Genomic DNA, 57,671 nt, shown 5'->3' with positions numbered 1-57,671 from the left:
GACGCATAATTCCCCCATTCAGGTCAAATTGCTACTGGAGATTAAATGAGGTCAACCCTCAAATTTTCAAGTTTAATGACCCAAATATATTGGTGAAAAATACATCAATCTGGACCGTCTTATGGCGCTAGGTTATATCAGCCAGATCAAACTTGCCATACGGCCCGTGACGCCATTGCGTCGGAAAGAGAAGAACTTAGCGGGATCAGAAAGGGTACAAAGGCCGCCACCCGTGATGTGGCGTACTCCGCTGCGGTTCAGACGCGCCCTGGCAAGTTGCCAGATATCAGCATAATATTTTTCACCGGCCACACGAAAAGCTGCCGCATCGTGCAAATTTTGTGCTAAAAACGCCTCTCTTACTTCGGCGCCCACCTCAAAAGCGTCCGGGCCGATGGCGGGACCAAGCCAGACCGTTACCTCTTCGGGCGGAGCCTGAAATGCCGCCAGCGTGGCTTCCAGTACGCCGGCACAAAGACCACGCCAACCAGCATGAGCCGCCGCAACTTCTTTACCATCCACCGAGCAAAAAAGCACCGGCAGGCAGTCCGCCGTCATCACTGCGCAGGGTAAACCCTGTTCACGTGTGTAAACGGCATCAGCACGGAGAGTTTGAGGAGTGTTTCTGGTGAGGTGTAGAACATCGGTGCCGTGAACCTGCTCCAGCCAGAGTGGCTGAGTGGGCATTGCGCCCAGCTCAACCAGACGCTGACGATTTGCTGCCACATGTTGGGGATTATCCCCAACATGGGCACCAAGATTCAGTGAATCCCAGGGAGCGCCGCTTACGCCGCCCACCCGGCTTGAGCTTATGGCTCGCACCCTTGGGGGCAGCGCCCATTCAGGTTTGATCAGGCTCATTACCAATCCAGCTGATGCTTAAACTCTTCAGTATCCGCTTTCAGGGCAGCGATAAGATCGACCATATCCTGCGGTAACGGCGCGTGCCATTCCATCTCGATACCGCTGATTGGATGGTAAAGACGCAGCATAGTGGCATGCAGCGCCTGGCGATCGAACGCACGCAGCGTACCGATAAAGGCTTCGGATGCACCTTTAGGCGGGCGGGGACGGCCACCGTATAGCGGATCGCCCACCAGCGGATGGCTGATATGGGACATGTGAACACGGATCTGGTGAGTACGGCCAGTCTCCAGACGCAAGCGCAAACGGGTATGCGCACGGAAGTGCTCCATAATGCGGTAATGCGTAGTAGCCGGTTTACCCATTGGGTGTACCGCCATGTGCGTGCGTTTAGTGGAGTGACGGCTGATAGGCTCATCCACTGTGCCCCCTGCCGTCATTCGGCCAATCGCGACCGCTTCATATTCACGGGTGATCTCTCTTAATTGCAGAGAGTCCACCAGGTGCGTCTGAGCAGGCACCGTTTTCGCCACAACCATCAGACCCGTTGTGTCTTTGTCCAGGCGGTGAACGATACCCGCACGTGGAACATCAGAGATTGCCGGGAAATGGTGTAACAGCGCATTCAGCACCGTGCCATCAGGATTTCCCGCTCCCGGATGCACCACCAGGCCGCGAGGCTTGTTGATCACCAGAATGTCTTCATCTTCGTAGACGATGTCTAAAGGGATATCCTGCGCTTCCCAGCGCGCTTCCTCTTCAATTTCTGCATCAATAGCGATTTGTTCGCTGCCAAGCACTTTTTCTTTTGGTTTGTCGATGATTACGCCATTGACGGTGACGCGACGGTCGAGAATCCACTCTTTTATGCGAGATCGGGAATAATCAGGGAACAATTCGGCCAAAGCCTGATCTAAGCGTTGTCCGAGTTGCGATTCGGATACCGTTGCGTTGAGTTTTACTTGTTGTGCCATAAACAGCTTCTTCGTTAACGTTGGGTTTTCACGGCGATGCCGTTTAATATAATGTGCTATTGTACCTGGTCACTATCGGGAGCTACATGGACAGCTTCCTGAATAACACTCTGAGGATAATCAAATCGTCATGACGCGTATGAAATATCTGGTGGCTGCAGCCACGTTGAGCCTGGCATTGGCGGGTTGTTCCGGCTCGAAGGAAACGGTGCCCGACAATCCGCCTTCTGAGATCTATGCCACAGCCCAGCAAAAACTGCAGGACGGTAACTTTAAAGGAGCAATAACGCAACTGGAAGCGCTAGATAACCGCTATCCGTTCGGGCCTTACTCCCAGCAAGTTCAGCTAGACTTGATCTACGCTTACTACAAAAATGCCGATTTGCCGCTGGCGCAGGCCGCAATTGACCGCTTTATGCGTCTTAATCCAACCCACCCGAATATTGATTACGTGATTTATATGCGTGGTCTGACGGATATGGCACTGGATGACAGCGCACTGCAGGGCTTTTTCGGCATCGACCGCTCCGACCGCGATCCTACGCATGCGCGTGACGCCTTCCATGACTTCTCTCAGCTGCTGCGCGGTTACCCGAACAGTCAGTACGCGACCGACGCCAGAAAGCGTCTGGTCTATCTGAAAGATCGTCTGGCGAAATATGAATTATCCGTTGCTCAATTCTACACTAAGCGCGAGGCATATGTTGCAGTAGTTAACCGCGTTGAGCAAATGATGAAAGATTATCCGGACACCCAGGCTACCCGCACGGCGCTGCCGCTGATGGAAAATGCTTACCGTCATCTGCAATTGACGGCTGAGGCAGATAAAGTCGCGAAGCTGATTGCGGCGAATCAGGCTTAAGCGTTGTAAACGAAAAATGGCAGCCTGAGGCTGCCATTTTTTATGCTCAAAAACAGAATGCGTTACGCCTTGTGTTCTGAGTCATCCCATCAATCATGCCCGCTTAAGACTCATCAGACAACCCCCTTTTAACCAATTATCACCCCATCTCACAGATTTGCCAGACTTGACAAAAAGTGACAAAAAAACGTGATTAAAATCACGCATTAACCCCTTTTTCAAGGTATGCTTACCCCACATTCGACGGAAATGACAGAGAGGTAAGCACTATGGTTCTGAACATTACCAGCAAGCACATGGAAATCACTCCGGCTATCCGCCAACATGTCGAAGACCGTCTCGCCAAGCTCGAAAAATGGCAAACTGACCTGATAAACCCCCATATCGTTCTTTCAAAGGAGCCGAAGGAATTTGTCGCTGATGCCACTATCAATACGCCTAATGGCCCGCTGGTAGCCAGCGCCAAACATGCTGATATGTACACGGCCATCAATGAGCTTATCGCCAAGCTTGAGCGTCAGCTGAACAAGGTTCAGCACAAAGGTGAAGCGCGCCGTGCTAACGCCAGCGTCAAAGACCTGAGCGTTGACTTAAGCGCTGTCGATCAGGAATAAAAAATCGACATCAAGATAACGCGCCTCAGGGCGCGTTTTTTTATTGACAGAAATAATTTGCAGCGGTTACTTTAAACGCTTGCTGATCCCGGACACACCAATGAAAAAACTGTCGTTCTTCTTCGCCTTCTTTTTTACCTTCCGCTGACCGGGAGGCCATTCGTCGTGTAAGAAACAATGCGAAGACGAACAACAAAGCCTCCCAAGCGGGAGGCTTTTTTTTTATGAACTTCTGACAGGTAGCACTTATGACACCCGAAAATCCCCTGCTGGGCCTGCGTGATAAAATCAGCGCACTGGATGAACAACTGCTGAACTTGCTGGCACAACGCCGGGCGCTGGCGGTTGAGGTTGCGACGGCAAAGATGGCCACCCATCGCCCCATCCGCGACACCGACCGCGAGCGGGACCTGCTTGAGCATCTTATTACGCTGGGCAAAGAGCATAAGCTGGATGCACATTACATCACGCGTCTCTTCCAGCTGATTATTGAAGACTCGGTGCTCACTCAGCAGGCGCTGCTGCAAAAGCATCTGAATAATACCGCTTCGCACTCGGCGAGAATTGCCTTTTTAGGCCCGAAAGGCTCCTATTCTCATCTTGCCGCACGCAACTATGCTGCCCGCCATTTTGATAACTTCATTGAAAGCGGCTGCCTGAAGTTTCAGGATATTTTCAGTCAGGTCGAAACCGGCCAGGCTGACTATGCCGTCCTTCCGGTTGAAAATACCAGTTCTGGTTCGATCAACGATGTTTACGATCTGTTGCAGCAGACCAGCCTCTCTATTGTTGGCGAGATGACTCTGCCGATCGATCACTGTGTGCTGGTCAATAGCAGCACCGATCTGCAAAAAATTAAAACGGTATACAGTCATCCGCAACCTTTCCAGCAGTGTAGCCAGTTTATTAACCGCTACCCGCACTGGAAAATTGAGTACACCGAAAGCACCGCCGCGGCGATGGAAAAAGTCGCGGCGATGAACTCCCCTGACGTTGCCGCCATTGGCAGCGAGGCTGGCGGTGAACTTTATGGTCTACAGGTGCTGGAGCGCAATCTTGCTAACCAAAAGCAAAATATTACCCGCTTTATTATCCTTGCCAGAAAACCGGTTGAAGTGACCCTTCAGGTTCCGGCGAAAACCACGCTGATTATGGCAACAGGCCAACAGGCAGGCGCGCTGGTAGAAGCCTTACTGGTGCTGCGTCAGCACAACCTGGTAATGAGCAAACTTGAGTCGCGTCCCATCAACGGCAATCCCTGGGAAGAGATGTTCTATATCGATTTCCAGGGTAATTTGCGCTCCGATGCGGTACAGCAGGCGCTGAAAGAGTTAACACCTATTACCCGCTCCCTGAAAGTGTTGGGCTGCTATCCAAGCGAAAACGTTATTCCGGTAGAGCCGGAATAACCTTACTGCTTCTTGTCAGCCGCCAGCTGTAGGGCTGACGCGCGTTTCTTTTTATTGTGCAGAATCAATTTGCCCTGCCTGATTAACGTTATATCATGATGTATATAACGCTAATCAGGAATGTCATATGCTTCGCTCTTTCAGGGCACCCGCCCTCACCGCTCTACTCTGCTTTGTTCCGTTCTGCTCTCAGGCCGCGCGTCAGGTGGTGGATCAGCTCGGGCGCCAGGTGACGATCCCGGATCGGGTCGATCGCGTGGTGGTACTGCAACATCAGACGCTCAATTTGCTCGTGCAGCTGGATGCCACCAGCACAATGGTTGGCATTCTGGGTAACTGGAAACAACAGTTGGGTGAGGGCTATCAGCGCCTTGTGCCTCAGCTTAATTCCATTCCGACCCTGGGCGATCTTACTCACGTGGATGTCGAAAAGCTGGTTGCCCTTCACCCTCAGGTTGTTTTCGTGACCAACTATGCCCCTAAAGAGATGATCGACCAGATCCAGAATCTGGGGATCGCGGTGATTGCCATCTCGCTACGCAGCGACGATGCGAAACAACAGAGCAAGCTCAATCCCGAGTTGCAGGATGAAGACCGCGCTTACAATCAGGGGCTGAAAGAGGGGATCAAACTGATCGGCGAAGTCGTTAATCATCAAAAGCAGGCTGAAACTTTAATTAAAGCTACCTTTGATGAGCGTCAGCAAACAGCCGATCGCCTGAAGGCTATCCCGCCCGCTCAACGCATTCGCGCCTATATGGCAAATCCAGATCTGACCACCTACGGTTCCGGGAAATATACCGGCCTGATGATGGCGCATGCTGGTGCTCTTAACGTCGCAGCGGCAACGGTCAAAGGCTATAAGCAGGTCTCTATGGAGCAGATTGTTGCCTGGAACCCACAGGTTATCTTTATACAGGATCGTTATCCTCAGGTGATGGACGAGATTAATCAGCAACCCGCCTGGCAGGCTGTAGATGCGGTAAAAAACCACCGCGTTTACCTGATGCCGGAATATGCCAAAGCCTGGGGATACCCGATGCCGGAAGCGCTGGCGCTGGGTGAACTCTGGATGGCGAAAAAACTGTATCCGGAAAAATTCAGCGATATCACTATGCAGAACAGAGCTGACAGCTGGTATCAACGCTTCTACCGCACTCACTATGTCGGCAACAATTGATGAGTGACATTCGCGTGTTCGCTGCCGGTAGCCTGCGTATTGTCTGGCCAGAATTAATGCGCCTGTTTAAGCGGCAGAGCCGTCATACCGTTACGACTGATTTTGGCCCTGCCGGTCTGCTTTTGCAGCGCATTGAGCAGGGAGAGTCCTGCCATCTTTTTGCTTCAGCAAATAGCGCCCATCCGCAAAGACTGCTCGCTGCGGGACGCGCACTGGCAACCCGCATTTTTGCCCATAACAGCCTTTGCCTGAGTATTAACCCCACCCTTGCCGCAGAGAAAAGAGAGTGGCTGGATATGCTGCTTGATCCCACCCTGCGCGTGGCAACCTCTACCCCGCGGAGCGATCCTGCCGGTGATTACGCGTGGCAGCTTTTCGAGCTTATTGAAGCCTCTCACCCCACAAAAGGAGAAGAGCTAAAAAGACGGGCGATGCAGCTGGTTGGCGGACCGGAAAGTCCGGCCGTTCCTGCGGGAAAAGTGGCGGCAAGCTGGCTTCTGGAAAGCGGCCAGGCAGATTTGTTTATTGGCTATCAGAGCTACAGCCCTCAGCTGAAGGCGGAAGGTAAAGTGGTCACGCTGCCCATTCCTGCGCCCTGGCAGATTCAGGCCGACTATACATTTGCTCTCTGCTCAGGGGAGGCTGAAGCGTTGGGGGAATTTTTATTAACAAAGGAGGCGAAGGCTCTCTTTCACCGGGCCGGTTTCGGCCACTAAAGAAAAAGGCCGTTTCCGGCCTTTCAAAAGTTACTGACGATTATCGTTCGCCTGCCGCAGCAGCGTACGGCTTTCCAGCATAAATCGCTGGGCATGGTCGCCAAACCAGTGTTCAACTTTACGGAAGCTGTCGATAAATGCCTGCTTATCGCCCTGCTCCAGCAGCTTGATCGCCTCACCAAATCGCTGATAGTAACGTTTGATCAGCGCAAGGTTGCTTTCCGAAGACATAATGATATCTGCGTAGAGCTGAGGATCCTGAGCAAAGAGCCTGCCTACCATCGCCAGCTCCAGACGGTAGATCGGGGATGAGAGCGCCAGCAGCTGCTCAAGCTGTACATTCTCTTCAGCCAGATGTAACCCGTAAGCAAAGGTCGCAAAGTGGCGCAGCGCCTGAATAAAGGCCATGTTCTGGTCGTGCTCTACCGCACTGATGCGATGTAAACGCGCGCCCCAAACCTGGATCTGCTCTAACAGCCACTGATACGCCTCCGGCTGACGGCCATCACACCAGACCACCACCTGTTTAGCCAGACTGCCGCTGTCCGGGCCAAACATTGGATGCAGACCCAACACCGGGCCGCTGTGAGCAGCCAGCATCGCCTGGAGCGGACCATTCTTCACCGAAGCCAGATCGACCAGAATACAGTCCTCGGGCATTGGTGGCAGGCTGCCGATGACTTGTTCTGTGAGATGAATCGGTACGCTGATGATCACCATTCCGGCATCCGCCAGCATGTTCTCTGCCTGCGCCCACTCTTCCTTGTCGAGGATCCTGACCTTGTAGCCAGAGAGGGTGAGCATCTTTTCAAACAGCCGCCCCATCTGCCCTTTACCGCCAACGATCACCACTGAACGAAGTTCGGGATTCAGCGTTTTAAAGCCTTTGTCATTCTCGCTTGAGTAGGACTCACGCATCACCCTGCGTAAAACATCTTCGATTAAATCAGGTGGTACGCCCAGCAGCTCCGCCTCTTTACGCCGTGAAGCGAGCATTGAGGCTTCACGTTCAGGCACATAAATCGGTAATCCATAACGGCTCTTCACTTCGCCCACTTCAGCGACGAGGTTCAGCCGTTTGGCCAGCAGATCGAGCAGCGCTTTATCAACTTCATCTATTTGATCGCGTAGCGCGGTCAGTTCAGCCACCATACATAGTCCTCTTACGACAGACGCGCCGCCAGCACACCGTTGAGATCCTGATGAATTTCCCGCAGCAGGGTTTCCGTGGTTTCCCAGTTAATACAGGCATCCGTTACGGAAACACCGTAGCGCATCTCTGCTTTAGGCTGCTCGGAAGACTGGTTGCCTTCATGGAGATGGCTCTCCAGCATCAGTCCAATAATGGAACGGTTGCCATCTTTAATCTGCGCTACGGCAGATTCAGCCACACCGGACTGACGACGGAAATCTTTATTAGAATTGCCATGGCTGCAATCTATCATCAAGGAGGGACGGAGTCCCGCCTGGCGCATCTCTTTTTCACACTGCGCCACATCTTCCGGCCCGTAATTAGGGGCTTTGCCGCCGCGCAGAATCACGTGCCCATCCGGATTCCCCTGCGTCTGCAACAGGCACACCTGACCGCTCTGGTTTATACCTACAAAACGGTGCGGCATTGCAGCAGCACGCATCGCATTGATTGCGGTACCAAGGCTGCCATCAGTGCCGTTTTTAAAGCCAACCGGCATCGATAAGCCAGAGGCCATTTCGCGGTGGGTTTGCGACTCCGTAGTGCGCGCGCCAATGGCTGACCAGCTGAAGAGATCGCCCAGGTACTGAGGGCTGTTGGGATCCAGCGCTTCTGTCGCTAATGGCAGCCCCATCTCCACCAGATCCAGCAGCAGACGACGGGCAATATGCAGCCCCGCCTCCATATCAAAGGAGTTATCCATGTAGGGATCGTTGATTAATCCTTTCCAGCCAACCGTAGTACGAGGTTTTTCAAAGTAGACACGCATAACGATATAGAGCTGATCCTTCAGCTGTTCAGAGAGAGTTTTCAGATGACGGGCATAGTCGAGCGCGGCTTCAGTATCGTGAATGGAACAGGGACCACAAACCACCAGCAAACGGTGATCCTTGCCGCTGATAATATCGGCGATGGTCTGACGTGAGGCCGTAATCTGTGCTTCCAACGTCGGATTCAACGGAAACTGTTTTTTTAACTCTTCTGGCGTAATTAAAATCTGCTCGCCAGCGATATGGACATTGTTCAGCGCGTCTTTTTGCATGATTGTCATCCTGTTTCTCTCAATATGCGTAGGTCAGCCCTCTGTAGGGTGAAAGATACTGTACCAGAAAAGGTACATAATTCAATGGCAGTATGTACAGTTTTCTTACCAGTGATTTAAATCACTGTAGGATTATTAAATAAATATATTATAAACAATAAGTTATATTTAAGCCAGCCCGCAAAAACAACTTCAGAATGTGTATAGTATTGTTTACAGCTGATTCTGAAGCCTTCTCTCCCCTGGTTGAAACCATGCGGCGGTTTTCGTGATTCTAAAATTTTCTTATGCGGAGCTAAGCGGGAATTTGCTTCCCCATTGCTGCGAGATCATCCTATGATGAAGTTAAATAAGGGCTTATTACGAGGGAGTGTAAGAGATGCAGATTATTTTACGGCCTTATCAGGATGAGGATGCTGAAGCGTTCGCTGCCGCCGTTAATGCCTCGCTGGATACGCTTCTTCCCTGGCTTCTGTGGGCACATGCCGGGTTCACACCCGAACAAGCGCGTCAGTGGTTCACCATTACGCACCTGCTGAGAAACAAAGGTGAAGCTAATGAGCTGGGACTGTTTGCCCCGGATGGTCGTCTGCTGGGCGGAGCCGGTTTGCGCTACTCCAGAGTGCAGCGCGATCACTGTTCTATTGGCTACTGGGTGCGTAGCAGCGAACAGCGTCAGGGAATAGCCAGCAATGCCGTCCGCCATCTGGTGGAACTGGCGTGGCAAAGCCCGGAGATAAAGGTGGTGGAAATTTTGGCCGCAGAGGAGAATATGGCCAGCCGTCGTGTTGCAACAGGCTGTGGTGCTGAGTTCAAAGGTATCAAATATGGCCTGATTGTGCTGGACAGCGGACCGGTCAATACCGCGATCTACCATTTTCATCGCCAGGACAAGAGCCACACCAGGTCAAACTCCTTTGCTTAACCTGAACAGGAAATAAGAATGAACCTCCCCCTTCGTATTGCTCTTGTGGGTGATTACCGCGCTACGGCGGTTGCGCATCAGGCTATCCCTGCCGCAATCCAGCTTGCTGCTCAGGCTACAGGCCTGACAGTTTCTGCCGACTGGCTGCCAACAAAATCTATAAATGACATTGCCGCACTGAAGCATTTTGCTGCGATTTGGGTGGTGCCCGGCAGCCCGTATGAAAATGATGTCGGCGCTTTGCTGGCAATTACTTATGCGCGGGAAAACAACATTCCTTTTCTGGGGTCGTGCGGAGGATTTCAGTACGCCCTGGTAGAATATGCCCGCAACGTAATGGGCTGGGCAGATGCAGCACATGCAGAGAGCCAAAGTGAAGGGCGTATCGTTATCTCCCCTCTTAGCTGCTCACTGATCGAGAAATCCGGGGATATACGTATCAGGCCCGACTCGCTGATCGCCCGTGCCTACAACAAGCTCACCACGCATGAAGGCTATCATTGTAATTTTGGCGTCAATCCGGCGTTTGTCAGCCAGCTGGCAGAGTACCCGTTACGGATCACTGCCTGGGATGCGGAGGGTGACGTGCGCGGAATTGAACTGCCGGACCATAAATATTTCGTCGCTACGCTGTTCCAGTCTGAACGTGCAGCGTTAAGGAATGAACTTTCCCCGCTGGTCGTGGCTCTGTTGAAAGCGGCCGCCGACTGATTTTTTGAGCTTTGGCTGGAAATACGCATAAAAAAAGGGGCCAACCTTCCGGTCGACCCCTTGTTTGCTATTAACTTAAGAAGCTGCTTTAGCGCCCAGACGTTCTTTGATACGTGCAGACTTACCAGTACGCTCACGCAGGTAGTACAGTTTGGCCTTACGTACGGCACCACGGCGTTTCACAGCAATGCTGTCGATAACCGGTGAGTGAGTCTGGAATACACGCTCAACACCTTCGCCGTTAGAAATCTTACGAACAGTGAATGCAGAGTGCAGACCGCGGTTACGAATAGCGATAACCACGCCCTCGAATGCCTGCAGACGTTTCTTAGAACCTTCAACGACCCATACTTTCACTTCCACGGAATCACCCGGACGGAATGAAGGTACGTCCTGTTTCATCTGCTCTTGTTCAATTTGCTTAATAATGTTGCTCATAATTAAATCTCTTATCCTGGGTAAACTGATATTCAGGCGCCCGACTGTTGTCGCGCATGCCCATCATCGTTATGTTGCCTGCTGAATTCCCGCTGGAATTCTTTCAGCAACCTTGCTTGCTCTTCAGTCAGAGCCAGGTTTTCCAGAAGTTCAGGTCTTCTTAGCCAGGTACGGCCCAGCGACTGTTTCAGGCGCCACCGGCGAATTTCAGCATGATTTCCCGACAGCAGAACTGGCGGTACTTCCATCCCTTCTAACACTTCAGGTCGGGTGTAGTGTGGGCAATCCAGCAAGCCATCAGAAAATGAATCTTCCTCAGCTGACGCCTGCTTGCCCAATACGCCGGGTATAAACCGGGCGACTGAGTCAATCAGCGTCATCGCTGGCAGCTCTCCACCACTGAGTACGTAATCCCCAATCGACCACTCTTCATCGATCTCGGTTTTGATTACGCGCTCATCAATCCCTTCATAGCGACCACACACCAGAATAATTTTCTGGTTAGTCGCCAGTTCGCAAACGCCATTCTGATCGAGTTTGCGTCCCTGAGGTGAAAGATAAATCACCTTTACGCCTTCTCCTGCCGCCGCTTTTGCTGCGTGGATGGCATCCCGTAAGGGTTGAACCATCATAAGCATTCCCGGTCCGCCGCCGTATGGACGTTCATCCACGGTACGGTGCCGGTCATGAGCGAAATCACGAGGACTCCAGCTCTGAATGCTGAGCAGGCCATTTTTTACTGCCCGGCCGGTTACTCCGTAATCGGTAATCGCACTGAACATCTCAGGAAACAGGCTGATAATGCCAATCCACATTGATGGCGCCATACCGTTTTTACCGGAGCTCAAAAACCAGGATCCCAATCTACTTCAATGGTGCCGGTAGTGAGATCGACATTCTTGATAACCTGTCCATCAAGGAACGGAATAAGCCGCTCCTTCGCACCGAATGCATCCTTCAGATTAGCCTGCACGACGAGAACGTCGTTTGAACCGGTTTCCATCAACTCTGTGACTTTACCCAGTTCATAGCCTTGAGTGGTGACAACCTGGCAACCGATAAGGTCTTTCCAGTAATAGTCTCCGCTTTCCAGCGCTGGCAACTGCTCAGAATCCACGACAATTTCGCAATTAGTCAGCAGACCGGCAGTATCACGATCGTCAATGCCTTTGACTTTGATGATCATGTCCTGATTGTGGCGCTTCCAGCCTTCCAGCTCGACAAGCTGCCATTGACCCGCACGTTGGATAAACCACGGCTGATAGTCAAAAATGCTTTCGGCATCTTCGGTGGAGGAAAACACTTTGAGCCAACCACGGATACCGTAGGCAGCTCCCATCTTCCCTAAAATTAAAGGGCTGGCAGGAGACTGCGCGGTGAGTTGCTTGCTCATGTTGACCACCGTGACAGATTAAGCTGCTTTCTTAGCTTCTTTGATCAGCGCACCAACGCGATCAGAGAGAGTAGCGCCCTGGCCAACCCAGTGCTCAATGCGATCCAGATCCAGACGCAGTGCTTCAGCCTGACCAGATGCGATCGGGTTGAAGAAACCAACGCGCTCGATAAAGCGACCGTTGCGAGCATTACGGCTGTCAGTGACGACTACCTGGTAGAATGGACGCTTTTTAGCGCCGTGACGTGCCAAACGAATTGTTACCATAACATCCTCTTGAGTTAATAAAACACCCGGGCCCCATTGAGGGAACGGGGCCCGGATGCAATATAAAAAGCCCGAAAATTTTACTCATTTTGGCGCAAAAAGCAATCTAATTCGCCAAAGTGCTTTTCCGGCTCACTTAACGGCCAGGGAAGCCCGGCGGCATCATACCTTTCATGCCGCGCATCATCTTCGCCATACCGCCCTTCTTCATCTTCTTCATCATGCGCTGCATATCGTCAAACTGCTTGAGTAAGCGGTTAACGTCCTGCACCTGCATACCTGAACCTGTTGCAATGCGGCGCTTGCGGGAGCCTTTGATAATCTCCGGCTTTTCACGCTCTTTGCGCGTCATGGAGTTAATCATCGCTTCCATCCGCACCAGCACTTTATCATCCATCTGCGACTTCACGTTGTCCGGCAGCTGCCCCATGCCCGGCAGTTTGCCCATCAGGCTGGCCATGCCGCCCATGTTGCGCATCTGCTTGAGCTGGTCAAGAAAGTCGTTGAGATCGAAGCCGTCGCCCTTTTTAAGCTTGCTGGCGAGTTTTTCCGCCTGCGCACGGTCAACCTTGCTCTCGATATCTTCGATCAGCGACAGGACATCGCCCATCCCGAGGATACGCGAGGCAATACGCTCCGGATAGAACGGCTCCAGGGCATCGGTTTTTTCACCCACACCCATAAATTTAATTGGCTTGCCGGTTATCTGACGAATCGACAGCGCAGCACCGCCACGGGCATCACCATCCACTTTCGTCAGGATCACCCCGGTCAACGGCAGCGCTTCATTAAACGCTTTAGCGGTGTTTGCCGCATCCTGACCGGTCATGGCATCGACCACAAACAGCGTTTCTACCGGATTGATCGCGGCGTGAACCTGTTTGATTTCATCCATCATCGCTTCGTCTACGTGCAGACGACCGGCGGTATCCACCAGCAGCACGTCGTAGAACTTAAGCTTCGCCTGCTGTAGGGCGCTCTTGACGATATCAACCGGCTTCTGGCTGAGATCGGATGGACAGAAATCGACACCAACCTGTTCGGCCAGCGTTTCCAGCTGTTTAATCGCCGCCGGGCGATAAACGTCGGCAGAAACCACCAGCACTTTCTTTTTGTGCTTTTCGCGCAGGAACTTACCCAGTTTACCGACGCTGGTGGTTTTACCCGCACCCTGCAAACCGGCCATCAGCACGACGGCAGGCGGCTGAGCAGCCAGGTTAAGCGTGTTGTTTTCTGCGCCCATCGCCACGACAAGTTCGTTTTGAACAATCTTGACGAACTCCTGACCCGGCGTCAGGCTTTTGTTAACGTCCTGACCTACCGCCCGCTCTTTTACGCGGTTGATAAAGTCACGCACTACCGGCAGCGCAACGTCCGCCTCAAGTAACGCCATGCGCACTTCACGCAGCGTATCCTTAATGTTGTCTTCGGTCAGCCGTCCACGGCCACTGATATTGCGCAGGGATTGCGACAATCTGTCGGTTAAATTATCAAACATCGTCTCTCGCTCAACGTAATGAGAGGTCGCCAGGCGACACAATGGGACGGATTATAACATGAAGCCGCTGCGATCTCAGCCATCTGCGATGAGATCGTTTGGAGCCTGTGGCCGCTGGCGCTATACTGATTTTTTTCTTCTCTGGCTGGTACCTGACAACATTTATGTCCGTTTTCGCGATTCTGGCGCTACTCGCCTACTCCTTCAGCCTCGCTTTGATTATCCCCAGCCTGCTGCGTAAGCAGAGTGCATGGCGTCGTCTGGCGGTGATCTCCGCGATTATTGCGCTGATTTGCCACGCTGTGGCGCTGCAACAGCGTATTTTTGCCTTCGACAGTGGTCAGAACCTGAGCCTGCTGAACATTGGCTCGCTGGTCAGCCTGCTGATTTGCGCCATTATGACGATTGTTGCCTCGCGCAACCGGGGATGGATGCTGCTGCCGATTGTTTACAGTTTTGCGCTGATCAATCTGGCGTTTGCCACTTTTGTGCCTAATGCTTTTATCACCCATCTGGAAACGACCCCAGGCATGATGGTGCATATTGGTCTGGCGCTGTTTGCTTATGCGACGCTGATTATCGCGGCGCTTTATGCCCTGCAACTGGCATGGATTGACTATCTGCTGAAGAATAAACGGCTGGCGTTCAATAACGACATTCCTCCGCTGATGACCATTGAACGCAAGATGTTCCACATTACCCAGGTAGGCGTGGTGCTGCTGACGCTGGTGTTATGCACCGGCCTGTTCTATATGCACGATCTTTTCAGCCGCGAGAATGTGGATAAAGCGGTGCTGTCGATCCTTGCCTGGTTTGTTTATATCGTTTTGCTTTGGGGTCACTATCATGAAGGCTGGCGCGGCCGTCGCGTTGCCTGGTTCAACTGCGGCGGGGCTTTTCTGCTGACGATGGCCTATTTTGGTAGCCGGATGCTACAGCACTTCCTGACCTCCTGACCCTTCACTACAAGGAATTCCCTCGTTGGAACATGTTTCAACCACCACACTGATCATCACGCTGGTCATTATGATTCTGGTTTCGGCCTACTTCTCAGGTTCCGAAACCGGCATGATGACCCTTAACCGCTATAAGCTTCGTCACCAGGCTAAAAACGGGGATCGCGCCGCTCGCCGGGTTGAGAAACTGCTGCGCCGGCCAGACCGTTTAATCAGCCTGGTGCTGATCGGCAACAACCTGGTCAACATTCTGGCTTCCGCGCTGGCAACCATTGTAGGGATGCGCCTGTATGGCGATGCGGGCGTGGCCATAGCGACCGGTATCCTGACCTTTGCCGTATTGGTATTCGCCGAGGTGCTTCCAAAAACCATTGCCGCACTCTATCCGGAGAAAGTGGCTTTCCCAAGCAGCGTGCTGCTGGGGCCGTTACAGATTGTGATGATGCCGCTGGTCTGGCTGTTGAACACCATTACCCGGCTGCTGATGAAGATGGTAGGAATAAGGAGTGAGGGTGCCAACAGCGGCGCGTTGAACAAAGATGAGCTGCGCACGCTGGTTTATGAGTCACGTTCGCTAATGTCCCGTCGCAATCAGGATATGCTTCTTTCGGTGCTGGACCTCGAAAAGGTCAACGTTGATGACATCATGGTGCCACGTAATGAGATTGTGGGTATTAACATCAATGATGACTGGAAATCGATTGTTCGTCAGCTTACCCACTCCCCTCACGGGCGTATCGTGCTCTATCGCGATTCGCTGGATGATGCCATCAGTATGCTGCGCGTGCGGGAAGCCTACCGGTTGATGACCGAGAAAAAAGAGTTTACCAAAGAGGTCATGCTGCGGGCAGCGGATGAGATTTACTACGTGCCGCAAGGCACTCCGCTTAACGTGCAGCTGGTTAAATTCCAGCGGAACAAGAAAAAAGTGGGGCTGGTAGTTGATGAGTATGGCGACATTAAGGGGCTGGTAACTATCGAAGATATCCTTGAGGAGATCGTTGGTGACTTCACCACCTCCATGTCCCCAACGCTTGCGGAAGAGGTTGTGCCGCAGAACGATGGCTCTGTACTGATCGAAGGTAGCGCGAATATTCGCGAACTGAATAAGGCCTTTAACTGGCTACTGCCAGAAGATGAAGCGCGCACCGTGAACGGGATGATTCTGGAAGCGATTCAGGATATTCCCTTACCGGATACCACCGTCACCATTGGCCAATATGCGATTGATATCCTGGACGTGCAGGAGAATATGATTAAGCAGGTGCGGATTACGCCAAAGCAGCCGCTGAAGGAGTCGGTAGGTTCTTAAACAGTGAGGGCGGGAAAACCCGCCCTCAACAGAGCATTAGCGAGTTTTCCCGCCGCTGTCAGGGGCGAAGCGTTCCGCCCCATCAGAACTAGATGTGCAGTTCCTGCAACTTATCTTTCGGCAGCGCCAGTTCATCGTTGTGGTTAACGCGAATGTCGTTGTCGATGATATGACGCGCAATATCCTGCGCCTCATCTAAAGAGTGCATTTCAAACGTGCCGCACTGATATTCATTCAGTTCAGGGATTTTGCGCTGATCGGTTACTTTCAGCACGTCCTGCATCGCCTCTTTCCAGGCTTTGGCAACACGCTGCTCATCTGGCGTACCGATCAGGCTCATATAGAAGCCGGTACGGCAACCCATTGGAGAGATGTCGATGATCTCCACGCCATCACCATTCAGGTGGTTACGCATAAAGCCAGCAAACAGGTGTTCCAGCGTATGGATACCACGCTCTGGCATCACTTCTTTGTTTGGCTTGCAGAAACGCAGGTCAAACACGGTTATGGTATCGCCATGAGGCGTGTTCATGGTCTTAGCTACACGAACCGCAGGCGCCGCCATGATAGTGTGATCGACGGTAAAGCTATCCAGCAATGGCATGTGGTTACCTCAACTAATAAATTTATTTTAAAAAAAGTGAAACTTTCTCTGTAGTGCCCGGTCTGAATCTATGAAAGACGCGCATTTTGTTATCATCATCCCTGACAACAGAGATGTTATTTTGGCCACATCATTGTGGCCATTTTCTTTTCTTAACTGCGACTCTTTAAAAAGTCTTCAAAGCTAAGCGTATCACTTTCTTCAATTTCCTGCTGATTAACCTTTGAACGCACGGCTTCCTGTTCGAAATCTGCCTCAGTCAAAATTTCAAGCTGCTCTTCCGCTAACTGATGGCGGTACTGCTCTGACAGCGCCAGTCCTGTGCCACCAATGCCATTCTCTTTTAACGCTGTCAGGAAACGTGCCGAATAGGTCAACTCCGGATCGTCAAAAGAGGCAACCAGGCGGTCACAAACTTCCTGATAGTGGTGAGTGCCCTGCTGACTATCCAGCGTCTCCGCTACCCGTCGCAGATCTGCAAACAGCTTCTTACCGACTTCAGCAAGCGGATGTTGCGCTTCGTCGCAGCCAATGCCCAGCAGCAGCCCTGGTTTACGCCCTTCCAGTATCACCCTGTTCCAGTTTGCCCGCGTACAGAGCAGTTCATCACTGCTCATCTCTGGCGCATCGGCCAGCGCACACCACACCAGGAAGAGATCCAGGAAGCGCACCTGATTCTCATCCACGCCAATCGGCGAGAAGGGGTTGATGTCCAGCGAGCGAACTTCAATATACTCAATGCCACCACGCAGTAAGGCATCCGAAGGATTTTCACCGGAACGCGTTACGCGTTTAGGACGAATAGGTGCATAAAGCTCATTCTCAATTTGCAGAACGTTGGTATTAAGCTGCAACCAGTTACCCTGCTCATCCTTCACGCCCATTTCAGCATAGGCTTGCGAAGGCGTTTTGATCGCCGCCTTCAGCGCCTTCACATAATCAGGCAGATTATTGAAGGTAATGCCCAGCCCGCTCTGAGATTTGTTGGTGTAGCCCAAATCACTCAGGCGCAGAGAAGTGGCGTAAGGCAGATAGAGCATGCCTTTATCCGTTTTCTCAAACGGCAGTTTCGTCTCTTTGCCTTGCAGGAAAGAGGAGCAGATCGCAGGAGAAGCACCAAACAGGTAGGGAATGACCCAGCCGAAACGATAGTAGTTACGGATCAGACGCAGATAGCCTTCAGAAATCGCTTCCTGACCGCTCTTCTCATCTTTTACATCCGCCCAGGCTTGCCAGAAGGAGATAGGCAGGGAGAAGTTGTAGTGCACGCCAGAGATGACCTGCATCAGCGCACCGTAACGGTTTTTTAAGCCTTCACGGTAAAGCGTTTTCATTTTGCCGATATTTGAGCTGCCGTACTGCGCCAGCTCAATAGCTTCACTCTCTTCAATCAGGCACGGCATGCTCATTGGCCACATGCGTTCCTCGCCTAAATCGCGGGAAACGTGACGATGGATATCACGCAGAAATGCCAGCAGATGGTCGATATCTTTATCAACCGGCGTGATAAATTCGAGCAGCGTTTCCGCAAAGTCCGTGGTTATCCACTTGTGCGTTAAAGCTGAACCAAGAGATTTCGGGTGCCCGGTGGTCGCCAGATGACCATCTGGTCTGACGCGCAACGTTTCGCGTTCAATACCGCGACCAATACCTTTTAATGCGTCAGGATGAGCTTCCAGCCAGGAAAGCGCCTGTGATACGTCCGGGATCAAATTGACCTCCCGCTCGGAGAAAAATTTATTATTGTTTAGCATAATGTTAACCGTAGCGCCGATTGTTCATGAATCAATGCCACCATTCCATGCCCTGAAGTGTTGCGTACGCCAGCGCTACGTAGCGCAGGGTCTTACCTACAGCGAGAAAAATCACCGTGGGTAGCCAGGCAAAACGAAGCCAGCCAGCGAGAACGCATAGCAGATCGCCAATCACTGGCAACCAGCTAAGTAGCAGCGCAGCAGGCCCCCAGAGGTGCAGCCACGCCGTTGCTGTGTCATGCCATCGCCCCTGCTGCTTGAGCGGCAGAAAGCGACCAATGATAATATTTGTCAAACCGCCCAACGTGTTCCCGAGTGCGGCAATGGTAATAATGCCACTCATTGAGACTTTTCCTGCCATCAGCAGGCTGACCAGCAGGAGTTCAGAACTGCCAGGCAACAAAGTCGCACTGAGAAAACTGCTGGCGAACATGGACCCATACGCAAGCCAGTCACTCACAGCAGGCGAACATCCACATAATCCATTCCTGCCGCTTTTGCCGCCTGAATGCCAAAATCAGCATCTTCAAACACCACGCAGCGCGCTGGCGTGACGTTCATTAATTCTGCACAGCGTATAAAGGTTTCAGGTTCAGGTTTATGCTGCGTAACGTCATCTGCGCCAACAATCACATCAAAGTATGAACGCAGCCCCAGATGCTGCAACAGCGCTTCTGCCATCGCATGTTCGCTACCGGTGCCAACTGCCATAGGCAAACGCCCCGCGTAGGCTTTAACCACCTCTATCAGCGGGAGCGGCCGTACGGTATCGAAAAGCATCTCTTTCAATGCCGCCGTTTTTTCCGCTGCCAGCGTATGAGGATCCAGGCTACTCTGATGACTGGCAATGATGACCTCTGCAATCCGCCAGGTTGGCGAACCGTTCAGTCCAATCACCGCTCGTTCATCAAACTGCAAACCATGACGCGCCAGGACTTCATGCCAGGCTTTACGATGGGTAGGCTCCGTGTCCAGAATGGTGCCATCCATATCGAAGATTAAGCCTTCATATCCGTCATACATCCCGATCTTCCTCCCTGCTCCAGCGAACAATTACTTTAGCGTAAAGCCGCTCACTTGTCGCTGTTGGCATGGATCCGCAAATGCCTTGAATTATATAGGGATTTTCATTATCAGAATTTGGCGTGAGATAAAGCTCAGAGTGAATAAGCGGGGGTCGACCCAACAAAAGTCCTGTATATCATAAGGTTATTATAAGTGACAAAAGCAGGAGATCTTTTCAGGGGATTTACTCAGCGGGAGAAGAAGAAAGATTTATCAAAATATATTTATTAAAGAGAGTGCATTCGGCAGGATGATTCGGCGTGGCATCAGCTCCATAATCATCCTTAGTGCTGGCTTTAACGGCTTACTGCTCTGCCAGAACTCTGTTGCGACCAGATTTTTTTAAATATGGTGCATCCAGGAGGATTCGAACCTCCGACCGCTCGGTTCGTAGCCGAGTACTCTATCCAGCTGAGCTATGGATGCAGGGGTATAACGTGGGGATAACGCAATAATTCTGAGGTGATACAGAAGAAGCTCAATGTCGTTCTACAGAACGCTTTCACTTCTCAAAAAATGGTGCATCCAGGAGGATGATTCGGCGTTGCCTCACCCTTACGGGCCGTTGCATCAGCTCCGTAATCATCCTTAGTGCTGGCTTTAACGGCTTACTGTTCTGCCAGAACTCTGTTGCGACCAGATTTTCAAAATATGGTGCATCCAGGAGGATTCGAACCTCCGACCGCTCGGTTCGTAGCCGAGTACTCTATCCAGCTGAGCTATGGATGCAGGGGTAAAACGTGGAGAGATAACGCGACAAACCTGAGGAGATACAGAAGAAACTAATTGTCGTTCTACAGAACGCTTTCACTTCTCAAAAAATGGTGCATCCAGGAGGATGATTCGGCGTTGCCTCACCCTCACGGGCCATTGCATACGCAATGTTATCATCCTTAGTGCTGGCTTTAACGGCTTACTGCTCTGCCAGAACTCTGTTGCGACCAGATTTTCAAAAAATGGTGCATCCAGGAGGATTCGAACCTCCGACCGCTCGGTTCGTAGCCGAGTACTCTATCCAGCTGAGCTATGGATGCATTTCAAATTTTGGTATAACGCAGGGTGCTAACGACTCACCTTGATACAGGCTACTAACACTGCATCGGTACTACTGACAAAACAAGAAAAAACGCTACCGGTCGATGTTGCCTGCCAGTAATGTTTGCTTCTCGTCATGCAGAAGAGAGTGCATCCCGGAAGATGACTTTGCTTTGCCCTACCCTTTTGGGAAAGTAGCAAGGCGCTGTCACTATCCTTTGTACTGACTAAAAGCCGAGAGTGCTTCTGTCAGGACGGTGGAGCTATCCGCTTCTGAACCTGGTGCAGGCTGGCTTTAACTGCTTACTACTTTGCCAGAACGCTGTTGCCACCAAATTCTTTAAATATGGTGCATCCAGGAGGATTCGAACCTCCGACCGCTCGGTTCGTAGCCGAGTACTCTATCCAGCTGAGCTATGGATGCAAATGGCGGTGAGGCGGGGATTCGAACCCCGGATGCAGCTTTTGACCGCATACTCCCTTAGCAGGGGAGCGCCTTCAGCCTCTCGGCCACCTCACCATACGCACTCTTGCGAGTTGTGCTGCTGAACTTGATAACTGCTCATCGGCACTGCGTGGCGCACATATTACTTTCCCGCACTTATAAGTCAAACAATTTTTCCCCTTACGTGTTTGATTGCACAATTCCCACGCAATCCGGGTATTTTGGCGACAAAAAGAGTGATTTATCAACAATGAGGTGTCTGTCAGCATGCAATAAATACCACGAAGAAAATCGCGGCAGAGAAGATGGCAGCAGGAGAAAAAGAGAAGAGAAGCAGAAAGAAGGGGAAAACCGGTAGCGCCTCGCTATGATTAGCGAGACGCTGGATCCGTTAGTAACTTGTTTGCTGAGTTTTTTCGGCCTGGATACGCTGATAGATCTCTTCGCGATGAACCGAAACTTCTTTAGGGGCGTTCACACCAATGCGAACCTGGTTCCCTTTCACTCCCAGCACCGTTACAGTCACCTCATCTCCGATCATGAGGGTTTCACCAACTCGACGAGTTAGAATAAGCATTCTTTGCTCCTTGAAAGATTAAAAGAGTCGGGTTAACGGGCGCCCGGCATTATCCATCATATAACGCTAAATGTAGACTATGACAAATACACTACAAGTGCATCAACACACCAATACATTCTGCTGATACTTAGTTTAGCCGAAATACACACCGCTAACCTGACTTTGTGTTTTTTAAGAACGCACCTGACTTGAAGGCGCCATGAGTCACTCTCACAGCGCCTTCAACGTGCATTTTTTTATTGTATTACAGTTTCGCTGCCACCCAGGACTCAACGCCAGCCAGAGCCGCAGGCAGAGCCTGAGCATCAGTACCGCCCGCCTGGGCCATATCAGGACGTCCACCGCCTTTTCCGCCGACCTGCTGAGCCAGTTGGCCCACCAGTTCGCCAGCCTTAACCCGATCGGTTAAATCTTTGGTGACGCCGGCAATCAGTGAAACTTTTCCATCCGCCACCGTAGCGAGCACGATAATGGCAGATTTTAACTGATTCTTCAGTTCGTCGACCATGGTGCGTAACATCTTCGGTTCGACGTTGCTCAGTTCGCTGACCAGCAACTTCGTTCCTTTGACTTCAATAGCTTTGCTGCTCAGAGAGGCGCTCTCTTGTGCAGCCTGCTGATCTTTAAGCTGTTGCAGTTCCCTCTCAAGTCCGCGTACGTGGTCAATCATTCCACGTACCTTTTCGCTGAGGTTACTGTTATTGGCTTTGATCAGATGAGCAATTTCCTGCAATTGCTCATTTTGCGCATACATCTGTCCCAGCGCGCGCTCGCCAGTCACCGCTTCAATACGACGCACACCAGCCGCCGTACCTGACTCAGAAAGGATGCGGAACAAACCAATGTCACCCGTGCGGCTGGCATGGGTACCGCCACAAAGTTCGGTAGAGAAGTCCCCCATGCTTAATACCCGCACGTGGTCATCATACTTCTCGCCGAACAGCGCCATAGCACCCTGTGCTTTTGCGGCTTCCAGCTCCATAATTTTGGTTTCAACAGGCAGATTACGACGGATCTGAGCGTTAACGATCTCCTCAACCTGACGGATCTCCTGTGGCTTCATCGCTTCAAAATGCGAGAAGTCAAAGCGCAGGTATTTGTCGTTAACCAGAGAGCCTTTCTGTCCTACATGATGCCCCAGAACCTGACGCAGTGCAGCATGTAACAGGTGCGTTGCAGAGTGATTCAGACGAATGCGCGCCCGGCGAGCTTCATCAACCTGCGCGGCAACCTTGTCGCCTACACGAAGCTGGCCTGCTGTCAGCTTACCGGTGTGACCAATGGCCTGACCATATTTCTGGGTATCTGTGACGCTGAACAAGGCGTTGTTGCCCTTGAGTTCGCCAGTGTCGCCCACCTGACCGCCAGACTCACCGTAGAATGGCGTTTCATCCAGTACGATAACCCCTTCCTGACCCGCAGAAATTTCTGTAGCGGGTTTACCTTCGACAAATATAGCGGTCACGGCGGCATTCAGCGCCAGCTGGTCGTAGCCTTTGAAAGCGGAAGCCGCATCAATGCTGATCACTGTGCTGTAGTCAGCACCAAAACCGCTGGCCTCACGCGCACGCTGGCGCTGCTGCTCCATCGCTTTTTCGAAGCCAGCTTCATCAATTTTCAGGTTCCGCTCGCGGCAGACGTCCGCCGTCAGATCGGCCGGGAAACCAAAGGTGTCATACAGGCGGAAAACGGTTTCGCCATCCAGCGTATCGCCCTGCAATTTCTCCAGCTCTTCATCCAGCAGCGCCAGACCGCGCTCCAGCGTTTTTGCAAACTGCTCTTCTTCCGTTTTCAGGATCTGCTCGACATGGGATTGCTGATTTTTCAGCTCCTCGCCAGCAGCGTCCATCACCGCAATCAGCGGCCCAACCAGTTTCCAGAAGAAGGTGCCCTGCGCGCCCAGCATGTTGCCATGACGAATAGCACGACGAATGATACGACGCAGCACGTAGCCACGGTTTTCATTGGAAGGGATCACGCCATCAGCAATCAGGAATGCGCAGGAACGAATATGATCCGCAATAACGCGCAGTGATTTGCTGGTCAAATCTGTTGCACCGGTCACTTCCGCTACCGATTTGATCAGCTTCTCAAAGAGGTCGATTTCATAGTTGGAATTAACGTGTTGCAGTACTGCGGAGATGCGCTCCAGCCCCATTCCGGTATCGACGGAAGGTTTAGGCAGCGGCAGCATGGTACCGTCTGGCTGACGGTTAAACTGCATAAAGACGATGTTCCAGATCTCGATATAGCGATCGCCATCCTCTTCTGCGCTGCCCGGCGGGCCGCCCCAGATATGGTCACCATGGTCGAAGAAAATCTCGGAACAGGGACCACAAGGGCCGGTATCGCCCATCTGCCAGAAGTTATCGGAGGCGTAGGCGCTGCCCTTGTTGTCACCGATACGGATAATGCGTTCACGCGGGACGCCAACCTCTTTTTCCCAGATGTCGTAGGCTTCATCATCCGTCTCGTACACGGTCACCCACAGCTTCTCTTTTGGCAGGTTAAACCACTGCTCACCGGTCAGCAGTTCCCACGCAAAACCAATCGCTTCACGCTTGAAATAGTCGCCAAAGCTGAAGTTGCCCAGCATCTCAAAAAAGGTATGGTGACGGGCGGTGTAGCCGACGTTTTCCAGATCGTTATGCTTCCCGCCTGCACGTACACAGCGCTGGGAAGTGGTGGCGCGGGAATAGCTACGCTTATCCTGGCCCAGGAAAACATCTTTGAACTGGTTCATACCGGCGTTGGTAAACAGCAACGTCGGATCATTAGTCGGGACGAGGGAGCTACTGGCTACAACCTGATGTCCCTTGCTCTGGAAAAAGTCGAGAAACGCCTGGCGAATCTCCGCAGTGCTCTTGCTCATAATTGTCCTGGAATCACGCTAACGAATGTCTCGTGGGTCTTACTACGCCAGAAGGGTCACCCTTTCCTGGCAACTCACGAACAAAAAGTGGTGAATAAGATAAATTTTCTTCGGGGGGAAGTAAAATCCCATCGGCGGTCATTCGTCAAAATTTGAGAAAATGGCGCGAATATCTTCGGAAAAGAAGCCTTTCGTCATCAGATAGCGCTGTACTTTGGATTTTTCCTTCCAGTCGCTGGGCAGAGGCAGGCCAAATTTGCGTTCTGCCACCTCAAAAGCCTGTCGCGTCCAGTCAATTTCGCAACTGCTCAGTACCTCGTCCGTCAGCGCCTTGTCGATGCCCTTTTGTCCCAGTTCCATACGAATACGCTGTGGGCCATAGCCTTTCCGGCTGCGGCTGACAACAAACCTTTCGGCGAAATGGGCATCATCCAGATAGCGGTTTTCGTAACACCAGGCGACCACCCTGTCGATCTGCTCGGGGGTAATCTGCTCAGGTTCCTGCGATTTATTTTTAGCGTAGAGCGCCGCCCGCTCGGCCGACAGGTTCAGCTTGCGGCGGAACTCCATTTCGCTGTGATCGCGCATAGCCAGGATGCGCATTGCCCTGTCCAGCAGGCGTGTAAACTGGCTGCGTTCGGTGGATTCAGACATCTTGCTCCACGAGTTTTAGGGTTAACGTAAGGGTGAAGAGATAAAGGTAGCGAGGTTTAAGGCAGGAAACAAAAAAAGGAACGGGTTTTCACCCATTCCTTTTTTCCATCTGACCCGTTTTACCGGTGGTCAGCAACGAAATCAGAAGTTTTCGTTGGTTTCGCTGGTTTCATCTTTTTCTTCAGCCGTGGCAACAAAGTCAGGCTTGGTGTCTGGATTACTCATCAGCGTAGCGCGCAGTTTGGCTTCAATCTCGGCAGCCACGGCACTATTTTCTTTCAGGAAGTTGCCCGCGTTGGCTTTACCCTGACCGATTTTGTCGCCGTTGTAGCTGTACCAGGCACCCGCTTTTTCAATCAGCTTGTGCTTGACGCCCAAATCTACCAGCTCACCGTAGATATTGATGCCTTCACCGTACATGATCTGGAACTCAGCCTGCTTAAACGGCGCAGCAATTTTGTTCTTGACCACTTTCACGCGGGTTTCGCTGCCCACCACTTCGTCGCCCTCTTTGATAGCGCCAATGCGGCGAATATCAAGACGTACAGAAGCGTAGAACTTCAGCGCGTTACCGCCGGTAGTGGTTTCCGGGTTACCGAACATCACACCGATTTTCATACGGATCTGGTTGATGAAGATCAGCAGCGTATTGGAGTTTTTCAGGTTACCGGCCAGCTTACGCATAGCCTGGCTCATCATACGTGCCGCCAGGCCCATATGGGAGTCACCGATTTCACCCTCGATCTCGGCTTTCGGCGTCAGCGCCGCTACGGAGTCGACGATGATCACGTCTACTGCACCTGAACGCGCCAGCGCATCACAGATTTCCAACGCCTGCTCACCGGTATCCGGCTGAGAGCAAAGCAGGTTATCGATGTCCACGCCCAGCTTCTTGGCATATACCGGGTCAAGCGCATGTTCAGCATCGATAAACGCACAGGTTTTACCTTTGCGCTGTGCAGAAGCAATAACCTGTAGGGTCAGCGTGGTTTTACCTGAAGATTCCGGACCATAGATTTCAACGATACGGCCCATTGGCAAACCACCGGCACCCAGAGCGATATCCAGCGACAGTGAACCGGTAGAGATCGTCTCTACGTCCATCGTGCGGTCTTCACCCAGGCGCATGATGGAGCCTTTACCAAACTGTTTTTCAATCTGGCCGAGCGCTGCTGCCAGTGCTTTTTGTTTGTTTTCGTCAATAGCCATTTCTACTCCTAATCACGCGGGGTAAAGCACACGTTAACGCGGCTCTGCATAAATCAATCTGGGGCTAATTATACTGTATAGTCATACAGTATCAAGCTTAATTTTCGAGAAAGTGCGCTTGCAGGATAAGTAGCGCGCAGGCCGTGGCCTGACGGCGTACAGCCTCTCTGTCGCCAGCAAAAACCTGACGCTGCGCCAGCGTTTTCTTGCCTGCGGCGGCAAAGCCAAACCAGACTGTACCAACCGGCTTTTCCGGTGAGCCGCCATCCGGCCCGGCGATACCGCTGACCGAAAGGGCATAATCGGCTTTCGCCTGCTGTAAGGCACCTTCGGCCATTTCACGCACCACCTGCTCACTCACCGCGCCATAAAGTGCCAGCGACTGCTCGTTAACGCCAACCAGTTCCTGCTTGGCCTGATTGCTGTAGGTGACGAAGCCCCGGTCGAACCACTGTGAACTTCCGGCGATATCAGTCAGCACTTTCGCAATCCATCCGCCGGTACAGGACTCTGCGGTGGTCACTGTCGCCTTGCGTTGCAGCAGCGACTGCCCCACCTGTTTGCCAAGCTGCATCAGCTCACTGTCCGTCATGGTGGCCTCCTGAATATTGGATGCAAAGTATAGCATTTTTCCCGCCCCGCCATGGCGGAGGCTCCCGTTTTACAACACGCATTCCAGTTAAAAATCTGCCGGTCAGCGCTTTTGCGCCACCATAAACAACCGGGGGAAAGGCATCAGCACATTGCCATCCTGACGAAAAGAGTAGGCTTCTTTTAACTCATTACGGTACTGCAACAGAAACGCTTCCTGCTCCTGCTCCTCCAGAGGTGCCAGGAAGGGACGCAGGCCGGTTGCCCTCAGCCACTCCACCATCGCCTGGTGAGAGGGCATAACGTGATAATAGGTTGTTCTCCAGATATCCACCTTGCAGCCCGCCCTGGTCAACAGGTCATAATAGGCTTCAGTAGTGAGCAATCTTTTACGTTCTGCCGCACTGGCGCTAATCTTCGCCGACCAGGCTGCGTTACCGGCCACTTTGCGCATCAGAGCGTGGGTAGGTTGATCGAGGTTGTCAGGCATCTGCACGGCCAGCACACCGCCTGAGGCAAGCTGGGTAACCAGGTGGGGGAAAAGCTGCGGGTGATCGTCCAGCCACTGTAAAGAGGCATTGGCATAGATCAGATCCTGCGGCACCGGAGCCTGCCAGCGACGGATATCGGCCTGCATGAAATGGCAGTCCGGGAGCCGCTTCAGCGCCTGCTCAAGCATTGCCTGTGAGCTGTCCAGCCCGGTGATGTGCGCCTCGGGCCAGGTTTGAAAAAGCAGCTCGGTACTGTTTCCCGGACCACACCCCAGGTCGGTGGCAGTGCTGATATTGCGGCGGGGAATGCGGGAGAGCAGTTCTGTAGCAGGTCGGGTTCGTTCAGCTTCAAACTGACGATAAAGATCGGGATTCCACTCTTTCATGTTTTCCTCTTTATAACGATCGTGCTGCTCTTTTACTGTAGAGGATAATTGAGGCGTTCACTTTTCCGTCAAGGGGAAGAGCAGCGAGTTTGCCGCTCCTCCCTGCGCGCCTTAGCGTGCGTCCCGCACTGCCAGCCCCAGTTGCCAGACCGCCATTGCGTAGTGATTGCTGTGGTTGTAACGGGTGATGGCGTAAAAGTTCTGGAGTCCGAACCAGTACTGATAGCTGGTGCCCATATCAAACCGCAGCAGGCTGACCTGCTGATTGCCGTCGAGCTTCAACTCAGGCTGGAAGCCACCAGCCGCCAGGGAGGAGACGCTATAACGCGTCTTGAAGCCGGTTTCCCATGTTGTAGATGGGCCAGTCGCCGGAACGGCCACCGTGCCATTCTTCACCCAGCCATGTGCGCTGAAGTAGTGAGCCACGCTGCCGATAGCATCTACCGGATCCCAAAGATTGATATGCCCGTCGCCATTAAAATCTACCGCATAGCTTTTAAACGAAGAGGGCATAAACTGCCCATAGCCCATTGCGCCAGCATAGGAGCCACGCAGGTCGAGCGGGTCATCGCCCTCTTCTCTTGCCATCAGCAGGAAAGTTTCCAGCTCTGCGCTGAAGAAATCGGCCCGACGTGGGTAGTTAAAGGCCAGCGTGGAGAGCGCATCGATAATACGGGTTTTGCCCATGACGCGGCCCCAGCGCGTTTCCACGCCAATAATGCCAACAATGATTTCTGGCGGCACCCCGTAAGTCTGGTAAGCGCGTTGCAGGGCATCCTGATACTGGTTCCAGAAAGCCACGCCGTTTTGCACGTTTGAGGGGGTAATAAATTTATTGCGATAGCGGATCCAGGCGCCGTTTGGTCCGGTTGGCCCCTGCGCTACCGGCGCCTGGCGATCCATCAGCCGGATCACCCAGTCCAGGTTTTTTGCCTGCGCCAGCACGTCATGCAGCTGCTGCCGCTGGAAACCATGCTCACGCACCATTTTATCCACAAAACGCTCAGTGGCCGCATTGTTGGCAAAGTCGCCCATTAAGGGATGGTAGTCATGAGAGGGTTCCAGTTGGAAACCGCCGCCGAAAGGATTCCCCTGCGGCTCTACCGCCTGAGGCTGCTTGTGGCTACTACAGGCAGTGAGTAATAGCAGGGCGGGAAGGAGTGTGGCCAGATAACGCATTGAATATCCATAGTGCGATGCGAAGAAGTAAGGCCATGTTAAAGCATTGCCCAACGGGAAGAAAAGCGGTTGTTATGTAAAGAACCGGCGCCCGCAGAATTGCAGGCGCCAGCAGAGCAGCAAGAACGATCGGAGCGGGAAACTAAGGCCTTGCGCGCTGGCGAAGCGCGTAAGCCAGCACCACAGCAAAACAGAGCAGAGGCAGGGTGTAGGCGGCGGCCGTACTGTAGTGGTCAGCTACGGCCCCCATCAGATAGGGCATGATAGCCCCGCCAACAATGGCCATAATCATCAGCGAACTGGCGCGCTTGGTCTGCTTGCCCATATTTTTGACGCCCATCGCAAACAGCGTCGGGAACATGATCGACATAAAGAAGAATACCGCCACCAGCGCAATGACAGAGACCGTTTCTATCCCCGATACCACGACGGCACACAGCACAATATTAATGGTCGCGTAAGCCACCAGCAGCGTTACCGGGCGCACGCGGCCCATTAACCAGGTGCTGAAGAAACGGCCAATCATAAAGCTGACCATTGCCACCGAAAGCAGATAGGAGGCGTTCTGATTAGAGAGAGTGGCCCAGTGCTCGGTAACGTAGTTAATAAAGAATGCCCCGACGCCAACCTGGGCAGCAACATAAAAGAACTGCGCAATGACACCGCCAGTAAAATGCCCGTGCTGCCATAAACTTTTGCTGTCACCACTGCTTTGCTCCTCTTCCTGCGCCCGAATATCCGGCATGCGGGTACGGCCAAAGACAAAGGCAATCACCAGTACCAGGGCGGCAATCGCCACATAGGTGATTTTTACCGACTCCAGCCCTTCCGTGGTGGTGCCCTGCGTGGCGGAAAAGAATAACGAGCCGCCGATCACCGGGCCAATAAACTGCCCCAGGCCATTAAAGGATTGCGACAGGTTCAGGCGACGCTCTGCGCCGGAAGGATCTCCCAGCACCGTAGCGTAGGGGTTGGCAGCCGTTTCCAGGCACCCCAGACCCAGCGCAATCACAAACAGCGCCAGCAGGAACAGGGTAAAGCTGCCGGCCGCCGCCGCAGGCACAAACAGCAATGCGCCCAGCGCATAAAGGCACAGCCCTACCAACACCCCAGCTTTATAACCATAGCGATCCATAAAGAAACCAGCCGGAAGTGCAACAACAAAGTAAGCGCCGAAATAGGCGGCTTGCAGCAGGCCCGACTGCGCTTTACTGACGTGCAGCACCTCCTGAAAATGCTTGTTCAGCACATCCAGCAAGCCATAAGAAAGCCCCCACATAAAGAAGAGCACGGTCACAAGAATAAAAGCCAGCCGGTAGTGTGAAACCGCGTTCTGCTTCTGATAAGCCGGCGCAGTCGTTTTATTGACTAACATGATTCGTTCCTCGGTAGCTGTGGCCAGTACAGCAAATTACACCGGCATAAAAAGAGTTGAGGTCTAAGACCCGTTGGTTTTTCAAATCTGCGACTGCAAAGAGAAGATGCGTTCCATTGCGACCCATTTCTCTCCGGGCGGGGTCCAGGGGGTGGGCCGCTGATATCTCCACATCAGCGCCTCCCATTCACGCACTTTGGCATCCTGTTCACTGCGGGCAGCAAACTGCGCGGCATCAAAATCAGGGGCGGTTTCCATGATCATCACCAGCCGGGTACCCAACAGGTAAATCTCCATTTGGGTAATGCCATAGCGCCGCAGATGGCGGGTAATTTCCGGCCAGATTTGCTGATGAAGCTGGCGATACTGCTGCTGGAGTTCAGGATCGTCTGCCAGATCCAGCGCCTGGCAATAACGCTGGCCGCCGCTCACGTCAGCGCCCTGTCCAGGTGGGAATAGCCGCCGTCAACCCACAGCCACTGGCCGGTGGTATGTGAAGCCCGTGCCGAAAGAAGAAACACGGTGGTATCCGCAATTTCCTGCGGCGTAGTCATTCTTTTCCCCAGCGGGATGTGGCTGGTGATCTGCTGTAACTTCTCTTCCGGTTGATCGAACGTCTTGATCCACCGCTCATAGAGCGGGGTCATTACTTCGGCAGGGATCACCGCATTAACGCGGATCCCATCGGCCAGCAGCGCAGCAGCCCATTCACGGGTCAGCGCCAGCACCCCCCCCTTGGCGGAGGCATAACCGCTGGTATTGCCCTGTCCGGTAAGGGCCGTTTTTGAGCTGATATTGACGATAGCCCCTTTGCTCGCCCGCAGCGCATCCAGGCAGAGGTGCGCCATCAGGTAGTAATGGATCAGGTTCTTTCCCAGCGACCGCACAAACGCTTCTCTTCCTGCCTCCAGCCCGACGCTGTCGTTAACGCCGGCATTGTTGACCAGCCCATCAATGCGGCCAAACTGCTGGATCACTCCCTGAACGGCATTGATGCAGCTCGCCTCATCCTGCAATTCAGCCAGCATAAAAATCGCCTCTGGCTGATGCTGTTTGAGTCTCTCCATCAACTCAGCAGGCGGTTCACTGTTGCTGACGATGACCGGGATAGCGCCCTCTTCCGCCAGCGTCAGCGAAATTGCCGCCCCAATGCCGGAACCGCCGCCGGTGACAATCACCACTCTGTTTTGCAAATGAAGGTTCATATCCCATCCTCTAGTCGGTAGATTCGGCAGGCGTTACCTCCAGTAATGGCTGCCTGCTCGCTTAATGTTAAGGGTGAGACAGCCTGCTGAACGAATTGCCAGCTCTCCTGATACTCCGCGTCCAGCAGAGAGACCGGCCAGTCCGATCCCACCATTATTCTTTCACTGCCAAAGGCTTCCAGCGCCGCTTCGACAAAGGGCAGCAAATCATTGGCGCCGTAACCTGCCGGACGAGGTTCGGTCAACAGGCCAGAGAGTTTGCAGCTGACGTGCGGCAGGGCTGCCAGTGGCGCAATCTGTTTTGCCCACTGTTTTGCGCCAGCCGCGAGGTCAGGTTTACCCAGATGGTCCAGCACTATCTGATGGCGGTCGAACTGGGCAGCAAAAAGCGCAGCCTCGGCCAGATGTCGGTGTGTTACCAACAGATCCCAGACATATCCCTGCTGCTGAAGCGTCTGCATGGCTGGTTTAATCGCAGCCTGCGCCATCCACTCTGCCGGATCGGCTTCATCCTGAATCAGATGGCGAAAACCGCGCAGTAAAGGGTTCCCGCCACAGGTCTCCAGTTGGGCTGAGAGATCCGGCTGTTGTAGATCGATCCAGCCCACCACCGCTTTTATTTCCGGGTTGCGTTCAGCCAGCGAGAGAAGCCAGTGCGTCTCTTCCAGCGTCTGACGAGCCTGTACCGCCACGCAGCCATCAATCTGCTGAGCGGCCAGCTCTGCTGCCAGGTGAGACGGCAGGAAATCGCGCTTCAGACGCGTCATCTGCTGGCTAATCCAGCCATATTCCTGCGGCTGGTAATGCCAGAAATGCTGGTGCGCATCAATCCGCAGCGTCATCAGGCTGGCTCCAGGGCGCGAAAGCGGTACTGCTCAATCGAGGCGGGAAACATCTCAATAGAGAAGCCAGCGTGCTCTGGCGGCATATACGCAGCGCCTTTGATCACGCAGGGATGCACAAAATGCTCGTGAAGATGATCCACATACTCAATAACCCGGCCCTCATGCGTTCCGGCGATGCACAAATAGTCAATCATCGAGAGATGCTGCACGTATTCGCACAGCCCCACGCCGCCCGCGTGTGGGCAGACCGGCAGGTTGTATTTCGCCGCCATCAGCATAACGGCCAGAATTTCGTTGACGCCCCCCATCCGGCAGGCATCGATCTGCACCACATCAATGGCGCCGCGCATAATGAACTGCTTGAACATAATCCGGTTCTGGCACATTTCACCGGTTGCCACCTTCACAGGCGCTATGGCTTCCCTGATGCGGCGATGGCCTTCAATGTCATCGGGGCTGGTGGGTTCCTCAATAAACCAGGGGTCTGCAAAGGCCAGTTTGTTCACCCAGGGGATCGCTTCTTCGGTCTCCCAGACCTGATTTGCGTCGATCATCAGCTTGCGATCGGGGCCGATCACTTCGCGGGCAATGGTTACCCGGCGGATATCATCTTCCAGATCGCGCCCCACTTTCAGCTTGAGGTAGTCGAAACCGGCATCGACAGCTTCCTGACAGAGACGGCGCAGCTTGTCGTCGGGATAGCCCAGCCAGCCCGCTGAGGTGGTATAGCAGGGATAGCCTTCAGCCAGCAGCGTTTGCAGCCGCTGCTCTTTGTTGTCTGCCCGCTGACGAAGCAGCGTCAGCGCCTCCTCCGGCGTAATGCAGTCAGTGAGGTAGCGGAAATCGATACAGCGCACCAGCTCTTCAGGCGACATGTCAGCCACCAGCCGCCACAGCGGTTTCCCCTCCGCTTTACTCCACAAATCCCATACGGCATTAACCACGGCGCCCGTCGCCAGGTGGATGGCGCCTTTGTCAGGCCCAATCCAGCGTAGCTGGCTGTCGCTGGTAAACGAGCGCCAGAATGCGCCCATATTGGCAGTGATTGCCGCCAGACTCTGCCCCACCACCAGATGTTCGAGCGCGTGAATAGCCGCACAGCAGATCTCATTTCCCCGGCCAATAGTAAAAGTCAGCCCGTGGCCGCTCAGTCCGGCGGTATCGGTTTCTAAAATAACGTAGGCCGCTGAATAATCCGGGTCAGGGTTCATCGCATCCGATCCATCCAGAGAGAGGGAGGTCGGGAAACGGATATCTTCCACGCGCATGGCGGTAATCGTTGTCATAAGAGCGTCCTGTAAGATCTGGCTTTAAGCCTGAATAGTTTTCTGGCGCTGTTCACCCAGCCCCTCAATCCCCAGCCGGATCTCCTGCCCGGCGCGAAGGTAGACCGGCGGCTTCTGCCCCATCCCGACGCCCGGCGGCGTGCCGGTGGAGATCACATCCCCAGGTTGCAGGCTCATAAACCGGCTGAGGTAACTGATGATTTCCGGCACGGTGAAAATCATGGTGCTGGTGTTGCCGTCCTGATAGCGTTTGCCATCCACCTCCAGCCACAGATGCAATTTATTTGGCTCGGGGATCTCATCAGCCGTCACCAGCCATGGCCCAAGAGGCCCAAAGGTGTCGCAGCCTTTGCCTTTATCCCAGGTGCCGCCCCGCTCAATCTGAAATTCACGTTCCGAGACGTCGTTAATCACGCAATAACCCGCAACGTGCGAGAGCGCGTCAGTCTCACTGATATAGCGCCCGCCCTTGCCAATCACCACGCCCAGCTCCACTTCCCAGTCGGTTTTTTGCGAGTCGCGGGGGATCTCTACAGCATCATTCGGGCCGACAATAGCGCTGGTCCATTTGCTGAAAACCACTGGCTCTTTGGGGATCTCAGCCCCGGTTTCTGCCGCATGGTCGGCGTAGTTCAGCCCGATACAGATAAACTTCCCGACATTTCCCACGCAGGCCCCCAGCCGGGGATGCCCCTCCACCAGCGGCAGCGAAGCAGGGTCAAGCTGACGCAGCTTATTCAATGACTCGGGCAGCAGGACATTGCCGCCTATATCGTCAATCACGCCGGAGAGATCGCGTAGCTTTCCCAGGGCATCGAGAGTACCCGGACGTTCCTCTCCTGGCTGGCCATAACGTAATAATTTCATCCTTTCTCCTTTCAACAGATCCAGTGCGGCTTAGTTGCTCCAGCCGCCATCAATAATGTGAATGGCACCGGTGGTGTAAGCACTGGCATCAGAGGCCAGATAGCGTGCCAGTTGAGCAATCTCCTCCGTTTTGCCGATGCGGCCTATCGGTTGACGGGAGACAAAAGCCTGATAGACCTCCTCCTCGCTTCGTCCCTCCGCCTTTGCCTGCGCGGCAATACGCTGATGAAGCGAAGGGGATTCCACCGTACCAGGGCAAATGGCGTTGCAGCGGATCCCCTGCGAGACATAATCCGCCGCCACAGATTTGGTTAATCCGATAACGGCAGCTTTCGAGGCGCTGTAGGCAAAGCGGTTTGGCACGCCTTTGACGCTGGAAGCCACCGAAGACATGTTGATGATTGAGCCTTTTTGCTGCCTCAGCATTGCCGGCAGAAAAGCCCTCAGGGTATGGAACATGGCGGTGACGTTCAGGTCGAGGGCGAACTGCCACTCCTGCTCGCTGCAACTCAGGATATCGCCGCTGTGTACCACGCCAGCGCAGTTAAACAGCACGTCGATTGTGCCGATCTCTTCTGCCAGTGCCTGGATCGCCTGCGGACGGGTGACATCCAGCTCCCTGCCGGTCACGCCGGGTATGTCATGGAGCTGCGAAAGATTGATATCCGTGGCGATAACGTCAGCGCCCGATTGCGCAAACAGGCGGGCAGTATTCAGCCCAATCCCCTGTCCGGCAGCGGTGATCAGCACCTTTTTACCTTGCAAATCCATAGGAATTCCTTGAGTAAAGGACTAATGGTCAGGCCATTAACGGTGAAAAAAAACGTTTTAAGCGGCGCCCTTTTGCTATGATTCAGGGCAGTTCTGGCTTAAAACGCGCTAATTAATTAACCAATTTTTTACATACTGAAAACAAAGCAGCAAGCAGAATCTCTGCAAAGTGCTGGCTGAATCGCTTAACTAAAAAACCGTCTGGTGAGCCATGCCGATACAAAAATTAGAGAATCCAAGGATTTACCGTCAGATTGCCGATCAGCTGAAACAGCTGATCGCCAGCGGTGAATTTCCGCCTGGCAGTAAGCTCCCCGCCGAGCGGGAGTTGGCCAGCCAGCTCCAGGTGAGCAGGGCTTCGGTGCGGGAAGCGCTGATTGCGCTGGAGGTTATCGGCCTGGTGGATGTGCGGGTAGGGAATGGCGTGATTGTCTGCCAGCCTGACGCCTTGCCCTCTGAAGAGCCGGTAATGCAGCAGGCGGGGCGCGATCAGTGGGCCGATGTGGATGATGAGCTGAATATTCAGCTCGATTTCAGCGCGGAGCTGCCGCCCTTTTCGCTGCTGCAAACCCGCCGTCTGATAGAACCTGAGACGGCAGCTCTGGCTGCCCGTCACGCTTCAGAAGCGGAACTTGCAGCGATTGAGCAGGCTTATGAGCAGAACTGTCGCGATAACCGGCAAGGTTCGGCGACTCATCCCGGCGACAGGCTGTTTCATATTCGTATCGCTCAGGCCAGCGGCAACCCCGCTTATGCCTTTATCATTGCCCATCTGCTGGGGCATCGCTACGGTACAATGTTCCGCAGTCTGCAACAGCACTATACGCCGCAGGATATGCCGCATCGCTCTGAAACAGAGCATCTGGCTATCCTGGAGGCACTGAAGTCACGCGACCCGCGTGCGGCCAAAAAAGCGATGAGAGATCATCTTGATGCGGTGATTGAGATTTTCGGACGGGGATAGAAAAGGCCGGTATAACCGGCCTCAGCAATTGTTTGAAAGGGTGTGATTAGCGGCGGTTACGCACCAGCTGATAGCGGCGGGTCAGGTACTCCACCGGCGCGCTCCAGATATGCACCAGACGGCAGAAGGGGAACAGCAGGAAAAGCGTCATTCCCAGCACCATATGCAGGCGGAAAATCAGCGCCACCCCTTCCAGATGCTGCGAAGCACCGCCGTGGAACGTCACCACCGCCTGCGCCCAGGCCACCAGCTTCATCATTTCGCTGCCGTCCAGATGCTGGGCGGAGAACGGGATGGTCAGCAGCCCCAGGCATACCTGCACCACCAGCAGCGTCAGGATCAGAATATCCCCAAAGCTGCTGGTAGCCCGCACGCGGGGATTGGTCAGGCGACGTTTAAGCAGCAGTGCCCCGCCCACCAGCGTCAGCAGGCCACAGATCCCACCGGCAATCATCGCCAGCTTCTGCTTAACGTCGATGGGCAGAAAGGCTTCATACATCCAGTGCGGCGTCAGCATGCCAACAATATGGCCAAAGAAGATGCCGATAATGCCGATATGGAAGAGATTGGACGCCAGACGCATCCCCTTTTTGTCCAGCATCTGGCTGGAACCCGCCCGCCAGCTGTACTGGCCGTAGTCGTAACGTAGCCAGCTGCCGATCAGGAAAACCGCGCCCGCCAGATAGGGATAGATATCGAAAAAGAACTGAGATAAATAGTGCATGATTACTCTCCTGTGGTACGTGCCGCGGCCTGAGCCACATCCAGATACTGCGGAGCCACCGCCCCGGCAAAGCGGCGCTGATGAGCGGCCTGTTGGGCAGAAGCGCAGCCCTGCTCACCCAGAAACTTCACCTGCTCCTCTTCCCAGACGGCATCCAGCGCAGCGGGCGTATCGTCACGAGCCTCTTTCTCTATTTGCGGCCTGAGCGATTCCGCCTCCACGCCGCTTGCGGAAAGCGCAATCAGCGCCTCAAACAGCAGCGCATAAGGCGTACCGCGCTGCTGTAAGCGCGCGGCCAGCAGCGCCAGAATCGGGGCTATATCCTGCAAACCGCCACGCGCCCGCTCAGCAGAACCGCTGCCAAGATACTCCAGGTAGAGCGGCAGATAGTCCGGCAGCTCTTTAGAGTCCAGCTCCAGGCCATCGGCGCGGTACTGATCCAGCAGATCGACCATCGCCTGCCCGCGATCGCGGGATTCACCATGCACATGTTCAAACAGCAGCAGCGAGGTGGCGCGGCCACGGTCAAACAGCTCGCAGTACTCCGCCTGCACGTCCAGCAGAGGACGTGCGCAGAAGGTCTCTATAAAGGCTGTCAGACGAGTAACCTGCTCCGGCGCAAGCTCCGGCACGCTCTGTAGCACTTCAACCAGTTCGGCATGGTGATCAAAAAGATCCTGATCCGGGTAATCCAGCAGGCGGCCAATCACGCGTAAGACAATCATGAGCGATCCTCCTGTGGAGGCGTTTTGCGGCCAATATCAATGGCATCGATCCGGCGGCTGTTGAACAGGTTGAATTTGCTGTCGCTGCCGTGGCAGCCATCGCCAAAGCTGAAGCCGCAGCCTTTGCTCTCGGGGAAAGCTTCCCGCGCCAGCTCACGATGGCTGGAAGGCACCACAAAACGATCTTCGTAGTTGGCGATCGCCAGATAGCGGTACATCTCCTGCGCCTGCGCCTCCGTTAAGCCAACCTGTTCAAGGGCGCGGGTATCGATCTGCCCTTCTACCGTCTCCGCCCGCTTGTAGTGTCGCATCGCCAGCATACGTTTCAGCGCCAGCAGCACTGGCGCGGTATCGCCAGCAGTCAGCAGGTTTGCCAGATACTGCACCGGAATTCGCAGGCTTTCGACATCCGGCAGCACGCCGCTGTGGCCCAGCTGACCCGCATCGGCAACGGACTGGATGGGTGATAAAGGTGGCACATACCAGACCATCGGCAGCGTGCGATATTCCGGATGCAGCGGTAAAGCGAGCTTCCACTCCATCGCCATTTTATAGACCGGCGACTGCTGCGCGGCGTCAATCACGCTCTGCGGGATACCTTCTGCCAGCGCCTGTTCAATTACCGCCGGGTCATGTGGGTCGAGGAAGATCTCCAGTTGACGCTGATAGAGATCCTGTTCGTTCTCCGCAGAGGCGGCCTGTTCAATACGATCGGCGTCATACAGCAGTACGCCAAGATAACGGATACGGCCCACGCAGGTTTCCGAACAGACGGTGGGCTGGCCCGCTTCGATACGGGGATAACAGAAGATGCATTTCTCTGACTTGCCGCTCTTCCAGTTAAAGTAAATCTTTTTGTAAGGGCAGCCGGTCAGGCACATACGCCAGCCGCGGCATTTATCCTGATCGATCAGCACGATACCATCTTCGCCGCGCTTATAGATGGCACCGCTTGGGCAGGTTGCCACGCAGGCGGGATTCAGGCAGTGTTCACACAGGCGCGGCAGATACATCATGAAGGTATTTTCAAACTGCCCGTACATCTCTTTCTGGATGTTGTCGAAGTTCTGATCCGCCGAGCGTTTAGAGAACTCTCCGCCCAGGATCTCTTCCCAGTTCGGGCCGTTCTCAATTTTCTTCATGCGCTGGCCGGTAATCAGCGAGCGAGGACGAGCGATTGGCTGATGCTTACCCGCCGGTGCGGTATGCAAGTTCTGATAGTCGAAATCAAAGGGTTCGTAATAATCATCCAGCGCTGGCACATCCGGGTTGGCAAAAATCTTCGACAGCAAACCAACGCGGTTACCCATGCGCGGCTCCAGCTTGCCGTTAATTTTGCGGATCCAGCCGCCTTTCCATTTCTGCTGATCCTCCCAGGCATGGGGATACCCGACCCCTGGTTTACTCTCTACGTTGTTGAACCAGGCATACTCCATCCCTTCCCGGCTGGTCCAGACGTTTTTACAGGTCACGGAACAGGTATGGCATCCGATGCATTTGTCCAGGTTCAGCACCATGCCGACTTGCGAACGAATTTTCATGGCTGACTCTCCTGCTGGCTGCCCTGGCAATCGTCGGTGCCTTCACCGTCTAACCAGTCAATGTTGTTCATTTTTCTGACAATCACGAACTCGTCGCGGTTGGAGCCGACGGTGCCGTAGTAGTTGAAGCCATATGACTGCTGCGCATAGCCGCCGATCATATGGGTAGGTTTCGGACAGGTACGGGTGACGGAATTATGAATACCGCCGCGCTGGCTGGTGATTTCGGAGCCAGGTATGTTCACGATGCGCTCCTGCGCGTGGTACATCATGGTCATTCCTGCCGGAACACGCTGGCTGACTACCGCGCGGGCGGTCAGCGCACCGTTGGCGTTAAACGCTTCAATCCAGTCGTTATCCGCAATGCCTAACTCTTTCGCATCCTCTTCGCTCATCCAGACAATCGGACCGCCGCGTGACAGCGTCAGCATCAGCAGGTTGTCGCTGTAGGTAGAGTGAATGCCCCATTTCTGGTGCGGCGTCAGGAAATTCAGCGCCTTCTCCGGGTTGCCGTTAGGCTTCTGGTTTAAAAACGGTTTTGCCGCGCGGGTATCAATTGGCGGACGGTAGACCAGCAGGCTCTCGCCGAAGGCACGCATCCACTCATGATCCTGATAAAGCTGCTGGCGACCGCTGAGCGTGCGCCAAGGGATCAGCTCATGCACGTTGGTGTAGCAGGCGTTATAAGAGACATGCTCATCTTCCAGACCTGACCAGGTCGGGCTGGAGATAATTTTGCGCGGCTGCGCCTGAATATCGCGGAAGCGGATCTTCTCATCCTCTTTATTCAGCGCCAGATGGGTATGGTCCCGTCCGGTGATAGCGCTCAGCGCCTGCCAGGCTTTTACCGCTACCTGACCGTTGGTTTCGGGTGCCAGCGACAGGATCACTTCCGCGGCATCAATTGCCGTAGAGATATTTGGTCGGCCTGCTGCCGGGCCATCCGCCTTAACGTAGTTAAGCTGCTTGAGGAAATCGACCTCAGTCTGGGTATTCCAGCTGATGCCTTTCCCGCCGTTGCCAAGCTTGTCCAGCAGCGGGCCGAGGGAGGTGAAGCGCTCAAAGGTGGCCGGGTAATCACGCTCCACCACAATGATGTGCGGCGCCGTTTTTCCTGGGATCAGCTCGCATTCCCCTTTTTTCCACTCTTTTACGCCAAACGGCTGTGCCAGCTCTGCCGGAGAGTCATGCTGAACCGGCAGCGTCACCACATCCGTTTCCTGGCCCAGGTGGCCCACGCAGAGTTCAGAGAAGGTTTTGGCGATGCCTTTATAGATTTCCCAGTCGCTTTTCGACTCCCAGGCGGGATCGACCGCGGCGGAGAGCGGATGAATGAACGGATGCATATCCGAGGTGTTCATATCATCTTTTTCATACCAGGTAGCGGTCGGCAGCACGATATCGGAATAGAGGCAGGTGCTGGACATGCGGAAGTCCAGCGTGACCACCAGGTCCAGCTTGCCTTCGCCGCCCTTCTCCTGCCATTCAACCTCTTCCGGCATCACACCGCCCTGCATACCCAGGTCTTTGCCCTGAATACCGTTCTCGGTGCCCAGCAGGTATTTGAGCATGTACTCATGCCCTTTACCGGAGGAGCCAAGCAGGTTGGAACGCCAGATAAACATGTTTCTTGGGAAGTTCTGCGGATTATCCGGCTGTTCGGCAGCAAACCGCAAAGAGCCGTTTTTCAGGCTTTCAACGGTGAAGTCGACGGGCGAGAGGCCAGCCGCCTGGGCTTTTGCTGCCAGCTGTAGCGGATTGGTATTCAGCTGCGGTGCGGAAGGCAGCCAGCCCATGCGTTCGGAGCGCACGTTAAAATCAATCAGGCTGCCGCTGTAGCGGGTTTTGTCCGCCAGCGGCGAGAGCAGCTCTTCGGTAGTGACCGCCTCATAGCGCCACTGGCTGGAGTGGTTATAGAAGAACGAGGTACTGTTCATATGGCGGGGCGGACGCTGCCAGTCGAGGGCGAACGCCAGCGGGGTCCAGCCGGTTTGCGGCCTAAGTTTCTCCTGACCAACGTAGTGCGCCCAGCCGCCGCCGCTCTGTCCAACACAGCCGCAGAACACCAGCATGTTGATCAGTCCACGGTAGTTCATATCCATGTGATACCAGTGGTTCATCCCGGCACCCACGATAATCATTGAACGGCCACGGGTGGTTTCCGCATTTTGCGCAAACTCACGGGCAATACGAATGATGTTCTGCCGCGATACGCCGGTGATCTGCTCTGCCCATGCCGGACTGTAAGCCTTCACTTCGTCGTAATTTTTCGCGCAGTTATCATCTTCCAGCCCGCGATCCAGCCCGTAGTTTGCCAGCGTCAGGTCATAGACGCTGGTCACCAGGCCTTCGCTGCCATCGGCCAGCGTGATGCGTTTCACCGGCAGCTTGTGCAGCAGGATCTCTTCCAGCGCCACGCTGTTGAAGTTTTCGCTGGTGATGCCGCCAAAATAGGGGAAGCCGACCTCAACCACCTCGTCGTGGTTCCCCAGCAGGCTGAGCTGAAGCTCCACTTCCTGCTGCGTATTGCCTTCACGGGGTTCCAGGTTCCATTTCCCCTGTTCGCCCCAGCGGAAACCGATCGATCCCTGCGGTGCCACCAGCTCGCCATCGGTCTGGTTGATCGCCACGGTTTTCCATTCAGGATTATTTTCCTGGCCCAGCCCGTCCACCAGATCGCTGGCGCGGAGCTGGCGACCGGCGGCGTAAAAACCGCCCTCACGCGGCTCCAGCAGAACCAGCATCGGCATATCGGTGTAGCGGCGTACGTAGTCGCGGAAATAGGGCACTTCGCGGTCGAGGTGGAACTCCTTCAGCATGACGTGGCCCATCGCCAGCGCCATGGCGCTGTCGGTGCCCTGCTTCGGACTCAACCACTGGTCGCAGAGCTTGGCTACTTCGGCATAATCTGGCGTGATCGCTACCGTTTTGGTGCCTTTGTACCGGACTTCGGTAAAGAAGTGCGCATCTGGCGTACGGGTCTGCGGCACATTCGAGCCCCAGGCGATGATGTAGGAAGAGTTATACCAGTCGGCCGATTCCGGCACATCGGTCTGCTCGCCCCAGGTCATTGGCGAGGCGGGCGGCAGGTCACAATACCAGTCGTAAAAACTCAGGCAGGCACCGCCAATCAGTGACAGGTAGCGGGCGCCTGCGGCATAGGAAACCATCGACATCGCCGGGATCGGTGAGAAGCCCACAATGCGATCCGGGCCGAAGGTTTTGGCCGTGTAGATATTGGAGGCGGCAATCAGTTCGTTGACTTCCTGCCAGCTTGAACGAACAAAGCCACCGCGCCCACGGGCCACTTTGTAGCTTTTCGCCTTCTCAGGATCGCTGACGATAGATCCCCAGGCTACCACCGGATCGCTGTGTTCCGCTTTCGCTTCACGCCAGAGCTTAATCAGTTTTTTGCGCATCAGCGGATATTTCAGCCGGTTAGCGCTGTAGAGATACCAGGAGTAGCTGGCACCGCGTGGGCAGCCGCGTGGCTCATGGTTTGGCAAATCGGGGCGGGTGCGGGGATAGTCGGTCTGCTGAGTTTCCCAGGTGACCAGACCATTTTTCACATAAATTTTCCAGCTACAGGAACCGGTGCAGTTTACCCCATGAGTGGAGCGCACAATTTTGTCATGCTGCCAGCGGCTGCGGTAGCCATCTTCCCAGTCACGATTGGTGTTAAGAGTCTGGCCATGATTGCCAGAGAAAGGTTCCGCCAGCTGTTTGAAGTAGCGAAACCTGTCGAGAAACTTGCTCATCCGGAATTCTCCTGAAGGCTTGATTATGTTTATAGGGACGACATTGCTTAATCTGCAAGCAGGGTACTGATGCGCCGGAGATTGCAGATTGATAACGATCAACAGTCAGCGGTGGAGAAGCTGAGGGCTTTCACCGGGTTACCCCTTAAGGAGTAGCAGGAGGATTAAATCTAACTTTATGAATTAAAAGAGAAAAACCGCTTTCCTGTGCGCTTGCCAGCCGTTTTTTACACATGCTGGCTCTTAAGGGGTAGAAGGGTTCAGCCCGCCGTAGCGGGCTGAACATCAGGCTGCTTTCTTACGCCCATACACCACCCAGGTGATCGCTACGCAGAGCAGGTAAAACGCCACGAACACTTTCATTGCGCCTGCCGGTGAGCCGGTCATCGCCAGCGACATACCGAACATTTGCGGAATAAAGAAGCCGCCAGCGGCACCAATGGCAGAAATAAAGCCCAGCGCAGCAGAGGTTTCGGTTACGGCTTCGTGCTGCGCGGCGGCATCGCTTCGGCCCTCTGCCTTTACACGCTCCAGCGTATTTTTGCGGAAAATTACCGCAATCATCTGGAAGGTGGATCCGCTACCTAACCCGGCGTTGATAAACAGCACCATAAAGACGCTGTAGAACGCGATAAACGAGCCAGCCTGCCCCTCTCCCGGCAGCGTCATAAACAGCAGGCCGCAGAAGAAAGTCATCACAATAAAGTTGAGCAGGGTGACGCGTACGCCGCCAAACCTGTCGGAGAGCATGCCGCCGGCAGAACGTGCCAGCGCCCCCAAAAATGGCCCAAAGAAGGCATATTTCAGGATCACGATGTCAGGAAACTGAGTTTTGGAGAGCATGGCGAATCCGGCAGAAAAGCCGATGAAAGAGCCAAACGTCGCCAGATACAGCACTGCCATAATCCACAGATGGGGCCGCTTCAGTACCGGTAGCTGCTCACGCAGCGAGGATTTTGACGAGGCGAGATCGTTCATGCCAAACCAGGCCAGCAGCGTTCCCACAATCAGGAAAGGCACCCAGATCCAGGCCGCATTTTCCAGCCAGATGACCTCGCCATTGGCCGCGGTTTGCGCGCCGCCGCCAAAGGCGCTGAAGATGCCAAAGGAGATGGCCAGCGGCGCAAAGAACTGCATCACGCTGACGCCAAGATTCCCCAGGCCACCGTTGATACCCAGCGCGCCGCCCTGTCTGGCTCGGGGGAAAAAGAAGCTGATATTGCCCATGCTGGAGGCAAAATTCGCTCCGGCACAGCCGCACATCAGGGCAATAATCACAAAGATGGAGAACGGCGTGCGGGGATCCTGCACGGCGAAGCCCAGCCACAGGCAGGGGATCAGCAGAATAGCGGTGCTGAAAGCGGTCCAGCGCCGCCCGCCGAAGATGGGAATAACAAAAGAGTAAGGCACGCGAAGCAGCGCACAGGCCACCGAAGGCAACGCGGTCAACAGGAAGAGTTGTTCCGTGGTAAAGTTAAAACCCACTTTATTGAGGTTAACGGCAACCGCACTGAACAGCATCCAGACGCAGAAAGCCAGCAGCAGACAGAAAACAGAAATCCACAGATTACGGCTGGCAATTCGTTTGCCGCGCTGCTGCCAGAATTCCGCGTCTTCAGGCTGCCACTCCTGGATAACCGTCCCGCCTTTCAGGGGTATAGAAGAAGTTTGTGACATTTTGGGGTTCTCATCGACAGAAGGATATTGCCGACATCCTGCTTATCCCCGGTTCGTCTGAGGTTGATGCAAATCAACGAGAGGCCAGGTAATTTCCTTGCCTGTCACCGCCGGGTGACTTAAGAGGTAGAGGAAGGAGATGAACCAAATCTTTGTTTATTAATAAATTTTTTATCCCTTTGCTGAGCTATACTTAGCCGTTAGCGCCGTGCGGAAATTAGTGATTACCTCTTAAGTAGTATAGGGATCGTCCTGGCAATCCGTAGAATAGCGCCGGTACCCTTTTCCACCCGCAAGCCATTCATTACAGTCAGAAGGATCAACGCCGTGAAAGAAGAAGCCGCCACTATATTACTGATTGACGATCACCCGATGCTGCGCAACGGGGTAAAACAGCTGATAGAGCTGGATGACCGTTTACAGGTGGTGGCGGAAGCGGGCAACGGTACGCAGGGGGTTGCGCTGGCGGGCGAGCACGATCCGGATCTGATCCTGCTGGATTTAAACATGCCCGGCATGAACGGGCTGGATACGCTGGTGCAGCTGCGGACTATCGAGCTTTCCGGCCGTATCGTGGTGTTCAGCGTCTCCAATCACGAGGATGATGTGGTGAATGCCCTGAAGCGCGGCGCCGATGGCTATCTGCTGAAGGATATGGAACCGGAAGAGCTGTTGAAATCACTGCATCAGGCCGCTGCGGGACAGATGGTACTGAGCGAAACATTAACCAACGTGCTGGTGGCCAGCCTGCGGGAAAACCGTCCCACGGAAGAGCGTGATATTGAACAGCTCACCCGTCGCGAACGGGATATCCTGAAACTCATTACCCAGGGGATGACCAATAAAGCAATCGCCCGTAAGCTCTCAATTACCGAAAGCACTGTTAAGGTACACGTTAAGCATCTGCTGAAAAAAATGAAGCTTAAATCCCGTGTGGAAGCCGCCGTCTGGGCTTTGCAGAGCGGGCATGAATAAGCTTGTGAAATACTCCCTGCCAGAATTTATTTCTGCTCTGGAAATGAATATTGTTATTTAGTTGATTGAGTTTAATTTGAAAATGTTACCGGCTGATTTATCCCATTGCGCTCACCACTATATAAGTTCCCCACCCTGCCATCACCACTAAAGCCAGCGCGCACAAGACATAGGCCGCTATGCGCTTCAAACTGTATACACCCACGTTAACCCCCTTTCGCTTATTGATCTGAGGTTAAACATACCCGCTTTTTCTAAACGTAAATTAAACAGAGTTAATTCTGTTTACCCCGCAAGGTGTAAATTTATACAGCGTTGTTTCCGATCAATTCCCTCAGGCAACAGGTCTATTACTCTGCACACAATTTCATCAATACCTTAAATTTATTTTTGCGGAGAAACACTTTGCCGAATATTCCCTCTCACACCAATAAATATAGCTCCCCTTCCGGATCGCAGAAAAAACCCTGGCAGCTGACAACAGAAGAAATAGTAGAAAAAACAGAGAGCCGAAAGGCCGGGCTTAGCCAGGCAGAGGTGGACGCTCGCCTTGCTGAATACGGCCCCAACACGCTGCCACAGCACAAGGGTAAGCCAGCCTGGCTGCGCTTTCTGGCCCATTTTCACGACGTGCTGATTTATGTCCTGCTGGCCGCTGCGGTGCTGACGGCAGTGATGGGCCACTGGATTGATACGCTGGTGATCCTTGGTGTGGCGGTGATTAACGCGCTGATTGGTCACATTCAGGAAAGTAACGCAGAAAAATCACTGAAAAGCATCGCTACCATGCTCTCCAGCGAAACGGTGGCGATCCGGGAGGGCAGCCATCAGACACTCTCTGTCGCCACTCTTGTGCCTGGCGATATTGTGGTCCTGCGTGCTGGCGATCGCGTGCCGGCCGATTTACGTCTTATTGAAGCCCATAATCTGCGGGTTGAGGAGGCTATCCTCACCGGCGAATCCACAGTTGTCGAGAAAACTACGGCGGCGCTGAGCGGCGACCTTCCCCTTGCCGACCGTAAGAATATGCTGTTTTCCGGCACTATGCTCAGCGCGGGCAGCGGCACTGGCGTAGTGACGGCAACGGGCGGCAGCACGGAGCTGGGGCACATCAATCAGATGATTGCTTCCGTCAGCAAAAGCCGCACGCCGCTGTTACAGCAGATGGACAAACTGGGGAAAGGGATCTCGGCGATCATTTTTGTGATGATGATAGCCCTGTTTATCTTCAGCCTGATGATGCGCGATATGCCGCTGGGCGAACTGCTGCTGTCGCTGATAAGCCTGGCCGTAGCGGCGGTACCGGAAGGGCTGCCTGCCATTATCTCTATCATTCTTTCTCTGGGCGTGCAGACCCTGGCGCGCAAAGGGGCCATTATCCGCAAGCTGCCCACGGTAGAAACGCTGGGCGCAATGACCGTGGTCTGTTCCGATAAAACCGGCACGCTGACGATGAACGAGATGACGGTGAAAGCGGTGATCACTGCCGAAGCCTGCTACCGCGTGGAAGGGAACAGCTATGAGCCGGTTGGCAATATTTATCTTCAGGGCAGTGACAGCCCGATCACGCTGCAACCCGGCAGCGTGCTTGAGCGCTATCTGCGCACGCTGGATTTGTGCAATGAGAGCCAGCTGACGCGTAACGATAAGAACCAGTGGGTGCTGACCGGTGGCCCCACCGAAGGGGCGCTGAAGGTGCTGGCAGCAAAAGCAAACTTGTCGCCGGTGGCCGTCCGCCCGATTGACAAAATTCCTTTCGATTCACAATACAAATATATGGCAACCCGCCATGAAGTTGGGCATGAGCAGCAGATACTGATTACGGGTGCGCCAGATGTTCTGTTTACATTGTGTCAGCAGCAGCAAACCGAAGCGGGCCTGCAACCCTTTGACCGCCAGTACTGGGAAGATCAGATCGTTACTTATGCCCGTGAAGGCTTACGGATGGTAGCGGCTGCCTGGAAACCAGCACCGTCAGATAACGCGCCTCTCACGCACGGTCATTTACAGGAGGGGTTAATCTTTCTGGGTATTGCCGGAATGATGGATCCTCCCCGACCGGAGGCGATTGACGCTATCCGAATCTGCCAGCAGGCCGGGATCCGGGTGAAGATGATCACCGGCGACCACCAGCAAACGGCGATGAGTATTGGGCAGATGCTTGGCATAGGCAACAGCCACCAGGCGATGACGGGTAGCGAACTGGAAAAAATGGACGACAAGCAGCTGACGGAAGCGGCGGTGAAATTTGATATTTTTGCCCGCACCAGCCCGGAACATAAGCTGCGTCTGGTGAAAGCCCTGCAACAGCAAGGGGAGATCGTGGGCATGACCGGCGATGGCGTTAACGATGCGCCAGCCCTTAAGCAGGCCGATGTCGGCATCGCAATGGGCATCAAAGGCACCGAGGTGACCAAAGAAGCGGCGGATATGGTGCTCACCGATGATAATTTCGCCACGCTGGCCAGCGCGGTAAAAGAGGGGCGCCGTGTCTATGACAATCTCAAGAAAACCATTCTGTTTGTGATGCCCACCAATCTGGCACAGGGTCTGCTGATTATTATTGCGCTGCTGGCGGGTAATCTTATCCCGCTGACGCCGGTGCTGATCCTGTGGATGAACATGGCCACTTCCGCCACCCTCTCCTTTGGCCTGGCGTTTGAGCCTGCGGAAAACAACATTATGAAGCGGCCCCCCCGTAACGTCGCCCGGTCGGTAATGGATGGCTTCGCCCTCTGGCGCGTGGGCTTTGTCGGCCTGTTAATAGCGATCAGCGCTTTTGTGCTGGAAGCCTGGCTGCAACCACGTGGCCACAGCCCGGAGTTTATCCGCACCGTTCTGCTACAGATGCTGGTAACGGCGCAGTGGGTCTACATGCTGAACTGCCGTCGTACCGATAGTTTCTCTCTGGACAGCAGCCTGCTGCGTAATAAAGGGGTCTGGCTGGTCAGCGGCCTGCTGCTGCTGCTTCAGTTGGCAATCATTTACCTGCCCTTTATGCAGATGCTGTTCGGCACCGAAGGACTCCCGCTGCGTTACTGGGGCGTCACCTTCGCCGTCGGGGCGCTGCTGTTCCTGATTGTTGAGCTGGAAAAGCCCCTTACCCGCCGTTTCCGTCGGCAGTAAGGCCCGCAGACGCCCGAAAGGGCGTCTCTTTACCCACCTTGTCCGTAACACCTCCATGAACGCAATCTTCAGAATCTCCGCACTGATGCTGGTCATCGCATTCGGCTGGCCTGCGCGGCAGGCCGCCACGTAGCGCTTCCGGGAGCGGGCGCATGGGCTGGTGACATAAAAACTGGTGTCGGCAATCAGCCATGAATCTTTCGTTTTTTGGCCAGTTTGCGAAGCGCTTCCGGCTTTTCCTGTGACAGTCTCTTACTCGCTGCGTTAATATAGAGGCCGCTGAAAGACCTTAATGCACGTTGTGCCATTGCCTGCCTTATATTCAATGGACTGGAAAAGAAGACCTGATAATGACCACAGATAACCTCGTCGCCCACACCCCTATGATGCAGCAGTACCTTCGCCTGAAGGCGGAACATCCGGAAATCCTGCTGTTTTACCGGATGGGGGATTTCTACGAGCTGTTCTATGACGACGCCAAACGAGCCTCGCAGCTGCTGGATATCTCGCTGACCAAACGCGGCGCATCGGCCGGAGAACCGATTCCGATGGCTGGGGTGCCCTATCATGCCGTGGAGAATTACCTGGCGAAGCTGGTTCAGCTGGGTGAGTCCGTGGCTATCTGTGAGCAGATTGGCGACCCGGCGCTGAGCAAAGGGCCGGTGGAGCGCAAAGTGGTTCGCATTGTCACCCCTGGCACCATCAGCGATGAAGCGCTGTTGCAGGAGCGTCAGGATAACCTGCTGGCGGCTATCTGGCAGGGGCCGCGCGGCTTTGGTTTCGCCACGCTGGATATCAGTTCCGGTCGTTTCCGCCTGGCAGAACCGACCGATCTGGAGACGATGGCGGCGGAGCTGACCCGCTCCAACCCGGCGGAACTGCTCTATTCGGAAGATTTCGCCGCCATGTCGCTGATCGAAAACCGGCGTGGGCTGCGGCGGCGTCCGCTGTGGGAATTTGAGGTTGAAACCGCGCGCCAGCAGCTGAATATGCAGTTTGGCACCCGCGATCTCTCAGGTTTTGGCGTTGAGCAGGCGCATCATGCGCTGCGGGCGGCGGGCTGCCTGCTGCAATATGTGAAGGACACGCAGCGCACTTCCCTGCCGCATATCCGCTCGCTGACCATGGAGCGCCAGCAGGATGGCATCATTATGGACGCGGCAACCCGCCGCAACCTGGAGATTACCCAGAACCTGGCCGGCGGGATTGAAAACACCCTGGCTTCCGTGCTGGATAAAACCGTCACGCCAATGGGCAGCCGGATGCTGAAGCGCTGGCTGCATATGCCGGTGCGTGATATTAAAACGCTGGAAAACCGTCAGCAGAGCATTGGCGCCCTACAGGATTTCACTGCGGAAATCTCGCCGCTGCTGCGTCAGGTTGGCGATCTGGAACGTATTCTGGCCCGTCTGGCGCTGAGAACTGCGCGTCCGCGCGATTTGGCCCGTATGCGCCATGCGTTCCAGCAGCTGCCGCCGCTGGATGCGCTGCTGACTGACGTCGCCACGCCGCATCTGCAAACGCTGCGTAAGCAGATGGGGCAGTTTGACGAACTGCGAGAGCTGCTTGAAAAAGCGATCATCGATTCCCCGCCAGTGCTGGTTCGTGACGGTGGCGTCATCGCCCCTGGCTATCACCAGGAGCTGGACGAATGGCGTGCATTAGCGGACGGCGCTACCGATTATCTCGACCAGCTTGAGATCCGCGAGCGTGAAAAACTGGGGCTGGACACCTTAAAAGTCGGCTTCAATGCGGTGCATGGTTACTATATTCAGGTAAGTCGCGGGCAGAGCCACCGCGTGCCCATCAACTACGTCCGTCGGCAGACGCTGAAAAACGTCGAGCGCTATATTATTCCCGAACTGAAAGAGTATGAAGACAAAGTTCTCACCTCTAAGGGAAAGGCGCTGGCGCTGGAAAAAATGCTCTATGAGCAGCTGTTTGATCTGCTGCTACCGCATCTGGAGGCGTTGCAGCTCAGCGCGGCCGCGCTGGCTGAGCTTGATGTGTTGGTCAATCTGGCCGAGCGCGCCTGGACGCTGAACTATACCTGCCCAACGCTTACCGATAAGCCAGGCATCAAACTGGTCGGCGGCCGTCATCCGGTCGTAGAGCAGGTGTTAAAAGAACCCTTTATCGCCAACCCGCTGTCGCTTTCACCACAGCGTCGGATGCTGGTGATCACCGGTCCCAATATGGGCGGTAAGAGTACCTATATGCGTCAGGCGGCGTTGATTACGCTGCTGGCCTATATCGGCAGCTATGTGCCAGCTGAACAGGCAACACTGGGGCCGATTGACCGCATTTTCACCCGCGTGGGTGCGGCAGACGATCTGGCCTCGGGCCGCTCAACCTTTATGGTAGAGATGACCGAAACGGCCAATATCCTGCACAACGCTACCGAACAGAGTCTGGTACTGATGGATGAGATCGGGCGGGGAACCTCAACCTATGACGGGCTGTCGCTGGCCTGGGCCTGTGCCGAGAGTCTGGCAAACCGCATTAAAGCAATGACGCTGTTTGCTACCCACTACTTTGAGCTGACCACATTGCCGGAAAAGATGGAGGGCGTGGTTAACGTCCACCTGGATGCCATTGAGCACGGCGACACTATCGCCTTTATGCACAGCGTGCAGGATGGCGCGGCAAGCAAAAGTTACGGTCTGGCCGTGGCGGCGCTGGCAGGCGTACCCAAAGAGGTGATCAAACGTGCAAGGCAGAAGCTCAAAGAGCTGGAGACGCTGTCAGGCAGTGCGGCCAGCACCTCTGCGGATGGCCCGCAGCTGCCGCTGCTGGTAGAAGAGACCTCTCCCGCCGTAGAGGCGCTTGAGGCGCTGGATGCCGATTCGCTCTCTCCACGACAGGCGCTTGAGTGGATCTATCGCCTTAAAACCATGCTGTAGCCTGAGGTGCTTGCCGGGTGCCCCTCACCCGGCAAGCTTGCTCCATCCGCAGCCCGCTGTTCAGAAGCAGTAAGTCAGGCTACAGCCTGAAAATCTCCCTCTCCTTTAACCGAAAGGCCGGGAAGGCAAAGACAGTTATTTAAAAAACGGCGGCCCTCAGGTCCGCCGTTTTTTTGCACCATTATCCCGACCTCTGCACTTTTCCGGTGAATCTTCCGCCTTACAACGGCTCACTTCCTTTTGATCGTCCCTGGACTTATCTCTCTGCTCCCCCCTTCTTCTTTTTACTCTGAAGCAACGAATACCAGCCTGTATACAAGCTGTCAGAGGCCGGTCGTTTTTTTAAGCCTGTCGTCTCAATTCTGGCCTGCAATATGCATTGCTATCTGAACGCTAGCACTGGTCAGCCCGCATCATGCACGCTTACAGAGAGGAATATGGCTTGAATAATGATGAGATCCTGAATCTTGACGCCGTTTCGCTGGCGGCGCTGATCCGCGATAAATCCCTTTCGCCGGTAGAGGTGACGCGGGCTTCTTTGCAGCGCATGACGCTACTGGAACCAGAGCTTCATGCTTTTTGCACACCGGTGCCCGACAGGGCAATGCAGCAGGCACGGGAGATTGAGCGAAAGATCATGCAGGGCGACGATCCCGGCCCGCTGGCTGGTGTGCCGGTCGCCATTAAAGATCTGATTGCAACGGCGGGGATTAAAACCGTCTCGGGTTCCTGGATATATGAAAACTTTATTCCTGACGAAGATGACATCACCGTTGAGCGGCTGAAGGCGGCGGGGGCGATCATTCTGGGGAAAACCAACGCGCCGGAGTTTGGCTACAGCGGCACCGGACACAACCCGGTTTTCCCTACGACCCGCAATCCGTGGAATACGGCGCTGACACCGGGCGGCTCCAGTGCCGGTTCAGCTGCTGCGCTGGCCGCCAGGATCTGCCCGCTGGCGCTGGGAAGCGACGGCGGCGGCTCTGTCCGCATCCCCGCCGCACACTGCGGACTGTTTGGCATGAAAGCCTCAATGGGGCGCGTGCCGCTCTATCCCGGCTGCCGCGATGAACGGTATCCCGGTATCTCAAGCTGGGAATCCCTTGAACATATCGGGCCGATGACGCGCACCGTTGCGGATGCGGCCATGATGCTGTCAGTGATGGCAGGCCCCGATCCGCGCGATCGCCATTCGATTCCCACCAGCGATATTGACTGGCTTCTTGCCGCAAAAGGCAGCCTGAAGGGGCTGCGTATTGCCTACAGCGCCGACTGGGGATATGCGGCGGTTGATCCTGAAGTGCGTGAAATCGTGGGCAAGGCGGTACGCGTATTTGAACAGGAGCTGGGCTGCGTGGTGGAAGAGGCGCATCCCGGCTTCAGCGATCCTCAGGAGACCTTTGCGGCTCTGGTGGCACAGGAAACCGATCTCTCCGGCATGCGTAAGCTGATGGAAAGCTACGGCGAGCGCATGTCGCCCCATCTGGTCGCCATGCTGAAAAAAGAGTGGACTGCCGAGATCTTCACTGACGCCAATATGCAGCGCAAAGCGGTCACCAACAAAATGTGGCGCTTTATGCAGCGCTACGATCTGCTGCTGACCCCGACGCTGGCAACGCCGCCCTTCCCTGTTGATATCGAAGGCCCTGAAATTATTGAAGGACGCAAAGTCACCCCTGCCGAATGGCTCGCTTTTGTGTTCCCGATCAATCTGACCGGCCAGCCTGCGGCTTCTATTCCTGCCGGATTTACCGCAAAAGGGCTGCCTGTAGGCCTGCAAATCGTTGGCCGCCATCTGGATGATGCTCTGGTACTGCGCGCCAGTGCTGCGTTCGAAAAAGCGTGCGGCTGGCAGCATCGGTTGCCGCCTATTCTCTCCCGCTAACCCTTTACTGACCTCTAACGGAAAAACATTATGAGCCAGAAGACATCGCTGCATTCACCAACCCCGCCGGGGTTAGAGCAAGAGTTTGAAAATGAGGCTGTGCCGCTTTCCCATCGTCATTCGACCCGCTCGGTCTCCGCCGTCTGGTTTGGTTTTCCGATGATCCTGACCAATGCCGTTTTTGGCGGGATCATCGCCTATAACCTGGGATTCTGGCGTTCAATTCTCGCCATTCTGGCTGGCAACCTGGTCCTGTTTGCTTACGTTGGCGCATTAAGCTATCTGGCCGGAAATACCGGGCTGAACTTTGCTATGCAGGCGCGGAAAACGTTCGGTAACCGGGGCTATATCATTGCCTCTGCTTTTCTCTCTACCGTGGTCATCGGCTGGTATGCCTTTCAGACTGGCCTGACCGGCACCATCGTTAACGCCACTTTCGGCTGGAATACCACCTGGGTGATTGTTCTGGCGACGGTGCTTTATACCGGCGTTACGTTCCTCGGCGTCCGTGCGCTCTCTGTGATTGGCATGATTGCTGCCCCGATGTTTGTGATCCTGGGCCTGGTGGCGCTCTATTTTGTCGCACAGCAGAGCGATCTCAGTGAGATTTCAGCTTATCAGGGCGTGCACGGCGGAATCAGCATGGGCATCGCCATGACAATGGTGATTGCCGGATTTGCTGACTCGGGCACCATGACGGCGGATTTCACGCGCTGGTCCCGAAAGGGAAAATCTGCGGTGATAGCCACCTTTTCAGCCTTTCCGCTGGCGAACGTTGTTTCACTGCTCTCTGGCGTGGTAATCGTCTCTGCGGGCGCAGGCATCAACCCGGCGCAAAACGGCGGCGATTTCCTGCATCTGCTGACCGGGCACAGCGCCCTGCTTAATCTGCTGGCGCTGCTGTTTGTCTTTATCAATCTGGGGTCCGTTTGTACGCACTGCCTCTATAACGGCGCGGTTGGCTACAGTCATCTCTTTAAAAGCAAAATGCGTTTATGGACGGTGATCCTTGGCCTGACGGGCGGGCTGTTAGCCGTGGCTGGCGTCTGGAGCTATTTCCTTAACTGGCTCAGCCTGCTGGGCGTTGCCGTGCCGCCAATTGGGGCAGTGATGATTGTCGACCTGCTGATAATGGGCCATATCGTCAGCTCACGACCAGAACGCGCCTGGCGCGCAAGCGCTTTTATCGGCTGGGCCTTCGGCACCCTGTGTGCTGGCATCGCGCATATCTGGTTTCCGGATGCCGGTGAAGCGCTGATTGGCATGCTGGCAGGCGGCGCTGCCTATGGTGTTATTCAGTCACAGATGGCTAAAAAATGGGTGACGGCATGAAGAGTCTGGAAGCGCGTTTTGTCCCGGCCGCTCCGTATCACTGGCCCTGGAATGGCCAACTCTCTACAGATAATAGCGCGCTTATTGTCATTGATATGCAGACGGATTTTTGTGGCAAAGGGGGATATGTGGACACAATGGGCTATGACATCAGCTTAACGCGTGCCCCCATCGCCCCGCTCAGCGAACTCCTGCACGCTATGCGTTCAAAGGGGTATACCATTATTCACACCAGGGAAGGCCACCGGCCCGACTTAGCGGACCTGCCAGCCAATAAGCGCTGGCGTTCGCGACAAAAAGGAGCGGGCATTGGCGACCCCGGACCGTGCGGGAAGATCCTGATCCGGGGTGAACCTGGCTGGGAGATCATTCCTGAGCTACAGCCGGCAGAAGGCGAGATAGTGATCGATAAGCCGGGTAAAGGATCGTTTTATGCCACCGATCTTGAACTGATCCTGCGCACGCGGGGGATCCAAAATCTGCTGCTTACCGGCATCACCACCGATGTCTGTGTTCACACTACCCTGCGGGAAGCCAACGACCGCGGATTTGAATGCTTACTGGTCGCCGACTGCTGTGCCGCCACCGATCCCGCTAACCACGCCGCAGCACTGGAGATGGTCAAAATGCAGGGCGGCGTGTTTGGCGCAGTGGCTCGCTCTGCTGATGTCCTGTCGGTGATAACGGCTTAGTTTCTGCTGGCTGGTGCGGCGCGCCCGCCAGGATCGTTTCTCCCTGGTGCGGGTTGATGGAACTATCCTCTCCCCCTGTCCACGTAACGACTGAGATGAAACGTTTAGTAGCATTTTGCAACCTGACGTTTCGTTGATGTTCTTTAACCTGGTCCAGTGGAGATTGTCATGATTATGAGAGTAAATCCCGGTGGGATGATGAATCAAGCGCCAGACGGTATGCTGGCATCACGCTTCAACCTGAAGCAGGAGGGCAAAAACGGTGAAGCTGGTTTTGGTCCCGCTTCCGGAAAAGCTACCCCTTTGCAATATGGCGGCAACACTGGCGCCACCAGTGAGAAATCGTCTGCCTCTTCGCTGATCGCCGATTATAAAACGCTGCTCGATTCGCTGATCAAGCAGGGCCAGGAGGAGCTTAAAAAGCTCAAGGATGAACTGGCGCAGCAGCAATCTCAGGGGGGTGCAGCAAACTCGCCCGCTACCACCGACAACAGCAGCAATCAGATGTCGCAGTTGCAGATGCTGCTCGACAGCCTGATGAAGTTCCTTAAAGAGAGCCAGCAGAGTCAACAGGGCCAACAGCCTGCGGCTAACAGCACCTCTAACGATGCTCAGTTAGCTACTATGATGACGCAACTCAAAGATCTCCTCTCCACTATTGGCGAAACCTCTGCCAGTGCTCCCGTTTCAACCGGCAGCGAAAGTACCGGCCCGGCGATGCCAAAGAATGAGAAAGATACCAGTGTCCCGCCTTCCACCGACACCCTGTTTAAAAACATGGATGGCGACAACCGTTCCGCCGATCAGATTATCGAGCAAAATCCGGTGCTGAAGAATCTGGGTAATCAGAAAGATATCAAGCAGGAAGATCTCAAGAAGCAGTTTGGCGACTGGACAGCCAATAACCCGGATGAGCAGAGCCGGGCGCTGGCGGCCAAGAACATGTCTTACTTTCTTAACAGCGTCAAAGCGCTGAAAAACCGTGAAAATGGCGATCGTGGTGATGTTCATACCAACGGGAAAATAGAGGGGCTGACCAAAAGTGGTGAAGCCCGCCACGGTAGCGAAGCCGCTATCGTTAAGGATGTGGCGGAACAGGGACTGGACAAAATGTTTCCCAAGGATGGAAAACTGACGCAAACCAACGATGAAATGGTAAACCTGAACGGCACTACCAAGAGCGGCTTTCAGGGCATCTGTCTGAAGGTGGGACGTGCGCTCGCCTTTATTCCGGGCCTGAGTAATTTCCTGACCGGTATGGGCAGGTCAGAAAGCACCAATCCGTGGGAAGTGCTCAAAGGGGGTGTTGTCGGTGCGGCGAAAACGGCCTTTGATGCGCTGAAAGGTGTGGTGGAAGGATTGGGTAAAGGCAGGCTTAACCCGATACAGATGCTGTTAAGCGCTTACAAGGGTGCAGTCAGTAACACCTACGTGATGCAGGATACCAAGTCAGATGTTAAGGATAAGGTAAAAGAAAGCGTCTGAGCAGCCGGTTCAGGCAATAAAAAAGCGGTGGTTTTCACCACCGCTTTTCGCATTCACATCTTAAAGTGCCTGTGCTTATTCGCGGAACAAGGCTTCAATATTGAGTCCCTGTGCCTGCAAAATTTCACGCAGACGACGCAGACCTTCAACCTGAATCTGACGAACACGTTCGCGAGTCAGGCCAATTTCACGACCCACATCTTCCAACGTTGCCGCTTCATAGCCTAACAGACCGAAACGACGTGCCAGCACTTCGCGCTGCTTGGCGTTCAGTTCGAACAACCATTTAACGATGCTCTGCTTCATGTCATCGTCTT

Annotated in this window: 51 protein-coding genes, 5 tRNA genes and 1 other annotated feature (1 of these 57 running past the window's edge); of the genes, 17 read left to right on the top strand and 39 right to left on the bottom strand. The window is 54.3% G+C overall.

Annotation, left to right across the window (positions count from 1 at the left end; genetic code table 11):
* From clpB to rluD, 3 genes are all read right to left on the bottom strand, one after another.
* Positions 1–7 carry the 5' portion of an ATP-dependent chaperone ClpB gene (gene clpB / locus AAH450_RS20690; protein WP_342911872.1) on the bottom strand. It extends 2,567 nt beyond the left edge of the window, so 7 of the gene's 2,574 nt are visible here — the first part of the coding sequence; its start codon is at positions 5–7; its stop codon lies off the left edge, out of view.
* A gap of 125 nt (positions 8–132) precedes the next feature.
* Positions 133–861 carry a purine nucleoside phosphorylase YfiH gene (gene yfiH / locus AAH450_RS20685; RefSeq protein WP_342911871.1) on the bottom strand — a complete coding sequence of 243 codons (729 nt, stop codon included), beginning with the start codon at positions 859–861 and terminating at the stop codon, positions 133–135.
* Entirely contained in the window at positions 861–1,838 is a 978-nt protein-coding gene (gene rluD / locus AAH450_RS20680) for a 23S rRNA pseudouridine(1911/1915/1917) synthase RluD (RefSeq protein WP_342911870.1), read from the bottom strand. Before rluD ends, yfiH begins: the two co-directional genes overlap by 1 nt.
* Positions 1,839–1,968: 130 nt before the next feature.
* Here rluD and bamD point away from each other — a divergent pair, with 130 nt between their 5' ends.
* The 5 genes from bamD (at position 1,969) to AAH450_RS20655 (ending at position 6,619) form a co-directional block, all read left to right on the top strand.
* Positions 1,969–2,700 carry an outer membrane protein assembly factor BamD gene (gene bamD, locus AAH450_RS20675; protein WP_306211151.1) on the top strand — a complete coding sequence of 244 codons (732 nt, stop codon included), beginning with the start codon at positions 1,969–1,971 and terminating at the stop codon, positions 2,698–2,700.
* A gap of 269 nt (positions 2,701–2,969) precedes the next feature.
* Positions 2,970–3,314, top strand: a complete 345-nt coding sequence (gene raiA / locus AAH450_RS20670; RefSeq protein WP_342911869.1) for a ribosome-associated translation inhibitor RaiA — start codon at positions 2,970–2,972, stop codon at positions 3,312–3,314.
* Positions 3,315–3,413: 99 nt separating this feature from the next.
* Positions 3,414–3,538: a sequence feature (Phe leader region), on the top strand.
* Positions 3,539–3,562: 24 nt separating this feature from the next.
* Entirely contained in the window at positions 3,563–4,723 is a 1,161-nt protein-coding gene (gene pheA / locus AAH450_RS20665; RefSeq protein WP_342911868.1) for a bifunctional chorismate mutase/prephenate dehydratase, read from the top strand.
* Positions 4,724–4,850: 127 nt separating this feature from the next.
* Positions 4,851–5,903 (top strand): ABC transporter substrate-binding protein, encoded by a 1,053-nt coding sequence (locus AAH450_RS20660; protein WP_342911867.1) that lies wholly within the window; start codon positions 4,851–4,853, stop codon positions 5,901–5,903.
* On the top strand, positions 5,903–6,619 hold the full coding sequence (locus tag AAH450_RS20655; protein ID WP_342911866.1) for a substrate-binding domain-containing protein: 717 nt from the start codon (positions 5,903–5,905) through the stop codon (positions 6,617–6,619). The genes AAH450_RS20660 and AAH450_RS20655 overlap by 1 nt, the downstream gene beginning before the upstream one ends.
* Positions 6,620–6,649: 30 nt before the next feature.
* On the opposite strand, the gene tyrA is transcribed toward AAH450_RS20655, so the two are convergent.
* Both tyrA and AAH450_RS20645 read right to left on the bottom strand, forming a co-directional pair.
* On the bottom strand, positions 6,650–7,771 hold the full coding sequence (gene tyrA / locus AAH450_RS20650) for a bifunctional chorismate mutase/prephenate dehydrogenase (protein WP_342911865.1): 1,122 nt from the start codon (positions 7,769–7,771) through the stop codon (positions 6,650–6,652).
* Positions 7,772–7,782: 11 nt separating this feature from the next.
* Positions 7,783–8,853, bottom strand: a complete 1,071-nt coding sequence (locus AAH450_RS20645; RefSeq protein ID WP_342911864.1) for a 3-deoxy-7-phosphoheptulonate synthase — start codon at positions 8,851–8,853, stop codon at positions 7,783–7,785.
* Between the two features lie 379 nt (positions 8,854–9,232).
* Between AAH450_RS20645 and AAH450_RS20640 the strand changes: the two genes are divergently transcribed.
* Both AAH450_RS20640 and AAH450_RS20635 read left to right on the top strand, forming a co-directional pair.
* Positions 9,233–9,778: a GNAT family N-acetyltransferase gene (locus AAH450_RS20640; protein ID WP_342911863.1), complete on the top strand. Its 546-nt coding sequence runs from the start codon at positions 9,233–9,235 to the stop codon at positions 9,776–9,778.
* 18 nt (positions 9,779–9,796) lie between these two features.
* Positions 9,797–10,489, top strand: a complete 693-nt coding sequence (locus tag AAH450_RS20635; protein ID WP_342911862.1) for a CTP synthase C-terminal region-related (seleno)protein — start codon at positions 9,797–9,799, stop codon at positions 10,487–10,489.
* Positions 10,490–10,564: 75 nt separating this feature from the next.
* Here AAH450_RS20635 and rplS read toward each other — a convergent pair whose 3' ends face one another.
* The 5 genes from rplS to ffh form a co-directional block, all read right to left on the bottom strand.
* Positions 10,565–10,927: a 50S ribosomal protein L19 gene (gene rplS, locus AAH450_RS20630; RefSeq protein WP_024965502.1), complete on the bottom strand. Its 363-nt coding sequence runs from the start codon at positions 10,925–10,927 to the stop codon at positions 10,565–10,567.
* Between the two features lie 32 nt (positions 10,928–10,959).
* Complete coding sequence (gene trmD / locus AAH450_RS20625; protein WP_463322751.1) at positions 10,960–11,742, bottom strand: tRNA (guanosine(37)-N1)-methyltransferase TrmD; 783 nt, start codon at positions 11,740–11,742, stop codon at positions 10,960–10,962.
* 29 nt (positions 11,743–11,771) lie between these two features.
* On the bottom strand, positions 11,772–12,320 hold the full coding sequence (gene rimM, locus AAH450_RS20620) for a ribosome maturation factor RimM (protein WP_342911860.1): 549 nt from the start codon (positions 12,318–12,320) through the stop codon (positions 11,772–11,774).
* Between the two features lie 18 nt (positions 12,321–12,338).
* Positions 12,339–12,587, bottom strand: coding sequence for a 30S ribosomal protein S16 (gene rpsP / locus AAH450_RS20615; protein ID WP_124234201.1), 249 nt, complete (start codon positions 12,585–12,587; stop codon positions 12,339–12,341).
* A gap of 136 nt (positions 12,588–12,723) precedes the next feature.
* Complete coding sequence (gene ffh, locus AAH450_RS20610; RefSeq protein ID WP_318789748.1) at positions 12,724–14,085, bottom strand: signal recognition particle protein; 1,362 nt, start codon at positions 14,083–14,085, stop codon at positions 12,724–12,726.
* 164 nt (positions 14,086–14,249) lie between these two features.
* On the opposite strand from ffh, the gene AAH450_RS20605 reads away from it, so the two are divergent.
* Together AAH450_RS20605 and AAH450_RS20600 are read left to right on the top strand one after the other, a co-directional pair.
* Entirely contained in the window at positions 14,250–15,041 is a 792-nt protein-coding gene (locus AAH450_RS20605) for a cytochrome C assembly family protein (protein WP_306211124.1), read from the top strand.
* Between the two features lie 25 nt (positions 15,042–15,066).
* Positions 15,067–16,353 (top strand): HlyC/CorC family transporter, encoded by a 1,287-nt coding sequence (locus AAH450_RS20600; protein WP_342911859.1) that lies wholly within the window; start codon positions 15,067–15,069, stop codon positions 16,351–16,353.
* Positions 16,354–16,441: 88 nt separating this feature from the next.
* Here the strand turns inward: AAH450_RS20600 and luxS are convergent, their stop codons facing one another.
* The 23 genes from luxS to AAH450_RS20485 all read right to left on the bottom strand — a co-directional run bounded on the left by luxS (position 16,442) and on the right by AAH450_RS20485 (position 35,567).
* The gene (gene luxS, locus AAH450_RS20595) at positions 16,442–16,957 is read right to left on the bottom strand and encodes an S-ribosylhomocysteine lyase (RefSeq protein WP_342911858.1); all 516 of its coding nucleotides are present in this window, start codon (positions 16,955–16,957) and stop codon (positions 16,442–16,444) included.
* 152 nt (positions 16,958–17,109) lie between these two features.
* Positions 17,110–18,711 (bottom strand): glutamate--cysteine ligase, encoded by a 1,602-nt coding sequence (gshA, locus tag AAH450_RS20590; RefSeq protein ID WP_342911857.1) that lies wholly within the window; start codon positions 18,709–18,711, stop codon positions 17,110–17,112.
* A gap of 31 nt (positions 18,712–18,742) precedes the next feature.
* Positions 18,743–19,171: a YqaA family protein gene (locus tag AAH450_RS20585; RefSeq protein WP_342911856.1), complete on the bottom strand. Its 429-nt coding sequence runs from the start codon at positions 19,169–19,171 to the stop codon at positions 18,743–18,745.
* Complete coding sequence (gene yqaB / locus AAH450_RS20580; protein WP_342911855.1) at positions 19,168–19,734, bottom strand: fructose-1-phosphate/6-phosphogluconate phosphatase; 567 nt, start codon at positions 19,732–19,734, stop codon at positions 19,168–19,170. The genes AAH450_RS20585 and yqaB overlap by 4 nt, the downstream gene beginning before the upstream one ends.
* A 391-nt stretch (positions 19,735–20,125) precedes the next feature.
* Positions 20,126–20,202 (bottom strand) — tRNA-Arg (locus tag AAH450_RS20575).
* Between the two features lie 226 nt (positions 20,203–20,428).
* Positions 20,429–20,505: transfer RNA gene (locus AAH450_RS20570), tRNA-Arg, on the bottom strand.
* 228 nt (positions 20,506–20,733) lie between these two features.
* Positions 20,734–20,810 (bottom strand) — tRNA-Arg (locus tag AAH450_RS20565).
* 348 nt (positions 20,811–21,158) lie between these two features.
* Positions 21,159–21,235, bottom strand: a tRNA-Arg gene (locus AAH450_RS20560).
* A gap of 3 nt (positions 21,236–21,238) precedes the next feature.
* Positions 21,239–21,331, bottom strand: a tRNA-Ser gene (locus tag AAH450_RS20555).
* 316 nt (positions 21,332–21,647) lie between these two features.
* Complete coding sequence (gene csrA, locus AAH450_RS20550; protein ID WP_004155916.1) at positions 21,648–21,833, bottom strand: carbon storage regulator CsrA; 186 nt, start codon at positions 21,831–21,833, stop codon at positions 21,648–21,650.
* Between the two features lie 247 nt (positions 21,834–22,080).
* Positions 22,081–24,708 (bottom strand): alanine--tRNA ligase, encoded by a 2,628-nt coding sequence (gene alaS / locus AAH450_RS20545; RefSeq protein WP_342911854.1) that lies wholly within the window; start codon positions 24,706–24,708, stop codon positions 22,081–22,083.
* 138 nt (positions 24,709–24,846) lie between these two features.
* A complete protein-coding gene (locus AAH450_RS20540) occupies positions 24,847–25,362 on the bottom strand; it encodes a regulatory protein RecX (RefSeq protein ID WP_342911853.1) in 516 nt (171 codons plus the stop codon).
* 141 nt (positions 25,363–25,503) lie between these two features.
* On the bottom strand, positions 25,504–26,571 hold the full coding sequence (gene recA, locus AAH450_RS20535) for a recombinase RecA (RefSeq protein WP_318789740.1): 1,068 nt from the start codon (positions 26,569–26,571) through the stop codon (positions 25,504–25,506).
* 97 nt (positions 26,572–26,668) lie between these two features.
* Positions 26,669–27,163 (bottom strand): nicotinamide-nucleotide amidase, encoded by a 495-nt coding sequence (pncC, locus tag AAH450_RS20530; RefSeq protein ID WP_342911852.1) that lies wholly within the window; start codon positions 27,161–27,163, stop codon positions 26,669–26,671.
* A 102-nt stretch (positions 27,164–27,265) separates the two neighbouring features.
* Positions 27,266–28,039 (bottom strand): trans-aconitate 2-methyltransferase, encoded by a 774-nt coding sequence (gene tam, locus AAH450_RS20525; protein ID WP_342911851.1) that lies wholly within the window; start codon positions 28,037–28,039, stop codon positions 27,266–27,268.
* A gap of 111 nt (positions 28,040–28,150) precedes the next feature.
* Entirely contained in the window at positions 28,151–29,218 is a 1,068-nt protein-coding gene (gene mltB / locus AAH450_RS20520; RefSeq protein WP_342911850.1) for a lytic murein transglycosylase B, read from the bottom strand.
* A 142-nt stretch (positions 29,219–29,360) separates the two neighbouring features.
* Entirely contained in the window at positions 29,361–30,593 is a 1,233-nt protein-coding gene (locus AAH450_RS20515) for a sugar MFS transporter (protein WP_342911849.1), read from the bottom strand.
* A gap of 81 nt (positions 30,594–30,674) precedes the next feature.
* Complete coding sequence (locus tag AAH450_RS20510) at positions 30,675–31,025, bottom strand: L-rhamnose mutarotase (RefSeq protein ID WP_342911848.1); 351 nt, start codon at positions 31,023–31,025, stop codon at positions 30,675–30,677.
* Positions 31,022–31,798, bottom strand: a complete 777-nt coding sequence (locus AAH450_RS20505; RefSeq protein ID WP_342911847.1) for an L-fucose dehydrogenase — start codon at positions 31,796–31,798, stop codon at positions 31,022–31,024. The genes AAH450_RS20510 and AAH450_RS20505 overlap by 4 nt, the downstream gene beginning before the upstream one ends.
* Entirely contained in the window at positions 31,795–32,640 is an 846-nt protein-coding gene (locus AAH450_RS20500; RefSeq protein ID WP_342911846.1) for an amidohydrolase family protein, read from the bottom strand. The genes AAH450_RS20505 and AAH450_RS20500 overlap by 4 nt, the downstream gene beginning before the upstream one ends.
* Entirely contained in the window at positions 32,640–33,929 is a 1,290-nt protein-coding gene (locus tag AAH450_RS20495) for an L-fuconate dehydratase (protein ID WP_342911845.1), read from the bottom strand. Before AAH450_RS20495 ends, AAH450_RS20500 begins: the two co-directional genes overlap by 1 nt.
* Positions 33,930–33,953: 24 nt before the next feature.
* The gene (locus AAH450_RS20490; protein WP_342911844.1) at positions 33,954–34,796 is read right to left on the bottom strand and encodes a fumarylacetoacetate hydrolase family protein; all 843 of its coding nucleotides are present in this window, start codon (positions 34,794–34,796) and stop codon (positions 33,954–33,956) included.
* A 30-nt stretch (positions 34,797–34,826) separates the two neighbouring features.
* A complete protein-coding gene (locus tag AAH450_RS20485; RefSeq protein ID WP_342911843.1) occupies positions 34,827–35,567 on the bottom strand; it encodes an SDR family oxidoreductase in 741 nt (246 codons plus the stop codon).
* A 211-nt stretch (positions 35,568–35,778) separates the two neighbouring features.
* On the opposite strand from AAH450_RS20485, the gene AAH450_RS20480 reads away from it, so the two are divergent.
* Entirely contained in the window at positions 35,779–36,531 is a 753-nt protein-coding gene (locus AAH450_RS20480) for a FadR/GntR family transcriptional regulator (RefSeq protein ID WP_342911842.1), read from the top strand.
* Between the two features lie 46 nt (positions 36,532–36,577).
* Here the strand turns inward: AAH450_RS20480 and narI are convergent, their stop codons facing one another.
* From narI to AAH450_RS20455, 5 genes are all read right to left on the bottom strand, one after another.
* Positions 36,578–37,255 (bottom strand): respiratory nitrate reductase subunit gamma, encoded by a 678-nt coding sequence (gene narI / locus AAH450_RS20475; protein ID WP_342911841.1) that lies wholly within the window; start codon positions 37,253–37,255, stop codon positions 36,578–36,580.
* 2 nt (positions 37,256–37,257) lie between these two features.
* Positions 37,258–37,980, bottom strand: coding sequence for a nitrate reductase molybdenum cofactor assembly chaperone (gene narJ / locus AAH450_RS20470; RefSeq protein ID WP_342911840.1), 723 nt, complete (start codon positions 37,978–37,980; stop codon positions 37,258–37,260).
* Positions 37,977–39,521, bottom strand: a complete 1,545-nt coding sequence (gene narH, locus AAH450_RS20465) for a nitrate reductase subunit beta (RefSeq protein WP_342911839.1) — start codon at positions 39,519–39,521, stop codon at positions 37,977–37,979. The genes narJ and narH overlap by 4 nt, the downstream gene beginning before the upstream one ends.
* A complete protein-coding gene (locus AAH450_RS20460) occupies positions 39,518–43,279 on the bottom strand; it encodes a nitrate reductase subunit alpha (protein WP_342911838.1) in 3,762 nt (1,253 codons plus the stop codon). Before AAH450_RS20460 ends, narH begins: the two co-directional genes overlap by 4 nt.
* A gap of 285 nt (positions 43,280–43,564) precedes the next feature.
* Positions 43,565–44,956, bottom strand: a complete 1,392-nt coding sequence (locus AAH450_RS20455; protein WP_342911837.1) for a NarK family nitrate/nitrite MFS transporter — start codon at positions 44,954–44,956, stop codon at positions 43,565–43,567.
* A gap of 327 nt (positions 44,957–45,283) precedes the next feature.
* Here AAH450_RS20455 and narL point away from each other — a divergent pair, with 327 nt between their 5' ends.
* The 7 genes from narL to AAH450_RS20420 all read left to right on the top strand — a co-directional run bounded on the left by narL (position 45,284) and on the right by AAH450_RS20420 (position 57,354).
* Complete coding sequence (gene narL, locus AAH450_RS20450) at positions 45,284–45,931, top strand: two-component system response regulator NarL (protein WP_318789730.1); 648 nt, start codon at positions 45,284–45,286, stop codon at positions 45,929–45,931.
* 414 nt (positions 45,932–46,345) lie between these two features.
* A complete protein-coding gene (locus AAH450_RS20445) occupies positions 46,346–49,057 on the top strand; it encodes a cation-transporting P-type ATPase (protein ID WP_342911873.1) in 2,712 nt (903 codons plus the stop codon).
* A 350-nt stretch (positions 49,058–49,407) separates the two neighbouring features.
* Positions 49,408–51,960, top strand: coding sequence for a DNA mismatch repair protein MutS (gene mutS / locus AAH450_RS20440; protein ID WP_342911836.1), 2,553 nt, complete (start codon positions 49,408–49,410; stop codon positions 51,958–51,960).
* Between the two features lie 442 nt (positions 51,961–52,402).
* Positions 52,403–53,845 carry an amidase gene (locus AAH450_RS20435; RefSeq protein ID WP_342911835.1) on the top strand — a complete coding sequence of 481 codons (1,443 nt, stop codon included), beginning with the start codon at positions 52,403–52,405 and terminating at the stop codon, positions 53,843–53,845.
* Between the two features lie 48 nt (positions 53,846–53,893).
* Positions 53,894–55,177, top strand: coding sequence for a purine-cytosine permease family protein (locus AAH450_RS20430; RefSeq protein WP_463322750.1), 1,284 nt, complete (start codon positions 53,894–53,896; stop codon positions 55,175–55,177).
* Entirely contained in the window at positions 55,174–55,869 is a 696-nt protein-coding gene (gene biuH, locus AAH450_RS20425; protein ID WP_342911833.1) for a biuret amidohydrolase, read from the top strand. Before AAH450_RS20430 ends, biuH begins: the two co-directional genes overlap by 4 nt.
* 168 nt (positions 55,870–56,037) lie before the next feature.
* Entirely contained in the window at positions 56,038–57,354 is a 1,317-nt protein-coding gene (locus AAH450_RS20420) for a hypothetical protein (RefSeq protein ID WP_342911832.1), read from the top strand.
* A gap of 75 nt (positions 57,355–57,429) precedes the next feature.
* Here the strand turns inward: AAH450_RS20420 and AAH450_RS20415 are convergent.
* The coding region (locus tag AAH450_RS20415) for a sigma factor-like helix-turn-helix DNA-binding protein (RefSeq protein WP_342911831.1) at positions 57,430–57,671 on the bottom strand (242 nt) is incomplete at its 5' end.

Origin of the sequence: Erwinia magellanica (assembly GCF_039023495.1) — a bacterium.
Classification (GTDB): domain Bacteria; phylum Pseudomonadota; class Gammaproteobacteria; order Enterobacterales; family Enterobacteriaceae; genus Erwinia.
This window is presented reverse-complemented; position numbering and strand designations above follow the sequence as displayed.

Coding starts and splice junctions, on each gene's coding strand:
- bamD (WP_306211151.1), top strand. CDS start 1,969: ATGACGCGTATGAAATATCTGGTGGCTGCAGCCACGTTGAGCCTGGCA.
- AAH450_RS20485 (WP_342911843.1), bottom strand. CDS start 35,567: ATGGATTTGCAAGGTAAAAAGGTGCTGATCACCGCTGCCGGACAGGGG.
- AAH450_RS20500 (WP_342911846.1), bottom strand. CDS start 32,640: ATGACGCTGCGGATTGATGCGCACCAGCATTTCTGGCATTACCAGCCG.
- yqaB (WP_342911855.1), bottom strand. CDS start 19,734: ATGTATGACGGATATGAAGGCTTAATCTTCGATATGGATGGCACCATT.
- rpsP (WP_124234201.1), bottom strand. CDS start 12,587: ATGGTAACAATTCGTTTGGCACGTCACGGCGCTAAAAAGCGTCCATTC.
- AAH450_RS20490 (WP_342911844.1), bottom strand. CDS start 34,796: ATGAAATTATTACGTTATGGCCAGCCAGGAGAGGAACGTCCGGGTACT.
- gshA (WP_342911857.1), bottom strand. CDS start 18,711: ATGCTAAACAATAATAAATTTTTCTCCGAGCGGGAGGTCAATTTGATC.
- AAH450_RS20455 (WP_342911837.1), bottom strand. CDS start 44,956: ATGTCACAAACTTCTTCTATACCCCTGAAAGGCGGGACGGTTATCCAG.
- ffh (WP_318789748.1), bottom strand. CDS start 14,085: ATGTTTGATAATTTAACCGACAGATTGTCGCAATCCCTGCGCAATATC.
- AAH450_RS20640 (WP_342911863.1), top strand. CDS start 9,233: ATGCAGATTATTTTACGGCCTTATCAGGATGAGGATGCTGAAGCGTTC.
- narH (WP_342911839.1), bottom strand. CDS start 39,521: ATGAAAATTCGTTCGCAAGTCGGCATGGTGCTGAACCTGGACAAATGC.
- mltB (WP_342911850.1), bottom strand. CDS start 29,218: ATGCGTTATCTGGCCACACTCCTTCCCGCCCTGCTATTACTCACTGCC.
- luxS (WP_342911858.1), bottom strand. CDS start 16,957: ATGCCATTGCTGGATAGCTTTACCGTCGATCACACTATCATGGCGGCG.
- AAH450_RS20420 (WP_342911832.1), top strand. CDS start 56,038: ATGATTATGAGAGTAAATCCCGGTGGGATGATGAATCAAGCGCCAGAC.
- narI (WP_342911841.1), bottom strand. CDS start 37,255: ATGCACTATTTATCTCAGTTCTTTTTCGATATCTATCCCTATCTGGCG.
- AAH450_RS20655 (WP_342911866.1), top strand. CDS start 5,903: ATGAGTGACATTCGCGTGTTCGCTGCCGGTAGCCTGCGTATTGTCTGG.
- AAH450_RS20460 (WP_342911838.1), bottom strand. CDS start 43,279: ATGAGCAAGTTTCTCGACAGGTTTCGCTACTTCAAACAGCTGGCGGAA.
- biuH (WP_342911833.1), top strand. CDS start 55,174: ATGAAGAGTCTGGAAGCGCGTTTTGTCCCGGCCGCTCCGTATCACTGG.
- trmD (WP_463322751.1), bottom strand. CDS start 11,742: ATGTGGATTGGCATTATCAGCCTGTTTCCTGAGATGTTCAGTGCGATT.
- rluD (WP_342911870.1), bottom strand. CDS start 1,838: ATGGCACAACAAGTAAAACTCAACGCAACGGTATCCGAATCGCAACTC.
- mutS (WP_342911836.1), top strand. CDS start 49,408: ATGACCACAGATAACCTCGTCGCCCACACCCCTATGATGCAGCAGTAC.
- pheA (WP_342911868.1), top strand. CDS start 3,563: ATGACACCCGAAAATCCCCTGCTGGGCCTGCGTGATAAAATCAGCGCA.
- AAH450_RS20495 (WP_342911845.1), bottom strand. CDS start 33,929: ATGACAACGATTACCGCCATGCGCGTGGAAGATATCCGTTTCCCGACC.
- raiA (WP_342911869.1), top strand. CDS start 2,970: ATGGTTCTGAACATTACCAGCAAGCACATGGAAATCACTCCGGCTATC.
- yfiH (WP_342911871.1), bottom strand. CDS start 861: ATGAGCCTGATCAAACCTGAATGGGCGCTGCCCCCAAGGGTGCGAGCC.
- AAH450_RS20635 (WP_342911862.1), top strand. CDS start 9,797: ATGAACCTCCCCCTTCGTATTGCTCTTGTGGGTGATTACCGCGCTACG.
- csrA (WP_004155916.1), bottom strand. CDS start 21,833: ATGCTTATTCTAACTCGTCGAGTTGGTGAAACCCTCATGATCGGAGAT.
- AAH450_RS20505 (WP_342911847.1), bottom strand. CDS start 31,798: ATGAACCTTCATTTGCAAAACAGAGTGGTGATTGTCACCGGCGGCGGT.
- alaS (WP_342911854.1), bottom strand. CDS start 24,708: ATGAGCAAGAGCACTGCGGAGATTCGCCAGGCGTTTCTCGACTTTTTC.
- tyrA (WP_342911865.1), bottom strand. CDS start 7,771: ATGGTGGCTGAACTGACCGCGCTACGCGATCAAATAGATGAAGTTGAT.
- AAH450_RS20540 (WP_342911853.1), bottom strand. CDS start 25,362: ATGTCTGAATCCACCGAACGCAGCCAGTTTACACGCCTGCTGGACAGG.
- rplS (WP_024965502.1), bottom strand. CDS start 10,927: ATGAGCAACATTATTAAGCAAATTGAACAAGAGCAGATGAAACAGGAC.
- rimM (WP_342911860.1), bottom strand. CDS start 12,320: ATGAGCAAGCAACTCACCGCGCAGTCTCCTGCCAGCCCTTTAATTTTA.
- pncC (WP_342911852.1), bottom strand. CDS start 27,163: ATGACGGACAGTGAGCTGATGCAGCTTGGCAAACAGGTGGGGCAGTCG.
- AAH450_RS20480 (WP_342911842.1), top strand. CDS start 35,779: ATGCCGATACAAAAATTAGAGAATCCAAGGATTTACCGTCAGATTGCC.
- AAH450_RS20660 (WP_342911867.1), top strand. CDS start 4,851: ATGCTTCGCTCTTTCAGGGCACCCGCCCTCACCGCTCTACTCTGCTTT.
- recA (WP_318789740.1), bottom strand. CDS start 26,571: ATGGCTATTGACGAAAACAAACAAAAAGCACTGGCAGCAGCGCTCGGC.
- tam (WP_342911851.1), bottom strand. CDS start 28,039: ATGAAAGAGTGGAATCCCGATCTTTATCGTCAGTTTGAAGCTGAACGA.
- AAH450_RS20605 (WP_306211124.1), top strand. CDS start 14,250: ATGTCCGTTTTCGCGATTCTGGCGCTACTCGCCTACTCCTTCAGCCTC.
- narJ (WP_342911840.1), bottom strand. CDS start 37,980: ATGATTGTCTTACGCGTGATTGGCCGCCTGCTGGATTACCCGGATCAG.
- AAH450_RS20515 (WP_342911849.1), bottom strand. CDS start 30,593: ATGTTAGTCAATAAAACGACTGCGCCGGCTTATCAGAAGCAGAACGCG.
- AAH450_RS20645 (WP_342911864.1), bottom strand. CDS start 8,853: ATGCAAAAAGACGCGCTGAACAATGTCCATATCGCTGGCGAGCAGATT.